Here is a 57,671-nt window from a genome sequence, read left to right as displayed (position 1 = left end):
TCAGAAAATCATTGGTGCTTTCGGTGACCGCCTCGGTGGCCGCTTTAAACTCGGCGTCGGTCATGTTCGGTTGGCTTTGGCGCATCTGCGCCATCATGGCGGGGGTCATCTGGTTGACCATGCCTGACATCATCTCGTCGAAATGAATAGCAGCGAAGTATCGCTTCACCAAAGCCACTTTTTCAGGCGATGGCGCCACCACTGTTGCCGCTTGAGCCTGACAAACAGCGGGCACGGAAGCCAGCAGAACGCTGGCCATGAATATGGTGAGTAGTTTACGCATGAGATTCCCCCTCGATGGACATACTACCTTTGGTAGCGGCATAAAACTCTGCGTGCAATAAAAAAGAGGCTCCTTTCGGAGCCTCTTTCATATAGCTTTTGATTCGAAAGCTTACGCTTCTTCCTCTTCCTTCAGCAGGTCTTCCTTGCTGATCGGCTCGTCCTTTACGGTGGCGAGCGAGAAGATCAGGTCGCAGACCTTTTCTTCGTAGATCGGTGCGCGGATCTGGGCGGCGGCGCCGGGGTTCTTGGTATAGAACTCAAACACCTGACGCTCCTGGCCCGGGTAATTGCGGGCTTCCTGCATGATCGCCTGATTGACTTCCTGGTCGGTGACCTGGACGTTCTGGCGGGTGCCGATTTCGGCGAGCACGAGACCGAGGCGCACGCGGCGTTCGGCGATCTTCATGTACTCGTCTTTCAATTCCTGTTCGGACTTGCCGGCGTCTTCCTCAGCCAGCTGGCCATTGGCCTTGTCCTGCTCGACCTGCTGCCAGATGCCGTTGAACTCGGCTTCCAGCATACGCTTCGGCAGTTCGAAGCTGTGCTTCTCATCGAGAACATCCAGCAGGGCGCGCTTCATCTTGAAACGCGTCGCCTGACCGTACTGCTGTTGCAACTGGGTTTTCAGGATGTCCTTCAGGGCTTGCAGGCTTTCGAGACCAAGGCTCTTGGCCAGTTCGTCATCGGCTTCGCCTTCCTTCGGGGCCAGGATGTCCTGAACCGTCGTCTCGAAGGTCGCGGCCTTGCCGGCCAGGTTGGCGGCGCCGTAATTTTCCGGGAAGGTGACGTTGAGCGTCTTCACTTCACCCTTCTTGGCGCCGATCAGTTGCTCTTCAAAGCCCGGAATGAACTGGCCCGAACCGATGACCAACTCGGCGCCTTCGGCCGAACCGCCTTCAAACAGTTCGTCACCCAGCTTGCCGACGAAATCGATGATCAGCTTGTCGCCGTCAGCGGCCTTGACCGACTTGCCTGTCTTGGCTTCATATTGCTTCGAGCCGGCGACAACGGTCTTCAACGCTTCGTCGATATCGGCGTCGGTCGGCTCATAAACCTGGCGAGTCAGTTCGATCGAGGCCGGTTCGACCGGCGTGAAAATCGGCATCATTTCGACGGCGATTTCATAGGCCAGGTCAGACTTGCCTTCGATGACGCCTTCGATGTCGCCGATCGGCTTCAGTTCGGGCTGGCTGGCGGGGCGGATATTGGCATCCTTCATCGCCTGCTCGGTCGTGGCGTTCAGCGTTTCCTGAATGATTTCGCCCATCAGTTCCTTGCCGTACATCTTGCGGACATGGTTTTGCGGCACCTTGCCGGGACGGAAACCCTTGATGTTCATCTTGGGGGCCATTTCGGCGATCTTGGCGTCCAGCTTTTGCGTCAGCTCGCCCTTGGCGATGGTGACTTCGAGGACGCGGCTCAGGCCTTCATTCAGTTTTTCAACGACTTGCATCGATCAGTTACCTTATGCCTGTTTGGCCCCTGACGTCGAGCCAGGCCCGCACGGGCGGTTAAAAATAGAAACAAGCGCCCCTGCGAAGGCACGGGCGCCAAAAGATGTGCCCTTATGGCATGATTGCGGGCGAGGTCAACTTTTATGTCGGGGAAATATCGGCTTGTGCGGAATTTTAATCGTTACGCGCTCATTCGTCAGATCATATACGCCTGAACGACGTTCCAGCCTGATTTTTTGCAAAAGCGGCCTTAGGTTGCCCAGTCTCAAATGGAGGTTTTCTTGCGCCTGATCCTGCCCGCTCTCGCCCTGGTCGTTTCTCTCGCCGCCTGCAAACCGGCGCCCCCGCCGCCGCGCGCCGAAGGGGTAGACCCGACCTTTGAGGGATCGGAGCTTGAGAAGCGCACCATGGCGGTGGAGGCGGCGCTGATCGCTAACAATCCCGGTTTGGCGCTGCGCAACGATGAGGAACTCACTATCTTACATCGAGATAAGCCGGTTACGACCTACAGGAATGATCCGAAAGGCTGCCAGCGCTATTTCCTCACCGGTGTCATGAAGCTGCGCGGCAGGGATGGCGATCTCTATCCGGTGGCCGGCGTTACCTGCCACTTCGCCAATTCCGAAAACACCTATCTGGTTCTGCCCAACAGCGACAAATACATCGTGCGCGAGGAAGCCTCGGCCTCGCCGGATGGCCGCGTACTGGCTTCGGGATTCGATCGCGCCGACAAGTCTCAAGGCTCACTGACCCTGGCCAACTGGCCGCATATCCGCGATGTGGTAATTTTCCCGGCGCATTGCACCAGCATGGTGTGGCAGGATGCGACCCACTTCACCGCCACCTGCTGGCACAATGAAGGGCCGAACAGTTCAAACCCCTATGACAGCTTCGCCAATTATTTCTCGGCACGAATCGAAAAGGACGCTGCCGGCAAGTGGCAGATGCAGGCGACCGGGTGGATCGACCGCGATACGCTGAAACCAAAGGCCGTCAACAAACCCCTTTATCACTTCACCGCCACACCGCCACCGGAACCGCATTTCGACAAGGACACCTAGGCCGGTAAGGTTTGCCATGCTGACAAAACCGGGCACCGGGTAGATCATCTTCAAACCAGATACGTTGCAGGCAATAAATTTCTCCAGGAGGCGCCACCATGACCATCACCATTACCGCCTTTGAGCGATCACCGGATGGCGGCAAAGGACTGGCGCGAGATACGCGCGTTCGCTGGGCGCTTGAAGAAGTGGCCCGGCCTTACGAGGTTCGGCTTGTTTCATTCCGTGCGATGAAGGAACCCGCGCATCTGGCGTTGCATCCGTTCGGCCAGATCCCAACCTATGAGGAAGGCGATCTCGTCTTGTTCGAGACAGGGGCGATCGTCCTCCATATCGCCGAGCGCCATGCGGGGCTGCTGCCGCCCGACACCGATGCGCGTGCCCGCGCGATCATGTGGATGTTCGCCGCGGTTAACACAATGGAACCGCCGATTCTTGAACTCGTAACCGTCAAAATCCTGGAAAGCGATAAGCCCTGGAGCCAGGCACGCCTGCCTCTGGTCGTGGATCGTATCCGCAACCGGCTGGGCCAGCTATCGAGTCGGCTGGGCGATGACGACTGGCTCGATGGTACATTCAGCGCGGGCGACCTGATGATGGTGTCGGTGCTGCTCCGGTTGAGACCTTCGGGTATTCTCGACGAGTTTCCGAATCTGGCCGCCTATGTCGCCCGCGGGGAAGCTCGGCCAGGCTACAAGCGGGCCTTCGATGCTCAGGCGGCGATTAACGCCTGAATTATATGGGTGCCTAAACCTTGATCGGTTCCTCGACGTCCAGTTGATTTTCCCACTTGGCGATAACCGCCGAGGCCACACTGTTGCCGAGCACATTGGTGGCCGAACGCCCCATGTCGAGTAGGTGATCGACGCCGAGCACCAGCGCGATCCATTCCGCCGGCAGGCCGAAATAGGCCAGGGTCGCCATGATGACCACCAGGGAGGCGCGCGGCACGCCGGCGATTCCCTTGGACGTGATCAACAACAGGAACAGCATCATGATGATCTGCGCCGTGGTGAACACTACGCCGTAAGCCTGGGCGATAAACAAGGTGGCGAAGGTGCAGTAAATCATCGAGCCGTCGAGATTGAACGAATAACCGAGCGGCAGGACGAATGACACGATCTTGCGCGATATCCCGACCGTCGGCAGCCCGGCCAGCAGTTTCGGATAGGCGGCTTCTGAACTGGCCGTTGAAAAGGCCAGCAGGGTCGGTTCGCGGATAACGCCCAGAACACGCGCCATGCGGCGGCCGAGGAACAGAAAACCGATCACGATCAGCAACACCCAAAGGACGCCCATCGCGCCGTAAAATCCGGCCATGAACTTGGCGTAGGTGACCAGGATCGGCAACCCCTGCTCGCTGACCGTCTTGGCCAATGCGCCGAAAATGGCGAAGGGCGCGAATTTCATGACGACTTCGGTTACCTTGAGCATGATGGCCGAGGCTTCTTCCGCCAGTTCCATGACGCGCGGCGATTTCTTTTCCAGCATCGAAATGGCCGTGCCGACAAACACCGCGAAGATAACGATTTGCAGGATTTCGTTATCGGCCATCGCCTTGATGATCGAACTGGGGATCAGGTGTTCTATGAAGGTCTCGATGGTGAAGCCTTCGGTGGATGGCACCTTGATCGCTTCGCCCGCCATATGCAAACTCATGCCGACGCCGGGTTTCAGCCATTCGACCATCAGGATGCCGATGACCAGCGAGGCGATAGACATGACCAGAAACCAGCCGAGCGCTTTCAGCCCGACGCGGCCGACCGAGGCGGCGTCTTCCATGTGGCCAATGCCAGCGATCAGGGTGAACAGCACCAGCGGCGCGATGATCATCTTGATCAGGGTAATGAAAATCTTGGTCAGAAGACCGTAGATCATGGTGGCGGTCGCCAGGGTTTCCCCTGTCAGATATTCATGGCTGGCCCAACCGGCGGCAACGCCGGCCATCATGGAGAACAGAATAAATAACGCGAATTTCGACTTCATACATGGCCCCTGGGCGGTATCAGGCGCTCACCCTAGCCGAGGAGTCACCGATGCGCCAGCCCCCACGGCCGATCCTTCAACGAGGCGGTCAATAGCCAGGCCGAGCCTGACAGGGCGCAGGCGACGCACAGCATGGTCCAGAATAATTGCGCCATATCGGCTGGCGGCGTCACGATGACCATCGGAATATGGACCAGCACAACAAACAGGCTCATCATCGCCGCCTCGCAGACCGCCGCCAGGCGCGACAGGACGCCGGAGATCAGGGCCAGGCCGGCGGCGGCGTGTCCGGCGCCGGTTATATAGGCAAGCGGCAGGTGAAACGGCAGGAAAGCCGGCACCATCTGTGCGGTGAAATCCGCATATAAAAAGTGCGACAGACCGAAGATTAGGCAGGCGATGCCGAACAGCGTGCGCGCCACCATCGAGCGGATGCGCGATATCATTCGCGGCCTGAATAACAACCCACAAGGCCAGATAAGCCAGCAACGCCAATGCGGATATGGCCGCAAACCGCCGGGGCAGCAAAAGGCCGACGCCTCCGGCCAGAAGAATGCCGCCGTTGACATACCCTAGCGCTTCCGGCAGCCACGAAGGCACCGGTTGCCATTGCAAAGCGAACTTGCCGAAAATCAGACTGAGCACGCCCAGTCCTGCAATTCCCAAACCGAAAAGTATTCGCCCGAAGTTGATGGTCCGCATTTGCCGTCCCCGTCATTAATTTGGGGAAAGTAACGGTGTTCTTTGTGTTTCTGTCAAGACTCGACGGTCATCCACATCGATCGTAAAGCTGGTGCGGATGAGAGGACTCGAACCTCCACGCCTTGCGGCGCTGGAACCTAAATCCAGTGCGTCTACCAGTTCCGCCACATCCGCATGTGCCAGTCTTAAATCTTGGGCGCCTGAGGACGCAGGCCCAAGGGGCGCTGTCTGACGCAAAGCGTGCTCTCAGTCAAGCGTGTCATGAAAATGAAGCGCAGACATGCTAATGTTGCAATGCGTCAATTTCAGCCCTCGAGCGTCCATATACTTACGGCGGAAACATCTTCTCCCATATTAAGCGGGACGGCCTGCCGAGTCGGGTAAATTTTCTCTTTATATGTGGCCAAATCACGCTAAAACGCATTTTCCTTTTGAAATCCCCGCAGTCAGACGCTAAAGGCTGCGGCAACCGCCGTTCACGCATCGTAAGCAAGTTTTACAGCCATGTGAGACCGCGCGCCGGAAATGAGCTTGCATTCTTGCGCAATGCAAACAAGTTACGGGGCTGAACGGTCTACAGTTTTATGGATAGCTCATGAAAAAGATAGAAGCCGTCATCAAACCCTTTAAGCTCGATGAAGTGAAGGAAGCCCTTCAGGAAATCGGCGTACAAGGCATGACCGTGCTGGAGGCCAAGGGATATGGCCGCCAGAAAGGCCACTCGGAACTTTACCGCGGGGCCGAATACGTTGTTGATTTTCTTCCGAAGATCAAGATCGAACTGGTCGTTGCTGATGACCTCGCGCCGGCTGCTCTGGAAGCGATCCAGACGGCGGCCCGCACGGGCAAGATTGGCGATGGCAAGATTTTTGTGAGCGATGTCCTCGATGTCGTTCGCATCCGAACCGGAGAGTCCGGGCCGCAGGCGGTCTAACCACCAACGGCGCCTCGTCTCTTCATCTTTTAAATATACCGGCCTATGGGGCGTCAAGTATGACCACAGCAGCAGACATTCTCAAGCTCATCAAGGAAAAGGACGTCAAGTATGTTGACGTGCGCTTCTCCGACGTGAAGGGCAAACTCCAACATGTGACCTTCGACATCGATCTGGTCGATGATGAGTTCCTCGACGACGGCACCATGTTCGACGGCTCGTCGATCGCCGGCTGGAAGGCTATCAATGAATCCGACATGAAGCTGCGCCCTGATCTGAACACGGCCTATATCGACCCGTTCTATCAGCAGACCACGCTGTTCATGTTCTGCGATGTCGTCAACCCCGACACCAACGAACCGTACAACCGCGACCCGCGTTCGATCGCCAAGAAGGCCCTGGCCTACACGCAATCGGCCGGCGTCGGCGATACGGTCTATTTCGGCCCCGAAGCCGAATTCTTCATGTTCGATGATGTGCGCTGGTCGATCACGCCGGACAATACCGGCTACTCCTTCGACTCCATCGAATTGTCGCAGAATTCGGCCAAGATCTACCCGGAAGGCAATATGGGCCATCGCCCTGGCCCCAAGGGCGGTTATTTCCCCGTCAACCCGATCGATTCGGCGCAGGACATCCGCGGCGAAATGCTCTCGATCATGGGCGAACTCGGTATGCAGCCTGAAAAGCACCACCACGAAGTGGCGCCGGCCCAGCACGAACTGGGTCTGAAGTTCTCGGACATGCTGACCATGGCCGACCGCACGCAGCTCTACAAGTACGTCGTGCAGAACGTCGCCCACGCCTATGGCAAGACCGTCACCTTCATGGCCAAGCCGATGTTCGGCGACAACGGTTCGGGCATGCACGTTCACCAGTCCATCTGGAAGGACGGCAAGCCGCTCTTCGCCGGCGACAAGTACGCCGGCCTGTCCGACCTGTGCCTGTGGTACATCGGCGGCATTATCAAGCACGCCAAGGCGATCAACGCTTTCGCCAACTCGACGACCAACAGCTATAAGCGCCTGGTCCCCGGTTACGAAGCCCCGGTCAAGCTGGCCTATTCGGCCCGCAACCGCTCCGCTTCGATCCGTATTCCGTGGGTGTCGTCACCGAAGGGCAAGCGCCTCGAAGCCCGTTTCCCTGACCCGATGGGCAACCCTTACCTGACCTTCACCGCCCTGCTGATGGCCGGCCTCGATGGTATCGAAAACCGCCTCGATCCGGGCGCGCCAGCCGACAAGAACCTGTATGATCTGCCGCCCCAGGAGCAAAAGAACATTCCGGAAGTCTGCGGTTCGCTCCGTGAAGCCCTGGAAAATCTCGACAAGGATCGCGCCTTCCTCAAAAAGGGCGGCGTGATGGATGACGACTTCATCGACTCCTACATCGAACTGAAGATGGAAGAAGTGATGAACCTCGAACTGCGTCCGCACCCGATCGAATTCGAGATGTATTACAAGTGCTAATCTGAATGTCCTGCCGTAAGGCATGAGGTTCTTTTAACAGGCCGCCCCGCAAAGGGCGGTCTGTTTTAGTTTGCGTCGCACAATGCTACGCCGCGGTTAATTTGTATTATTTATTATAGTTGCAATTGTTATTACTATGGTTTCAAATGATACCAATGTGAATCTCTTTGATTTTGCTTCATTTCCACGCATTACGACACATAAATGACGCAAGAAGCCCCAGGCGTCCCCTTGCCTCCCCTATAGCCTCACAAACCTCTTGCGATAGTTTCAAGTCGCGGCACTGTGAGCAGGTGCAATATTCGCTAACCAAGGGGCATACTTTGAAAACCTGGATCAAACTCTCAAGAATCATCGCCGCGGCGGCGACTCTCATGCTGGCGGCGCCTGTCGCCAGCTTCGCTCTGGCTCAGGACGCCGCTCCGGCGTCTGTTGAAGCTGTCACCTCCGATGCCGCCTCTGTTGCGGAATCAATTGCGGCGCCGGAAGCCACGCCAGAAACAGTAGCCGCTCCGGCGCCTGCCCTGCTCGCCTCGCAGAAAGAACTCGCCCTCGATAAGGCCGATACGACCTATCTTATCTTCTGTACCGCTATGGTGCTGATGATGACCTTGCCGGGCCTGGCGCTTTTCTACGGCGGCATGGTTCGCCGCAAGAACGTCATCGCCACCGTAACCCAGTCCGTCAGCGTGACGGCCGTGGTCGCGGTCCTGTGGTTTGTCGTGGGCTACAGTATGTCCTTCGGCACGGCGACCGACCTGTTCGGTTTTAGTGGCGACCTGCTCAACAAGTATTTCGGCGGCTTCGATACGGCGTTCCTGAATCATGTCACGCCAAATACGGCCTACATGGCCACGGCGTCCGTTCCGGAATACACCTGGATCTCCTACCAGATGACTTTCGCCATCATCACACCCGCCCTGATTACGGGCGCGTTTGCTGAGCGCGTCAAGTTCTCCGGCCTGATTCTGTTCATGGCCCTATGGTCGGTATTCGTCTACGCGCCGATCTGTCACATGGTCTGGGGTGGCGGTTTCCTCGGCTCCCTGGGCGTCAAGGACTTTGCCGGTGGTGCGGTCGTTCACGTCAATGCCGGTGTCGCCGGCCTGGTTGCGGCCCTCTTCCTTGGCCGCCGCAAGGGTTACGGTACGGAATCGATGCCAGCCAACAATCCGATCTTCGTCCTGATCGGCGCCTCGCTGCTGTTCGTCGGCTGGATCGGTTTCAATGCCGGTTCGGAATGGGCGGGCGATTCAGTCGCTTCGGTAGCCCTGCTCAACACCCTGCTGGCCACCTGCGCCGCCGGTTTGACCTGGAAGGTCGTTGAATGGATCTTCCGTGGCAAGCCGTCGCTGATCGGCATTCTGTCCGGCCTCGTCGCCGGCCTTGTCGCCATCACCCCGGCCTGTGGTTTCGTCACCCCGGCGAGCGCCATGATCATCGGCGCCGTCGCCGGTCCGGTCTGTTATGTTTCGGCCACCTATATGAAGAAACTGCTCGGTTACGATGACTCGCTCGACGCTTTCGGCATTCACGGCGCCGGTGGCTTCCTCGGCGCCATCCTGACCGGTTTCTTCGCCGACACCGCGATCAACTCCCTGGCTGAAGGCGCGACTGTCACCAAGCAGTTGATCGGCCTGGGCGTCACCATCGGCTGGTCGGCCATCGGCACACTCATCATCCTGATCATCTGCAAGTTCACGACGGGCCTCCGCGTGACAGCCGATCAGGAAGAAGCCGGCCTGGACGCCTCGCTTCATGACGAAGTGATGGATCACTAAGCTATCCACTTTAATCAGTTGCACAAATGAGACGGAGCGTCCCCTTTCGGGGGCGCTCCCGCTTTATATATAACGCTGATATTGTTAACCTTTTTGCCGCTTTTCAGCCGCAATCAATGTAATTATGACACAGGCATTTGTTTTATGGCCACAGCCATTGGAACCTATGTCATAAATCTGTAATCTGATTCCGCGCCGCAATATTCCACCATAACTGGCGCGGGAAACGCTTCGGATGAGGTTTGGCACACAAACAAACTCAATCTGAGGACAATAATGAAAAAAATGCTCCTGGCCGCTACGGCCATCGCCGCTGCCGTCATCGCCGGCTCGGCTTCCGCTGCCACTGATTTCGCTGGCGGCACCATCAGCTATAACGTCTCCGCCACCAGCGATTACGTTTATCGCGGCCTCAGCCAGACGGCGGGCGATCCGGCCATCCAGGGTGGCGTCGATTATTCGCACGGCCTGTTCTATGTTGGCGGCTGGGCCTCCAATGTCGATTTCGCTGATTACGAACTGGACCTCTACGCTGGCATCAAGCCGGTCTACAAGGACTTCACGTTCGACCTGGGCGCCATCTACTACGGCTACAGCGACAATTCGCTCGCTTCGACCGAAGTGAAGGCCGCCGTCAGCCACCCGATCTACAAGGGCACCATCGGCGCCGCCTATTTCTACAATGTCGATCTGGATGACACCGAGTATTATGAAATCAACGGCTCGTACCCGCTGACCAGCAAGCTCAGCGTTTCGGGCGCCGTTGGCGAACAAAAGACCGGCGGTTTCAAGTACACCACTGAGAACCTCGGCCTGACCTACGCCATCACGCCGGTCTTCTCGGTCGACGTGCGCGCTTCGGACACAAACATTCCGGAATTCGTCAAGCCGGCGGCTGCTCGCCTCGCCGTCACGCTGAAAGCCGCGTTCTAAGCAGGTAACCGAGGGCCGTGTTTTCTGACACGGCCCTCACCCTTCGCACGTGCGATAACGTTGCTCCGGTTACTATATGTTTTAATTGGCTTTTTAATTTCATAATTATGACAGACGGCTTGCCGCCAAATAAAACAAGCACGAAATCAGCCTCTTTTGCGCGATCGCAAGTAAGGGCGGCGGTGATTAAGCCATTGAAACAAACGTGGTAAATATACATCAAAGCGTTGCTAAATGACATTGGGGGACTTTGCTCGCCCCAAAAACTTGCTACATTAACCTCGGTTTTACCGTCACACTGCAAATCCTCCTGAGCCGGATGTTATTAACCGGCGCCAACCACTGAACTGGGATATGATCATGAAAAAGATTCTTGTTGCCGCTGTTGCCATCAGCGCACTTTTCGCCGGCGGGGCTGCAATGGCTCAAGATGATGCCGGTCACCTGAGCTACAACATCGCTGTCACCAGCAACTATGTCTGGCGCGGCGTCACCCAAACGGACAATAATGCGGCGCTGCAAGGCGGCATCGATTACTCCAAGGGCATGTTCTATGCCGGCGCCTGGGCGTCGAACGTTGACTTCGCTTACGGCGACGGCAATGCTGATACCGAACTTGACCTGTACATGGGCCTGACCCCTTCGGCCGGCAACTTCAACTTCGACTTCGGCGTGATCGGTTACACCTATCCGTCCTCCGGTGGCGACACGATCAGCGAGCTGAAGGCTGCTGTCAACCATCCGATGGGCAAGGGTACGATTGGCGCCGCCATGTACCTCGACACCAATGAGCTGGAAGACCCTTATTACGAAGTCAACGCTTCGTATCCGCTGAGCAACAAGTGGTCGGTTTCTGGCGCTCTGGGTAACTACGAGCTGTACGGCTACACCACCAAGAACATCGGCGTCACCTACGCCATCAACGACACGCTGGGTCTTGACCTGCGCTGGGCCGACGCGTCGAAGCAACCTTCGACCTTCGCCGCCACCATTAAGGCGTCGTTCTAAATTCTAAGCCTGACCAAGGTAAAGAAATAGCTGGCCGTGAACCTTCGGGTTCGCGGCCTTTTTTATTGTGGGTTGATTATTGCCTGTTTATGAATGAGTGCCGAATCACCCCATGTTAGTGAAATGACGACCCATATCCCGCAGTCCTCGCTTTTTGGGGATCAGCCCGAAAAGCCCTCAACCGTTTCAACGGACCCCGCCGTCGCTAAGGACGCGCCTGTCCCCAGTCCCGCCAAGCCGCATATGCCGGTTACGGTGGATGCGGGCTATGGCGCCTCAAGCATTGAGGTGCTTGAAGGCCTGGAGCCTGTTCGCAAACGCCCAGGCATGTATATCGGCGGCACCGATGAAAAAGCGCTGCACCACCTGTTCGCTGAGGTACTTGATAACGCGATGGATGAAGCCGTGGCCGGTCATGCCAAGGCGATCTGGGTGGAGCTCGACAAGGACGGCTACCTGAGCGTCCGCGACGATGGCCGGGGCATTCCGGTCGATCCGCATCCGAAATATCCCGGCAAGTCGGCACTCGAAGTCGTCATGACCATGCTGCATTCCGGCGGCAAGTTCTCCGGCAAGGCGTATGAAACTTCCGGCGGCCTGCACGGCGTCGGCATTTCGGTGGTCAACGCCCTGTCCGAAAAGCTGGAAGTGACCGTCTGGCGCGATGGCTACGAATGGCGGCAGAATTTCTCAAGAGGCCTGAAATTAACGGACGTCGAGCAGGTCGGCCCCTCCAAGAAAAAGGGCACGCTCGAACGCTTCCTGCCCGATCCTGAAATCTTCGGCGCCGACGCACGCTTCAAGCCGGCGCGACTTTACCGCATGGCCAAGGCCAAGGCCTATCTGTTCCGTGGGGTGCAGATTTTCTGGAAATGCGCACCCGAACTGATCCATGATTCGACGCCGGCCGAAGACAAGTTCTACTTCCCGAACGGCCTGGCCGACTATCTCGCTGAACGCGTCAAGGATACTGAAACCCTGGGCGATATCTTCTCCGGCCGGGTCGAGCGCCGCGATTCCAAGAATGGCGGCGAGGCCGGCGCAGTCGAGTGGGCGGTGGTCTGGTCCGGCGCCGGATTCGGCGAGCACGACGGCTTCTGCCAGAGCTATTGTAACACCATCCCGACGCCTGACGGCGGCACCCACGAAGCCGGCCTGCGCGCCGCCCTCACCCGCTCGCTCAAGAGCTATGCGGAAATGACCGGCGACAAGCGCGGCGGTCTGATCACCGCCGAAGACGTGGCGGCCTATGCGGGCATTGTCATTTCGGTGTTTATCCGCAATCCGGAATTCCAGGGTCAGACCAAGGATCGTCTGTCATCAAGCGACGCCCAGCGCCTGGTCGAAAAGGCCCTGGCCGACCCGCTCGATCACTGGCTGACCTCGGCGCCGAAACAGGCTGACCGTATTCTGCAATTCATCGTCGAACGGGCTGAGGAACGCCTGAAACGCCGAAAGGACAAGGAGGTTCAGCGCGCCTCGGCCACGCGCAAGCTCCGCCTGCCCGGCAAGTTGTCCGATTGTGCCCGCCAGGACGCCATCGGCACCGAACTGTTCATCGTCGAAGGTGATTCGGCTGGCGGCTCGGCCAAGCAGGGCCGCAACCGTAACACCCAGGCCATCCTGCCCCTGCGCGGCAAGATCCTCAACGTGGCCTCGGCCACCGGCGACAAGGCGCGGCAAAACGCCGAACTGTCCGACCTGGGTCTGGCCCTCGGCGTTCAGCCCGGCGCCAAGTTCAAGGAGAGCGACCTGCGTTATGAGCGCGTCATCATCATGACTGACGCCGATGTTGATGGCGCGCACATCGCTTCGCTGCTGATCACCTTCTTCTATCGCACCATGCCGGGCATTATACGCAACGGCAATCTGTTCCTGGCCATGCCGCCCTTGTATCGTCTCAGCCACGGCGGCAAGACCTTCTATGCGCGTGACGACGCCCACCGGGCCGAGCTGATCACCAAGGAATTCAAGGGCAAGAAGCCTGAAATCGGCCGGTTCAAGGGGCTTGGCGAAATGATGGCGTCCCAGCTAAAGGAAACGACAATGGACCCCAAGACGCGGACCCTGGCCCGCGTCACCCTGCCGCACGACGAGGAAGACGTGCAGGATCTGGTCGAAACCCTGATGGGGCGCAAGCCGGAACTGCGTTTCCGCTATATTCAGGATCATGCCGAGTTTGCGGTTGATGACCTGGACGTCTGAACAAAAAAACCTGTTAATTACTGCAAATTCTGTTATCAGACACGCGTGAGCCGGAATAACCGGTTCGCGCGTGTCTGCGTTTGAAGCCAACTCCGGTTTCGCAGGCACCGGCCGCCCATCCTTTGCGCCACGATCGGCGCGCCGCATTCCCATCCCTGTAAGATCGCTTGCCCGGATATGAGTGCATTCCATTCAAAGAGTGTCATGACGAAATTTTCCGATCTGGGCCTGAGTGAACAGGTTCTCAAAGCCGTTGCTGAAACCGGTTACGATACCCCTACCCCCATCCAGGAACAGGCTATTCCGGTCGCCTTGACCGGTCTGGACGTGCTTGGCATCGCCCAGACCGGCACCGGCAAGACCGCCGCCTTCACCCTGCCGATGATCGAGAAGCTGGCCGCCGGCCGCTCCCGTGCCCGGATGCCGCGCGCCATCGTGCTGGAACCGACCCGCGAACTGGCCGATCAGGTGGCTGAGGCTTTTGAAAAATACGCTAAGCATCACAAGCTGAACTGGGCCCTGCTCATCGGCGGTGTTTCGATGGCCGACCAGATCGCCAAGCTCGACAAGGGCGTCGATGTGCTGATCGCCACGCCGGGCCGCCTGCTCGACCTGTTCGAGCGCTCGAAGGTGATGCTCAACGGCGTGACCATGATGGTGGTCGATGAAGCCGACCGGATGCTCGACATGGGCTTCATCCCCGATATCGAGCGCATCTTCAAGCTGACCCCGCCGACGCGCCAGACCCTGTTCTTCTCGGCCACCATGCCGCCGGAAATCACCCGCCTGACCGAGGCCTTCCTGAAAAATCCGGTGCGCATCGAAGTGTCGCGTCCGGCCACGACCGCCGAGAATATCTCTCAATATGTGCTGCGTGTGCCGCATAAGGATGTCCGTGCCAAGCGGATCGCCCTGCGCGTCCTGTTAAAAACCCTGGATATCAAGAACGGTATCGTCTTCTGTAATCGCAAGACCGATGTCGATATCGTCGCCAAGTCCCTGGTCGTGCACGGGTTTAATGCGGCGCCGATCCATGGCGATCTCGATCAGTCCCTGCGCATGAAAACGCTCGACTCCTTCCGTAAGGGCGAGCTGACCCTGCTGGTGGCCTCCGATGTCGCCGCCCGCGGTCTCGATATCCCGGCCGTTGGTCATGTTTTCAATTTCGACGCCCCTATCCATGCCGACGATTATGTCCACCGTATCGGTCGCACCGGCCGCGCCGGGCGGACCGGCGAAACCTACCTGCTGCTGTCGCCGCACGATGAGAAAAACTACGATAAGGTGGTCAAACTCATCAAGAAAGAGCCGGCCAACCTCGAACTCGACGTCGATTATTCGGCGCTTAGCGACGCCCCGCGCGAATCTGGTCGGCAGCCTCGACGCGAATCGAGCAAAACCAGAGGTAGATCTGAGCGTGATCACAAGCCGCGCGAACGCTCAGCATCGCAATCCGCGCCGATTGAGCCGGTAAAGGTTGAAAAAAAGCCGGAACCCGCTGAAATAATTACATCGCCGGAACAAATGGCGGTCGCGCCGGAAAAAGCCCCGCGCCGCGGCGAACGCAAAGCAAAAAATCCTGAAAAATCAAAAAACAAGCCACAAATTGACACGCCATTTGGCGATCACATGCCGGCGTTTTTGATGCGATCGACCGATTTTAAAGATTGATTTTTGATACGATTGAATCGCCGCCGTTAACCGCCTGTCAGAGAAGTTCGTTTAAGGTCTGGGCGTCACCCGAAGAATCAGGTGGCGCGAGACCGCCAGGGAAGGCCCCTGAAAGGGGGCCAGAAGAACGAATGAATAATGACATAGAAATCAGCGTAAGAAGTCCTGCCGCCTATGCTCTAGCCGGCGAAGCCTTGCGCCTGATGCAGGATCACGGCGTCTGGCCCACCCCGCTCAACTATGAGATCTGGTTGTACGTTGCCGGTGATCCGGAATGCCCCTTGGCGCAGGAAATACAGCGACTGGTCGCCGCCGGCGAAACCATTACCGAAGATATTTCCGAAAGCCTGGCCAGCAAGTTCATCGCCCGTCTGAAGCTGAACGACGAAGTGCGCGACGCCGGTCTGAAACTGACTCGCGAACTGGCCTCCATCACCGAAGTGATCGTCGAGGCCCAGAAGGCGCAAAAGACCTACGGCGAGACCTTGGAAGGCGCCCGCAAGTCGATGAACGAAGTCGAGACCGTGGCATTCAAAGCCCTGATCGACAGTCTGACCGAAGCCACAACGACTGTTCTTGACCATCATTCTGTGCTCGAAGGCCGTCTGTCGGAATCCTCACGCGAAGTCAACCGCTTGCGCAAGCACCTCGATCAGGTGCGCATGGAGGCCATGACCGACGCCCTGACCAACCTGGCCAACCGCAAGTCCTTTGACGAAGCGCTCGATCGCCACTGCGAAGGTGACGACGTTTCCAGTCCACTGACCCTGGCCGTTATCGACATCGACCATTTCAAGCGCTTCAATGACACCTGGGGCCATCAGACAGGTGATCAGGTCCTGCGTTACGTCGCTTCGGTTCTGGCGCGTATCGGCCGTCCGCCGCGCCTGGCCGCCCGTTATGGCGGCGAAGAGTTCGGCCTGCTTTTCCCCGGCGAAACCTGCGCCACCGTGGAACGCCTGCTCAATGAAGCCCGCGCCGAAATCGCCTCGCGTGTTCTCAAACGCCGTTCAACCAATGAAGACCTCGGCACCGTCACCATATCCGCCGGTATCGCCCAGCGCGAATACGCCGAAGACTCGTTCGACCTGCTCGACCGCGCCGACAAGGCGCTTTACACCTCCAAAAACAACGGCCGCAACAAGGTGACCGTGGCGGATTCGCTCAATTCGGATTCCAACGCCGCCTGATCCTTTACCATTGACAAATTACGTTGAACGATGTTCAAATTGATTTGTCTTTTTGGGGGGGCGCCTGTCATGCGCAGTTTTTTGTTTGCCGTCGCCTATTGGTTTTTGTCAGTCTCCTACAGCCTGATGGCGCTGATCCTGACACTTTTCCCTGGCCGCAAGCCGGTGAAGTGGATCATCCAGCGCTATACGCGCCGCATGGTGCAGGCGATGCGAATCTTCGCCGGCATCAGGCTGGAAGTGCGAGGACGTGAAAATATTCCCGACCAGCCGGTGATCTTCGCCTGCAAACATCATAGCTGGGGTGATGGCTTCTGCATCTATTCGCAATTCGACGATCTCGCCTTCGTCACCGGCGACCACCTCGAAAAATTCCCATTGATGAGCGCCTTGCTCGCCAAGCTCGGCGCCATAGTCGTCAATAACTGTGGGGGAATTGAAGCACGCAAGACCCTGGCAAACCGCTCCGCCGACGCCGCCAGGGATGGTCGCAGCATCCTGATCTATCCCGAAGGCCATCTCAATGCGCCCGGCACCTATCGCCGCTATCGCTCCGGCGTCTGGCATATGATGAACAATTTCAATATGCAAGTCGTGCCGGTGGCGACCAATCTCGGCCTGTTCTGGCAGGAGACGCAGTACCGGAAAACGCCGGGGACAGCCATTCTTGAATTCCTGCCGCCAATCGCCCCCGGCCTGTCAAAGGACGAATTCCTGGCCACCTTGCGTGATCGCATCGAACAGCGCTCACAGGAACTGATCAGCGAGGCCACCGGCGAACCTTTCCAGCCCTCGGTCCTGGCATCCGGTTAAACCAATATGCGAAGCTCATGACACACCGCCATTAACTAAAAAGCAGGGTATCCCGTGGCCTAATTATGGAAACAGGGGCCAACACATATGACGGACGCATATTTCCGGCTGACAGTCGATGAAGCGCAAAAGCTGATCACATTCCGGCTCAAAGGTGCGGAAAGCAGTCAGTATTATACCGGAAAAATTATCGAGGCCTATGAAACGATTGACCGGCCTTGGTTATACCGGCGGCTGATGGATCACCGCCAGTGCGAAACGACGATCACCTTTGAGGATGTTCAGAAAATGGCGGCTCATTGGGCCGAACTGACACATGGCGAAACCCTCATCCATTACGTCGCCATACTGACGAGCGACGCCCTCACCCGCGCCAGACCGGCGACCTACAGCCACCTTTTTCCCAATCAGGAAATCCGTTCCTTTACGGAACTGCACGACGCTCTGGATTGGTTGCTGTCAACGCCACTTACTCAGGCGCAACAGGCGTAATCGTCACGCTTTCACCGCATCCACAGGCGTCCGTCTCGTTCGGATTACGAAACACGAACTTCGAGGCCAGTTTGGTCGTCTCGTAGTCGATAGTCGTTCCCACGAGATAAAGCACGGCTTTCGGCTCGATCAGGATGGTGACATCCTTGTCGGTGATAATCTCATCGATCGGCCCTATTTCTTCGGCGTAGGACAGGACGTACTCCTGACCCGCGCAGCCACCCTGCTTGACGCCGACACGCAGGCCCACATAGGGCTTGTCCGCTTTCGCCATGATGGCCTTGACCTGCGTGGCGGCAGCATCTGTCAGGCTGACCACGGCCGGGCGCGGGCGGCGAACGCGCGGTGTGATGACGGGTTGCATTTCCATGGTCAGAACATATTCAGTTGCAGCTTGGCTTCATCGCTCATTTTCGATGACTCCCAGGGCGGCTCGAACACCAGATTGACCTCGCAATCGCGGACCCCTTTGACGGTTAGGACGGCTTCCTTGACCCAGCCGGGCATTTCGCCGGCCACAGGGCAGCCCGGCGCCGTCAGGGTCATGTCTACCACCACATCGCGGTCATCGGATACATCGACGCGATAGATCAGGCCGAGTTCGTAGATATCAACAGGGATTTCCGGATCATAAACCGTTTTGAAAGCGGCAATCAGCTCGTCGGTCAGGCGCGTCAGTTCATCCTGCGCCAGGGCCGAGGGTTGATTGGCCCCCATGTCATCCAGGCTAAACAAGGACTCTTGTGATTCAGCAGCTTCGGTCATTGTGCTCTCAACTTACGCAAAGAAGGATTGGGCTTTGGCGACGGCTTCGGCCAGGATATCGATCTCGGCTTCCGTATTATATAGGGCGATGGAGGCGCGAACGGTAGAGGTCACGCCCAATCGGGTCATCAAAGGTTCGGCGCAGTGAGTGCCGGCGCGGACCGCGACGTTATACCGGTCAAGGATTTGCGCCACATCATGCGCATGGGCCTGTCCAAGCGAGAAGGTCAGGATAGAGCCCTTGCCTGGTGCTTCACCATGCACCCGCAGCGAATTAATCTGGGTCAGGGCATCATGGGCACGCTGATAAAGCGCGTGCTCGTGCGCGGTCACTTCCGCGCGATCGAATTGCGATAGCCAGTCGATGGCGGCTTTCAGGCCGATCACCTCCAGAATGGCTGGCGTGCCGGCTTCAAAGCGGTGCGGCGGCACATTCCAGGTGATCTTTTCCTTGCTGACATGGGCGATCATCTCACCGCCGCCTTGCCACGGCGGCATGGCCTCCAGCAATTCGGCCTTGCTATACAGCACACCGAGGCCGGTCGGGCCATAGAGTTTGTGCGCCGAAAAGACATAAAAATCGGCGTCGAGCGCCTTCACATCCACCGGCAGATGGACAATGCCCTGCGCGCCGTCGATCATGACCTTTGCGCCCATAGCATGAGCTTTGGCGATGATATCGGCAATCGGGTTGATGGTGCCCAGCACATTCGACATATGGGCGACGGCGACCAGTTTGACCTTCGGCGTCAACAGTCGATCGAAGGTAGCCATATCGAGCGATCCGTCATCGAGGATCGGCACATAGATCAGTTTCAGGCCCTTGCGTTCGGCCAGCATGTACCACGGCACGATATTGGCATGATGCTCCATCTCGGTCGTCAGGATCACATCGCCGGCTTGCAGGCTTTCGCCCCAGGTATTGGCGACCAGATTGATGGATTCCGTCGCCGATTTGGTGAAGATGATCTCGTCGGTCTGCGCGCCGATAAACTTCGCCACGGTATCGCGGCCGGCCTCATAGGCGTCGGTCGTTTCATTGGCGAGCGTATGCAGGCCGCGATGCACATTGGCGTAGGAATGCCGCATGGAATGGCTCATGGCGTCGATCACGGCATTCGGTTTTTGCGCCGACGCCCCGCTATCGAGATAGACCAGCGGCTTGCCATTGAACTCACGCGACAGGATCGGGAAATCGGCGCGAGCCTTTTCAACGTCAAAGGGCATGAAAAGACTCCGACGCATTTTCGAGGAAATTCAACACGGTTTCACGCAAAACCTCATCCTCGATCTGATCGGCCACCGGCAGGACGAAGGCATGTGTCAGCATGGCGCGGGCGGTCTCTTCGGGAATACCGCGGCTCTCGCAGAAGAACAGTGCCTCTTCGTCGATCGCACCGATCGTATTGCCGTGCGCGCACTGCACATCGTCGGCATAGATTTCGAGTTCCGGCTTGGCGCGGATATGCGCCCCGTCGTTCAGGATCAGGGCCTGATGGCGCATACGGGCATCGGTGCCGTCGGCGCCCTTCTCGACCAGAATACGGCCCTGGAAGACGCCCGTGGCGCTGTCCTTGACGAGTCCCTTGATCAGTTGCGCCGTCTCGCCATTGATCTGGCCGTGCGTCACCCGTGTGGTGTATTCGAAATGGCGCTTGTCCTTGAGCAGGTAAGCGCCGTTCATTTCGACGACCGCGCCATGACCGGCATGATTGACATGCGTCTCGAAGCGCTGGAATTTCGCGCCGGTCGAAAAGACATATTGCTTGAAGACGCTGGCGGGCGCGGCTTCAATCGTTGACTGGCGCACCGAAACGGCGGTTTCCGGCTCATCCAGTATTACCACCCGCGTCAGCTTCGCGCCCTCGCCCAACGTGAAGCGCAGGCGGCTATGGACGGCGTAATCGAAGGCGCCGGTATAGTCTTCAAAGACCACAAGCTCCTGACCAGCGGCCAGGCGGAGTTCTCCGTGGCCCTGATAGCCGAGATAGCCGTCCTCATCACCGAAATCATTGCCGTCGATATAGAGGCGGCCATGCGCCTTTTGCATGGCGAAATCCGCCGCCTTTTGCAGACCGTCGAAACCGGATTCATCGGCCGAAAAATAAACAAAACCGTCCGGTTCCGCTTCCAGTTCGGACAGCGTGCGGACGACCATCGCCTTCTTCGGCGCCTCGCGCAGCACACGCGACAGGTCGGAATATTTCCATTCCTCGTCACGGCGCGTCGGGTAGGACGACGGATCGAAAATGTCCAGGGCAGGCAGGGTCACGCCGCTTCCCCCAGATACTGATCGTAACCATGCGCTTCCAGTTCCAGCGCCAGTTCGGGACCGCCGGAGCGGACGATCTTGCCGGCAACCAGCACATGCACGCGGTCCGGCTTGATGTGATCAAGCAAGCGTTGATAGTGGGTGATGACCAGCATCCCGCGATCAGGGGCGCGCAGGGCGTTAACGCCATCCGAGACAACCTTCAGCGCGTCGATATCGAGGCCGGAATCGGTCTCGTCGAGGATCAGGAACTTCGGCTCCAGCAGCGCCATTTGCAGCACTTCCATGCGCTTCTTTTCGCCGCCGGAAAAACCAACATTGAGCGGGCGCTTGAGCATGTCCATGTCGATTTTCAGGGTCTTGGCGACCTCACGTACGCGCTTGAGAAATTCCGGCGCAGCCACCTCCGGTTCGCCACGCAGCTTGTGCTGGGCGTTCAAAGCCGTGCGCAGGAAGGTCAGGGCCGGCACGCCGGGGATTTCCAACGGATACTGGAAGCTGAGATAAAGCCCAGCAGCGGCGCGCTCATGCACGTCCTTGTCCAGCAGGTTTTCACCGTTGAATTCGACCGTACCGGACGTGACGTTATAGTTCGGCCGCCCAGCCAGCGCATAACCCAGCGTCGATTTGCCGGCGCCGTTCGGCCCCATGATGGCGTGAACTTCACCGGCCGGCACGTCGAGCGACAGGCCTTTCAGGATTTGCTTGGTGTCAACAGCGACGGATAAGTTTTTGATCGATAACATAATAGTCAATTCCTAACCCACCGAGCCTTCAAGGCTGATGGCTACCAGTTTTTGTGCCTCAACGGCGAATTCCATCGGCAGTTTCTGCAACACATCGCGCACGAAACCGTTGACCAGCAGAGCTACCGCCTCTTCCTGCGAAAGCCCGCGCTGCATGGCGTAGAACAATTGATCCTCGCTCAGTCGCGTCGTCGTCGCCTCGTGCTCGAACTGCGCCCTCGCCGTATCGCTCTCGATATAGGGCACGGTATGAGCGGCGCAGGTCTTGCCGATCAGCAGACTGTCGCATTGGGTAAAGTTGCGCGCGCCAGATGCCTTGGCATGAGCCGAAACCAGACCGCGATAGGTATTGGAAGACTTGCCCGCCGACACGCCCTTGGAGATGATGCGCGACTTGGTATTCTTGCCCAGGTGAATCATCTTGGTGCCGGTATCGGCCTGTTGCGCGCCGTTAGTGACGGCGATCGAGTAGAACTCACCAACGCTGTCATCGCCGCGCAGGATGCAGGATGGATATTTCCAGGTCACGGCCGAGCCGGTTTCCACCTGAGTCCACGACACTTTCGAGCGTGCCCCACGACAATCGGCGCGCTTGGTGACGAAATTATAGATGCCGCCCTTGCCTTCCGCGTCGCCCGGATACCAGTTCTGCACGGTCGAATATTTGATCTCGGCATCATCGAGCGCAATCAGTTCGACCACGGCGGCGTGAAGCTGGTTCTCATCACGTTGCGGCGCCGTGCAGCCTTCGAGATAGGAGACATGCGATCCCTTGTCGGCGATGATCAGGGTGCGCTCGAACTGGCCGGTATTTTCGGCATTGATGCGGAAATAGGTGCTGAGCTCCATCGGGCAGCGCACGCCCGGCGGCACATAGACGAACGAGCCATCCGAGAAAACAGCCGCATTCAGGGCGGCGAAATAGTTATCCGACACCGGCACGACCGTGCCGAGATATTGCCGCACCAGTTCAGGGTGTTCGCGGATCGCCTCGGAAATCGCACAGAAAATCACGCCGTGTTTTTTCAGTTCTTCCTTGAAGGTTGTGATCACGGACACGGAATCGAACACGGCATCGACCGCGTATTTCGGCGCCCCGACCACGCCGGCCAGCACTTCCTGTTCACGCAAAGGAATACCCAGTTTGGCGTAGGTTTTCAGCAGTTCCGGATCAATCTCATCGAGCGATTTCGGGCCGTCCTTCTTCTTGGGCGCGGCGTAAAAATACAGATCCTGATAATCGACCTTCTTGTAATTGACCTTGGCCCAATCGGGTTCTTCCATCGTCAGCCAGCGTTCATAGGCGGCCAGACGCAGCTCCAGCATCCACTCAGGCTCATTCTTTTTAGCCGAGATAAAGCGCACGATATCGGCGCTCAAACCCTTGGGGGCGAACTCCATTTCAATATCGGTGACGAAGCCATGCTCGTAGGTTTCGAGTTCCGCTATCGTATCGATAGTTTCCTTGACCGCGGCCATTACACCAGTTCTTTCGTGTGACGCTTCAAATACACTTCGTACCCCTTTGACCAGACGTCATAAAAACGCTGCCAGTCTTCCGCCTTCGTGGTCCAGCCGGTGGATATTCGCAAGACCTTATCCGCCAGATCCGGCCGCCCCATGTTTGTCACCACACGGCTCGATTTCACCTTGCCTGACGAGCAGGCCGATCCCGAACTGACGCAAATCCCGGCCATGTCCATATCGATCAGTTGCAGATGAGAGGCCCAATCCGGTTGCGCGATATAGAGTATGCCCGGCACGCGCCGCGCCTCATCACCTAATATGGTGACGCTCAAGGCTTTCAATGCTGTTTCGACCGAATTTTGTGCGCTGCATAAATCGTCAGATGCCTTGTGGCAAGCCTTAAGCGCCGCCGCAAAGGCCGCGATACCAGCGATATTTTCCGTGCCGGCACGCAAACCCAGTTCCTGGCCGCTGCCGGTGATCAGAGCTTTCGGCGTATGATCACGGTTATAGACAAAAGCGCCAACGCCCTGTCCGCCGCCGATCTTGTGCGCGCTCAAGGACAGCGAATCCGCCCCTAACCCCTCGAAATCGATATCGATCTTGCCAAGCGCCTGCACCGCATCGACATGCAGCCAGCCGCCCCTGGCATGAACCAGGGCCGCCGCTTTGGCGATATCGTTGATGACGCCGGTTTCATTATTGGCTAGCATGAGGCAAACAAACGGCCGGCCATCACGATCCAGCAGCGCTTCAAAAGCCACCAGATCGACCTCTCCGGACGCTTTCAGGGGAGCGATTTCAGCACCGGCGACCGCGCCAAAGATGCTGTCGTGCTCACCGGCCGACACCACCATGTAGTCATAGGCTTTCGCCTGATGCAGGGCCAACGCATTGGCTTCCGTGCCGCCGGAGACAAAGACCAGTCCGCCGATGCCGACAGCGCCAACGCCCGTCAGAATGTCATTGCGCGCCTCTTCCAACGCTAGCTTGGCTTTGCGGCCGAGACTATGCACCGATGAGGCATTACTGGCCTGTTCCGACGCGCGCAGAAAAGCCTCACACGCTTCCGGGCGAAGCGGCGAAGTCGCGGCATGATCAAGGTACAGGATATCTGCCAAGAGATCAGGCCTCCATCATCGCGGGAGAGACGGCTTCAGGCATAGCGATTTTCACCTTTTTGCGCGTGCGCTTTTTGATGACATCTTCCAGAGACACTTGGCTGAGATAATCATGAATGGCTACGCCCAGGTCTTCCCAAAGGTCATGCGTCAGACAGCGGTAACCGCCCGGCATACAACCAATTTCGCGTACGGCCTGGTCCTTGGAGAGGCGCTTGTTGGCGCCCAACTTGTTCGAGGTCATTTCGCAGCGCGTCGCCTTGATCGGCTCATCGACCGCCAGCACGATTTCCGAAACGAACAGCCGCCCGGCCTCGCGCGCCAGGGTATAGCCGCCGCCCGGCCCGCGCGCGCTTTTCACCAGGCCAGCCTTGCGCAGACGGGCGAACAATTGTTCGAGATAGGACAGCGAAATCTGCTGGCGCTCGGAAATTTCCGACAGCGAAATCGGGCGCCCGCCTTTATCACTATTCTGCGCATTCAGCGCCAGATCGGTCATGGCCATGACCGCATAACGTCCTTTGGTCGATAAGCGCATGAAGGGGTTCCGATGCGGATTTGTTTCAAAAACCTGCGCAAAGAGAAATCTTTGTGCTAATAGGCGCAATTGCTGCCTTTGGCGGTGTGAGCCTGAATGTAATAATTCCGACTAACGCAGTCAAGTATTATGCGCTGCAACATGACAATTTTATGATTTTACAAGGTGATTGAATGCCCGAAGTCATTCTGGCCGGAGCCGCCGGACGCATTGAAGCCCGCTATAGCGCCGGCAAAACGGAGAATGCGCCGATCGCGTTGATTCTGCATCCGCACCCCAAGGCGGGCGGCCACATGAACAATCCGGTCACGGTACAGCTGTTCCACCTGTTCATGACACGTGGCTTCTCGGTCCTGCGTTTCAATTTCCGCGGCGTGCAAAAGTCACAGGGCGAGTTTGATTCCGGCATCGGCGAACTGGCAGATGCCGCCACCGCGCTCGACTGGCTTCAGGCCAAGAACCCGACCGCCTCGCAATTCTGGGTCGCCGGCTATGATTTCGGCGCCTATATCGGTATGCAGTTGCTGATGCGCCGCCCCGAAACCGACGGCTTCATCTCCGTGTCGCCGCCGACCAATGCCTATGATTTCAGCTTCCTGGCCCCTTGCCCGGCCTCAGGTATGTTCCTCCACGGTGGCAACGATTCCATCGTGCCGACCGCCGAAGTCGATCGTGTCGTCGCCAAACTGCGCACGCAAAAGGGCATCATCATCGACGCCGAAGTCGTGCCGGAAGCCAACCATTTCTGGAACGACCAGTTGCCGGAAGTCGAGCGCCGCGTCGGCGCCTATATCGATAAGCGGATGGCCGATCACGGCTGATGAACAGGCACCTGTTCTTTCTGCCGGGTGTTGGCGCCGATCCTGATTTTTGGCGTCCCCTTGGCAAACAATTGCCAGCGGATTGGTGCAAGACCTATTTTGCCTGGCCCGGCCTGGGTGATCAACCCGCCGATCCGGCGATCAACAGCTATGATGACCTGATTGGATTGGTCGAGGCGCGATTGCCTGAACATCCGGTCGATGTGCTGGCGCAATCGATGGGCGGCGCGATGGCGCTCAGCCTGGCCCTGCGTCATCCGAAGCGCATCCGCAAACTGGTGCTGGCCGTAACATCCGGCGGCATGGATATGACGGCTTTCGGCGCCGAAGACTGGCGGCTCGATTATCGCCGCGAATATCCAGAAGCGGCGGAATGGACAATGGCTGAAAAGCCCGATATCTCAAACCGGATCAGTGAAATCAACCACCCGACGCTGCTGATCTGGGGCGACGCCGACCCGCTCAGCCCGGTATCGACCGGTCAATATCTGGCCGCCCGTCTGCCCAATGCCGAACTGCATATCGTTACAGACGGTCAGCATGACCTGATCCATAGCCGGGCGTCAGAACTCGCCGGCCTGATTGAACGGCATCTGGCCTAAGGACAGCGTACGCGCGCCGTTCCGTCTATTGTCAGGGTGTCGCCATTCAGCACCAGATGCAGGTCGCGGTTCCATTGCTCGCCTTCGCCTGAGAAAGCGGCCTTGACTGTCACGTCGCCCGGACCATTGACGTTGACGGCGGTGATCTGGCCGGCGCTTTCCCAGAAGGTCATTTCGCTCTGGGTGATGACCAGCTTCATATCGCTGGTCGTTTTACATGTCTCGGCGGTGGCGTCCCAATGCCCGATGAAACTGTCAGGTATAAGAATCGCTGTAGGCGCCAAGGTAGAAGCCGAGGTTTCGGTGGATGACGCCGCTTGCGAGGCATCCGGCGTGGATGTGGCCGGCGCGCAGGCGGCAAGACTAACCGCCAGAATAATCAGTCCAAACACTTTCATGATAATCTCCTAGCTGGCCAGTGATTGCGCATGTGACTTCGGATAGCTGACTACGCCGCCAGTTAATGGCATTTTGACGCCAGTGGTGCCAGGGAAGGAGATCGGCAGCCCCTTCAGCGACCGCACGGCCATGTAGGCGAATCCCTCGGCCTCCAGCGCCCCGCCACGCCAGTTCAGGTCTTCGGCCAGCAGAACCTTCACCGGGGCGAGCACGGTTGTGATCTGGCTGACCAGATGTCGGTTATGCCGCCCACCGCCCGCCAGAATGACCGTTTCCGGCGTCACGCCGGCCAGCCTGATCCCGGCCAGAAGACTTTGCAGAGTAAAGGCGCTGAGGGTGGCCAGGCCATCCTCAAAGCTCAGACCTTCGATCGCTTGCAAAGTAAAATTATAACGATCTAGCGACTTCGGCGCGGTAGCCTTGAAATAGGCGTGCGCCATATAACCGGCTACAACCTCCTCATGAACCTTGCCTGACGCGGCAATCCGGCCTTCATGGTCGAAGTCCCCTCGCCCATGCCGGCGCATCCACTGGTCCATCAGACCATTGGCCGGACCGGTGTCCATCGCCATCAACCCCTTGTCGGAAATGGCGGTGATATTGGCGACGCCGCCGAGATTGATCACCACCAGCGGCAAATCCAGCCCGGCATTCTCCACCAAGGCCTGATGATAGACCGGCATCAGCGGCGCGGCCTCGCCGCCCGCTTCGATATCGGCCTGGCGGAAATCACAGACCACCGGCACGCCGGTCAGGTCGGCAAAGGCCTGTCCGTCGAAAAGCTGGACGGTGCGGCCTTTCACGCCTTCTTTCGGGCGTTCATGCAAAACCGTCTGGCCATGAACGCCAAGCGCGTCAAAGTCCTGAAAAGTCAGGTCATTACGCGTTATAAATTCACTAGCCGATTGAAAGTGACACTCAACAATCGCCCGGCGCGCCTCATCGAAGATCGCCGGTTCCGGTTCACCTCGCGGCCAGTTCAGAGCCGCCTTGATCGTCGCCTCCAGAAGGCTCCGCGTCTGCGCCGGCATCGGCATTTCCGCCCAGGGGCCGAACGTCAGTTGCGCCGCCCCGTCGGTTTCCAGCACCGCCATATCGACGCCATCCAGCGAGGTTCCGGTCATAAAACCCAGTACTTTCATCATGGAAGCCCTCTTATGTCTTGACGTTTCGCTGCATATCAGGCCACACAGACGGCCCAACTCCTAGCCCCTATAGCTATCATGACCGAACACAGCTTCAAATCCGAATTTCTGCGCACCCTGGCCGAGCGCGGCTTTATCCACCAGAGCACCGACGCCGAAGCGCTCGACAGCCTGGCGGCGGCGGGCATGATCACCGGTTATATCGGCTTCGACGCCACGGCCTCTTCTCTCCATGCCGGTTCGCTGGTGCAGATCATGCTGCTCTATTGGCTGCAACAGACGGGGCACAAGCCGATCGTGCTCATGGGGGGCGGCACCACCAAGGTGGGCGACCCGACCTTCAAGGATGCCCAGCGCCCCCTGCTGACGGACGCACAGATCCAGTCCAATATGGACGGCATCAAGCGCGTCTTCACCAACTTCCTGAAATTTGGCGAAACTGGCAATGACGCCATCATGGTCAATAATGACGACTGGCTGTCGCAGTTCGGCTATGTCGAATTCCTGCGCACCTTCGGCACGCATTTTACCATCAACCGTATGCTGACCTTCGATTCCGTCAAGCTGCGGTTGGAACGTGAACAGCCGATGACCTTCCTCGAATTCAACTACATGCTGATGCAGGCGGTCGATTTCCGCGAACTGAACGAAAAGTACAATTGCGTCCTGCAAATGGGCGGTTCGGACCAATGGGGCAATATCATCAACGGTGTCGAGTTGACGCGTCGGATGAACACGAAAGCCGCCTTCGGCCTTACCACGCCGCTGCTGACCACGGCTTCCGGCGGCAAGATGGGCAAAACGGTCGGCGGCGCCATCTGGCTCAATGCCGACATGCTCAGCGCCTATGATTACTGGCAATACTGGCGCAATACCGAAGACGCCGATGTCGGCCGTTTCCTGCGCCTGTTCACCACCCTGCCGATGTCGGAAATTGCCCGTCTCGAAAAGCTCGAAGGCGCCGAGATCAACGAAGCCAAGAAGATTCTCGCCGACGAAGCCACCCAGATGGTGCATGGCATTGATGCCGCCGCCACGGCGCGCGACACGGCTCAGAAAGCTTTCGAGCAGGGCGTGCTGTCGGCCGATCTGCCGACCGTCGAGATTGAGACGGCCACACTGGAAGAGGGCATCATGCTGGCGGCGCTCGCCACCCGTATCGGTCTGACCGCATCCAACGGCGAGGCGCGTCGTCTGGCTCAGGGCGGTGGTCTGCGCGTCAACGATGTGGCAATTAACGATGGCAATCAACTGGTGACGAAAGCCGATCTGAATGCGGATGGCGTGATCAAGATTTCCCAGGGCAAGAAGAAGATCGTGCTGATCAAGCCGGTCTAGTTTTTCTTGAGGCTTTTATCATTGTGGTCCCGCAGGTCATCGAGCCTGTCTTCCAGGGTCGGCAGGTCCAGCGCCGGGAACGGTTCCTTGCGGCTGGAATCGAACCACACCTTCATGAAACCGGGCAAGATGACCGATAGCGGATTGACCAGCACTTCCGGGGCCTTCTGGGTGCCGTGAACATGGTACTTGATGCCGACCAGGCCCAGCCCCTTCGATCTCAGATCACCGAAGATACCATTCAGGCCATAGGCCGGGATCAGGGTGCCACTCATGGCCAGCACCTTGGAATCGAGATCGGTCGTGCCCCAGACATTGATGCCGAGCGCCTCACCCTTGGCGTAACCGTCACGGATAAAGACGACATTATCCTTGTAACGAATAGGAAAATCGAAATCAGTGAACAGGATGCCATCACCAACCAGCGTGTCGTTCAGCCCCTGGAGTGACGCCACCGTCAGCAATTGCGCCAGGATAGGTATCTGCTGCACGCGAACATCACGTCCGCGCACCGAGGCATCGATCTGTCCGCCGGCATAGACGCCATCGATCACCGCCACCCCGCCCTTGACATTGTGGTTGCCGGTTGCGGTCTCGATGACATTGCCGAGATTACCGGTTTTTGCCGTGAAAAGGCTGTAGTCGCCTTCGGGGGTCATCGCCACCGTGAAGGGGCTGCCGTCCATGCTTTCGCCCTGTCCGGAACCGCTCAGGCCATTATGACCATCCCAGGTCAGGTCGAGGTTCAGGTCGTTAAAGACACCTTCCGGCGCCATGCGCAATTGCGCCAGGTCGACAACCACATGGGTCGCCGGCACTGGTGCGCCTGCGACCGTATCCACCAGTTTTACCGCCTCGGTCACCGTCTTGAGCACACGTTCGCGCTTGGCGTCCAGCCATGGGCGCAAATCTAGCTGCTGGCCGCTGATCGAGATGATATTGGTGTTCTGATCGGGCACAGCATAGTATTTGAAGGCGACATCGATGAAGTCCTTCAGATAAAGCCGGGAGAAATCGCCGAATTGCAGGTCGCCGGCCTCCGAGAAGGACGCGCGCCCGTCGATGCCGATGTGCGCGCCTTCGCCATAGATGCGTGACAGGTTAGTGCCGCCATCCGGCCCTTGCTCGTCGATGGAGACGGCGAACTGCGCCTCTTCGCCCACCGGCTTGCTCCAGTCAGTCGCCCGGACGCCGAGTTGCGCCTTGGTGGCATCAAGATTGAGCACGGCGGCCGGTTGCCCCGGCGTATCGTAAAGACTGAATATCATACCGACATTGCCGGCGATATGAACCGGTGTCTGCGAATAACCCAGTGCCGCCAAAATCGCGTCGCTGGCCGTGCCACGCACCTGGAGTTCGTAAGGCACTGATGTATTCGGCAATGTAATCGGTGGCGGGCTGCCGTGCCCACGCAAAGGCATGTCGAAATCAATCGTCTGATCCAGCATCTTCACCTGCCCGGTCAGGGTTTTATCGTCCTGCTGCCATAGGGCGGTGACGTTGACCGGCGCCGGGGGTGTGAAGAAAGCTTTCGGCAGGCCCAGCACATACCAGTCGTCCGGCATGACCTTCATATCGAGCCGCCGGCGCAATTCGTCGGTGCCCGGAATTTCGGACCAGCCGAGAACGGCGTTCATCTGGTCAAGCTTGATCAGGGCTTCACGGGATTGGCCGTCGAGCGAAATATTGACCGTCAGGTGGCGCGGCGCCTTGAACATCGGCAAGGCGCCATAGCCCATTTCGTCGGCTTCTTCGGGCGTGATGATCGATTTGTAGACCAGGCGCGACCGCGTGCCCTGAATATAGGCGACATCGCCCGACAGGCTTTCGGCGTCGAGTTCGCCGCTCCAGATATCGCCAGACCGCAACAGGGATATGCGGGTTGGAATCTCGCGTTTGAGGTGCTCGAAAAGCGGCAAACCCTGCGCTTCCATGCCTTCCGAGAGAATAGCCCCCTCGATCAGCATGTCGGTCGGCCGCTGCTCATCGCCCAGCGGATTGCCGCTCCAACTGACGTCACCACGGAAGATATCCGAACTGATCTTGCCCTGCCCCGCCCGGTTGGCCACGATGAACTGCCCGGTGATCGCCACCGGCACCTTCGGCGAGCCGCCAAACTGCGCCGCGTTGAAATGGCCGGTAAAGTCAATGGCCTGCGATTTGACGTTCATCTGCGTGCGATAGCTGATATCGCCGTAATAAGGCCCTAGCCGCGCTGGCCCGGTGATGACCAGTTTATCAGCCAGCAGGTCACCAATGATGTTGAGCTGGCCATCGGTCATATCCCAGCCGAGCGCCGCCTGCTTGAAGGCGCCGCCCTTTATCTGGCCGTTGAATTTGACGCTGAAATTATCGTTGGTGATATGGCCGAAGATCGGGAAATCAATCTCGACATGGGCCGCCGCCGCGCCGCTCAAACGCTCGCGCGTCAGGCCGCTTTGGCTCAGATGATGATCGGTGATCGGGTCGATGGCTTCGATGACACTGGGCACATCGGCGGTGCTGTCGAGCCAGATATGGGTTTTCGTTTTCCGGTCACGGAAGTCCGGCACGCTCAGGCCGCCCTTGACAAGATTGACATCAACCAGCCGACCGCCGGTGACGTCCATAGCAAAGCTGTTGCCAAGCAGGATGCCGTGGCCTTTTAGTTCTTGCGCATTTTGCAGGCGCTCTTCGAGATAAAGTTCGAGATTCTGGAAATCGAAATCGAGGCGCAGGTCTTCATTTTCGAGATGGTGGAAATCCCCCGGTTCAGCCTTGAGAACGAAATCGGCATTGGCAAAATCCCCGCCGCGAATACGCTCGATCAGATTGGCGCGCGTATTCGGCGACAGGTCTTCCGGCCAGAAGGCGAAAACCTCTTCCTTGGTGAAGCGGCCATTGATCTGCGCCGTCAGGTCGGCGCCCAGTTCGCCCTTGTTGTCGGTATAGACGATGCCTTTGCTCTGCAAAGGCGCGCCATTGATCAGGCCGGTGACGCTTTCAATCTGCAAGCGGCGTTGGCGCGGCACATAATTGCCCTTGAGGTGAGCGTTAGTCAGGGTTTGCAAGGCGAAATCGTCGGCCAAACGAGCGGTGACACGCGGGCCGGTAAAATTGAACGCCAGCGCCATATCGCGCTTGGCCTTGGGATCACCGGCGCGGATAATCACCGTGCCCTTCAGGTCGGTATCGAGCATTCGCGACCGGACCCGGAAGGTATCGAACTGCGCAGTATGCGTCGCCGAGGTGTAGTTCGCCTTTATGCGCGCTTCGTCAAACGGCTGGTGGAAATCACCGATATCGATACGTCCCCCCGCCGCACGGATATCAAAAGCCGCGCCTTCAAACCCCCTTTTCTGGCTGTAATCGACCCGCGCCAGACCATCGACCGGCGCATTGATGCCCGCCAGGGCGCGGGTGATACCGATCGACGGGAAAACCCGGCTCGGCACCAGATTATGAATATTGGCTGAGATCGTCGCCTGGGTGAGCCCCACCACACCTGAGGCTTCGGCCTTGAAGGTGGCCGGCGCACCGGCTTCGATGCCCAACCCGTCGATGGAAAGCGCCGTATGCCCCGTCAGTTTGCCGTGAAGCTTGGTAAAGTCGATGGTCGAGACGTTGGCGGTCCAGTCGAGGGGCGCGCCTTCCTGGATCAAACGTAACTGGCCGTTTTTCAGGCTGAGCTGGCGGGTGAAGCTGACCGGATCGCCCAGCTTTTCCGGCCCGGTCAGGTCATAGAAGAAACGTGCGAGGCCACTCGAACGCCCCGGTTTGCCGTGAGATTCATAACCAAGATCATAGCGCCCCTCCTTCGAGACCGAGGCGGCGACAAAGAAGTCCTCGGCGGTCAGGCGGGCGGGTGCGAAATGTGCCACGATGAGACTATCCGCCGCCAGGGCCGCTTCCAGCTTGCCGGCGCGCGCGATAATCCGGTGCTGCCGGTCGGTGATGATCAGGTCTTCAAAGCGGAAGCCGACGGCGCGGGCGTCGCCGAACCACACCAGATCAAGGTGCTTGATGCTGGCCTCGGTGCGCGGCAATTGCGCTTCGAGACGGGAAATAATGATCGACCGAATACCATCGACACGGATCGGTCCCTGGGCGAGCCGCGCCCCCAGGACAACAACCATGAACACCACCCAGCCCAACACGAAAAGGCGCAGCCGTTTGCGGATTATGTCGAAAATTCTCTTCACTTAGGCTCGACTGTTTTTACTATATTGGCGGCTAGGCATTACGGTGGTTCATGTATAGGACGGACAGTGCAAAAGAGCGTTAACGCATCCTATTCTTCTTTAGATACAGAGCGAGGCTATGTCATGGCGAAATCATTGAAAACGGAAACTTCTTTCGCGCCCTACGCGGCGTCTGACTTCACCCTGGCTTCCAGTGCCGGCGGTCACGTCTCGCTTGCTGATCTGAAAGGATCATGGGCGGTATTGTTTTTCTACCCGACCGACAATACCCCGACATGCACACAGGAGGCCTGTGCCTTTTCCGAGGCCCTGCCGGAATTCGCGAAACTGGGCGCGAAACTCTATGGTGTGTCCAAGGACAGCCTGAAGGATCACGATAAGTTTATCACCAAATACGGTCTGCGGATGCCGCTTCTGTCCGATCCTGATACGTCCACCATCGCCGCTTTCGGCTCATGGGGCGAAAAAAAGTTGTATGGCCGCATCTATATGGGAACTGATCGTTCGACCTTTATTATAGATCCGCAAGGTGTGATCAGGAAAGTCTGGCGCAAGGTCAAGGTTAAAAACCACATTGATGAGGTTTTAAGCGCCTTGAAATCTCTAAAAATCGCTTAAGTCATTTTAATGACAGTTTAGTGAAATTACCCACAACCCCGGCCCTTTTGTTTTCGGGTTTTTTCAAACCTTATCCACAACTCGCCTGGAAGGCGATTTTTTAGTAAATACCTGGCGGCACCAATCTTGAAACAGCCTGATCACAGGCATCCATATTGGGACACAGGCTATGACCACCCTGCTTAATATTCTGTTTTTATTAGGAATTACCATCCTTATCTCAGCCATGCCTCGCCCCGCGCGATATACATCTTGCGCAATTAACGCCGCAAAGGCATAGTTAACAGAAGGTTGAGGGCGCGGGTGATGACGAGTAAGACAAGCTATGGCCGCTTGGGCGGCTGGATGGAATCTATATTTCCGGAACGTCAGCTCTACATCCGTTCGGGTGCGGAAACGCGTGGCTATGTTCTAACTCCCGGCAAGCAGCTTGTCCTGATGATTTTCACCTCGGCCCTGGTCACCTGGCTGGCGATTTCGACCGGCTTCACCCTGTTTTTTGCCGCCAGCCACGGTGCCGGTTCGGAAAATCAACTCCGTATGGTCAAGGCCCAGTCGGAGCGCTGGATCGCCGACCGCCAGGCCAGGCTCGATATCGCCACCCAACAGGCCACCGCCAACAGCGGTTCGCTGGAAGATCTCGCCAAAACGGTTGAATCCCGCCACCAGGGCCTGGTGACTCTCCTCAAGGACTTCAAGGGCGTACCCGGCGCCATGGCGGCATTGGCGCCCGCCCCGATCGAAGACAGCCTGCCCCCGGTCGAACGCATCTATTCGGTGCGCGCCGAGCAGGAACGCATGGTCAGCCAGGCCGAGGTATTCGCCAAGACGCGCGCCGAAAAGCTGCGGCTCGCCTTCCGCATCGCCGGACTCAATCCCCAAGCTTTCGCCGGCGGGAAAAGCGGCAATCCGCTGACCGAAGCCAAGGACAACAAGGCCCTGGCCAGTTTCCTGGGTGTCGATGAAGATTTCGCCGAGCGCATCCGCAACGCCGCCATGGACCTGAGTGATATGCGCGGCCTGCAAAACAGCGCCCAGCGCCTTCCGTTCGACCGCCCGACCATCGGCACGCGTGAAAGCAGCGGTTTCGGCGTCCGTTTCGATCCCTTCAATCACCGGCCCCACATGCACAGTGGCCAGGATTTTGCAGGACCTTACCTGACGCCGATCTATTCGACCGCGCCCGGCGTCGTTTCCTTTGTCGGCGTCCGCACCGGCTATGGCAATGTGGTCGAGATCGATCACGGTAATGGCTTCAAGACCCGCTACGCCCACCTGGCATCCGCTAGCGTCAAACCCGGACAACGTGTCGCTGTCGATCAGCGCATCGCCTCCATGGGCAGCACAGGCCGCTCGACCGGCAACCACCTTCACTATGAAGTCTGGCAAAATGGTCGCGCTCAAAACCCCGCACGTTTCTTAAAGGCTGGAGATTATGTTCAACAAAACTAACAAACCGACCCCACCCGCCGCCAAGTCGCAACCGACGCCCATCGTCGTTCCGCCGCTGGAGACGCCCAATGTCAACCTGAACCGGGCCAAGTCTGCCGTGGGCACAGGGGCACGTCCCTTGTCCAGCTTCGGCGCAGGCCTGCTGATCGAAGGTAATATCACAGGCAATGGCGATCTGCACCTCGATGGCACCGTGCGCGGAGACGTCAAGGTCGGCCATCTGATCGTCGGTGAATCCGGCAACATTGAAGGCAAGGTCGAGGCCGAAACCATCGAAGTGCGCGGCCGCATCGTCGGTTCGATTACCGGCAAGCAGATCAAGCTGCAAGCCACCGCCTATGTCGAGGGTGACATCACCCATGACCAGTTGGCCATCGATGTCGGCGCTTTCTTCCAGGGCCGCTGCCTGCAAAGCCGCCGGGCTGAACCCATAACCGTCGCCGCCGCTGCAAGCGCGCCCGCCGTGCCGTCCGATTTTGGCGCACCGAGCCTGAACAGCTACGATCTGAATGCGCTTTCTGATCTGAAATAGGATATCGCGCGCCGAACACAGTCTTGTTAAGAGCCGGGGAAGTCATCTTCTCCGGCTTTTTTCTTTATTTCCTTTATGCTCATATTCGCGTTTTTGATTCCTTTCTCACCGGCGGCTCCTCATGACGGATACACCTCGCAAGCGCCCGCCCCTGACACTTCCGGCCTTCTGGTTCATTTTCAAGGAAACCATCCGGGAATGGAATGACGACAAGGTGCCGCGCCTCGGCGCCGCCCTGGCTTTCTACAGCATGCTGTCCATCGGGCCGCTGCTGCTGATCGTCATCGCAATGGCGGGCTTGGCGTTTGGACGTGATGCGGTCAGTGGCTATATTTTCGATGAAATCCGCGGCCTGATCGGTGACCAGGGCGCCGGCGCCATCCAGTCGATGCTGGCCAGCACCAGCAATCCGAAAGCCAGCTATATCGCCAGCCTGATCGGTATCGTCACCCTGATTATCTCGGCCACCAGCTTTTTCGCCCAGTTGCAGGATGCCCTCAACACCATCTGGAATGTTGAAGAGCGCGAGAACGGCCACTGGACCTGGTTCATCAAGAAACGTCTGCTGTCCTTCGCCATGATCGTGGGCATAGGCTTTTTGCTGTTGATCGCCCTGGTGATTTCCGCCGCGCTCTCAGCCATCAGCGCTTTTTTTGAAGGCCTGATCCCGATCACCCTGATCCTTCATATCGTCAATCTGGTGATTTCATTCAGCGTCATCACCGTCCTGTTCGCCATGATCTTCAAGGTGCTGCCCGACGTCCATATCAAGTGGCGCGATGTGTGGATCGGCGCGGCGATCACGGCTATCCTGTTTACACTCGGCAAGTTCCTGATCGGCATTTACCTTGGCCAGAGCGCCTTCAGTTCGGCCTATGGCGCGGCGGGTTCGCTGATTGTCGTGCTGATCTGGATCTATTATTCGACGCAGATTTTCTTCCTGGGCGCGGAATTTACCCAGGTCTATTCCCGCTATATGGGTGCGCAACTCATCATCAAGAAAGGCCGCCGCAAGGCCCCGGCATCAATTGTGTCCGGCAAGGACGCCATTGATGCCGACAAGGCCCAGGTGGTCAATGTCGCCAAAACGACAGACGGCGCTGAAATCGCCAAGCCGGAGCTTTAGATTTCCACGCCGTCACGCGTCACGCCGACGCGCTGCGCCAGAGAGGCCCCCATAAAGGCGTCAAGATCGCCATCGAGCACGCCCTGCGTATCCGACGTCTCGACATTGGTGCGCAGGTCCTTGACCATCTGGTAAGGCTGCAACACATAAGAGCGTATCTGGTGACCCCAGCCGATATCGGTCTTGGAATCTTCCAGCGCCTGCTGCGCGGCTTCACGTTTCTGCAATTCTTGTTCATAGAGCCGGGCGCGCAGCATCTTCCACGCCTCATCGCGGTTGGCGTGCTGCGACCGGCCGGCCTGACAGGCGACGGCGATCCCCGTCGGGATGTGCGTCAGGCGCACGGCGGAATCGGTCTTGTTGATATGCTGGCCGCCGGAACCGGAGGCGCGATAGGTGTCGGTGCGGACGTCAGCCGGATTGATATCAATAACGATGGTGTCGTCAACGACCGGATAGACCCAGACCGAAGCAAACGAGGTATGGCGCTTGGCGTTGGAGTCGAACGGTGAAATCCGCACCAGGCGGTGAACGCCGGCCTCGGTCTTCAGCCAGCCATAGGCGTTTTCGCCCGATACCTTGAGCGTGATCGACTTGATGCCGGCCTGTTCGCCCTGGGTTTCTTCCTCGACATCGATTGACATGCCGTGCGCCGTGGCCCAGCGCGTATACATGCGCAGCAGGATGCCTGCCCAGTCATTGGATTCGGTGCCGCCGGCACCGGAATTGATTTCGAGATAGGCGTCATTGCCGTCGGCTTCGCCGGAAAGCAGCGCTTCCAGTTCGGCGCGACTGGTACGCGCCTTGAGGTCTTTCAACAGACCGCGCGCCTCCTCGATCAGGCTTTCGTCGCCTTCCATATCGCCCAGTTCGGCGAATTCGATGGCGTCTTTCAGTTCCTTTTCGATGGAACGAACAGACTCGACCGAGGCGGCCAGCTTATTGCGTTCCCGCATCAGGGTCTGCGCCGCTTCCGGCTTGTCCCACAGGGTCGGGTCCTCCGACCGGGCATTCAACTCATCGAGATGTCTTAATGCGACATCCCAGTCAAAGACGCCTCCTGAGCAGTCCGATGGACTGCTCGATCTCGGAAGCGGACGCTTCGATATCCAAACGCATGGCTAATTCCCAAAAATAATGAATGGCGGGTTTACAGAGCGCCGTCCGGAATGACAAGCGTCATACCTCAATAAAGAGTCCCACCGCCGTCAGACGCTTTCTTCTTTGACGGCGGTGGCGGTTCCTCGGCCGGCACAACCGTCACCGGGCCGCTGGTATCGCCATCATCCGACCAGGCGTCAAGATAGGGTTTGGGGCCATCATCCTCGACGGGGGCCGCTGTATATTTCGGCTCCGTGCCCAGCTTGAAGGCTTCTTCGACGCCATGCACCGACATATAGACCGCATCCCTGGGCTTATTGAACTCACGGTTCGGCTTGCCGGCGTTGGCGTTCTTCATGAAGTCCATCCAGATCGGCAAAGCGGAGACGGCGCCGGTTTCATGATTGCCAAGCGTACTGTTGTCATCGAAGCCGACAAAGACGCCGACCACCAGGTCAGCCGTATAGCCGACGAACCACGCGCTGCGGTAGTCATTGGTCGTGCCGGTCTTGCCACCCATAGGGATGCCGAGCGACCGCGCCGCTGCGCCCGTACCGCGCTGGATAACGCCTTGCAGCATCGAATTGATTTCATAAGCCGTGATCGGATCGAGCACGACATCGCCCTGCGGCGACAGGCGCGGACTTTCCAGGCCATCGAAATCGGCGGTGCAGGCGGCCGGACAGTTGCGTTCATCCGCCTTGTAGACCACCTTGCCGTTACGATCCTGAACCTCATCGATCAGGTGTGGCTTCACCTTCCGGCCCCCATTCACAAAGATCGAATAGGCGTTGGTCAGGCGGTACGGATTAACTTCACCGGCGCCGAGAACCATCGACATCTCCGGGGGCATCTTGTCAAGCACACCGAAATTGACGATGCCCTGTGTCACCGGCTTGATGCCGACCTTCTGCGCCAGACGCACGGTCATCAGGTTGCGCGATAGCTCCAGGCCGCGCCGGATCGGCTGCATACCGAGATAGTCATGCTCATAATTCGATGGCGTCCACATCTTGCCATCGCCGCCCATCATGCTGATAGGGCCGTCATCAACCATTGAGGCTGGCGTGAAATCCTTTGACAGGGCCACCGCGTAGACGAAAGGCTTGATCGAAGACCCCGGCTGACGCAGGGCCTGCGTGGCGCGATTGAACTTAGATAGTGAATAGCTATAGCCGCCGACCATAGCGACGATTCGGCCCGAATAGGGATCGACGGCCACCAGCGCGCCATTGACCTTCGGCACCTGGCGCAAACGATAAACCCCGGAAGAGGCTTGCGAAACATAGACCAGATCACCGGCTTTTATCTTGCGCGTCGCCTGCGCCCAGGCGAGGTCGTCGGGACGGATCACACCCTGTCCGCCATCGATCGCCCGCACCGAACCGCTGCTTTTCTCGATCATTCCGACCTGCCAGTCCGCGCGTTCGGACGGCGCCCGGCGCGATTCCGGCAAGGTATTTTCCGCCTGCAAGGCTTCTTTTTCCCAATTGCCGGTGACGGGAATATTGCCCCACGCCCCGCGCCAGCCGTGGCGGCGGTCATAGGTTTCCAGTCCGCTCATCAGCGCTTCACGCGCCATCGTCTGAAGCTTGGGATCCAGCGTCGTCTTGACGTAATAACCCTCGGTATAGATGGCGTCGTTGAACAGCTTCTTGGCGCGCAGTTCGACTTCGCTGACGAAATAGTCGGCGTCCTGGTACTTGGCGCGGCGCGGTTTGTCCTGGATAATCAGATCGTCCTGCATGGCGGCGGCAGCTTCTTCGCGCGTCACCCAGCCGGCCTTGGCCATTTCGCCAAGCACCCAGTTGCGACGGCCGATAGCGGCGGCTTTGTGGTTCGACGGGCGGTAATTTTCCGGCCCCTTCGGCAGAGCAGCCAAAAATGCCATTTCACTTAAGGAAAGCTGATCGAGCGACTTGCCGAAATAGTTGAAGGCCGCCGCCCCCACGCCATAGGAGCGATAACCAAGATAGATATCGTTGAGGTACAGCTCAAGAATCTGTTCCTTGGGCAGCGAATTTTCCAGCCGACGTGCCAGGATGACTTCCTTGAGCTTGCGCCCGACCGTGCGCTCATTATTCAGCAGCAGATTCTTTGCCACCTGTTGGGTAATCGTCGAACCGCCCTCGAAACGTCTTCCACTCAGAAGATTGAAAACATTCTTGGCCATGGCGCGCGACACGCCGCTGACATCAACGCCGTTGTGCGTAAAGAAGTTGCGGTCTTCGGCGGCGAGGAAGGCCTGGGTCACCCGGGTCGGCATCCGGTTATAGGGCACATAGATGCGGCGTTCCTGGCCGTATTCGCCGATCAGTGTGCCGTCCCAGGCGAACACACGCGCGGAGGTAACCGGATGGAAATCAGCCAGTTCGCTACCATCGGGCATGTCATGAAACAGCCACGCGGCATAGATGGCGACCGCGAAGCCTGCTATAGCCACAGCGCTCATCACGACAACGCCTGCCATGGCGAACCAACGTTCAGATGACCTTAGCAAACAACCTCCAACACCGATACTCAGGCGGCTGCTCCGCGCCGCCAAGCCTTACAGGCTTGGCAAGGGCGAAGCCCGTCGCCGCAAGTGCGGCGAGCCTGCGCGGCCTATGAGCGCATTAATGACGATACACTTAGCAAAGACCGGCTGTCAGGCAAAGCCATTCGATGAAATTTCATCCGCGCGAGCCGCATACGCCCGAATTCGCGTGGAAGCATAAGCGCAGGCAAATGAAAAACCCTGTCGTAAACAACAGGGCTTCAAGACTTTCAATTGGTTGTTCAGCGTTTAATTAAGGCCGGCAAACGAGGCATATTGTACACTGTTCTCGAAGTATTTGTTGATGGCCTTGGCCACCTGCCCCATCATGACAGCGCGATGTCCTGGATCATTGAGCAACGCCTCATCCTGCGGATTATTGACGAAGCCCATCTCCAGCAACACGGCTGGCACGTCGGGCGCCAGCAGGACCACGAAACCGGCCTGGCGCTGGCTGGATTTCAACAATGGCGTCGAATCATCGATATTATCCATGACCAGCTGTGCGAATGTGGCGGAACGATTCTTGGTGGCGCGTTGCGTGAGGTCGATCAGGATACGGCTGACAATGGCGTCGGCCGGCGGCTCGCCCTGCGACCAGTCGCCTTTGACCAGGGCCTTTTTGGCGGCGCGTTCGGTGCCGGAATCCGACAGGGTATAGATGGAGGCGCCGCGGGTATTGCCGTCACCGCCGGAATCCGAGTGCAGCGAAATGAACAGGTCCGCATTGGCCGAACGGGCGATACGCACACGCGCGGGCAGATCAACAAAGCTGTCGGTATCGCGCGTCATGATGACCGTGTAGCGGCCTGTCTTTTCCAGCGCCGAGCGCAGTGCCTTGGCGGCAGCCAGATTGATATCTTTTTCCAGGCTCTTGCCGCCATGCGCGCCGGGGTCCTTGCCGCCGTGGCCGGCGTCGATCACGATAACCTTCTTGCGGTTTTTGGCAGGCGCCTTGGCCGGCACCTGTGCAACCGTGGCGACGACCGGGATCGACGCCAGGAGCTGACTGGCCGTATCCGCATTTTGCGGCACGATATCGATGACATAACGGTAAACGCTCACGCCATCGGCCGGCGGCAGAAGGAAGCGACGGTAAATCCTGGCGCCGGATTTGAAATTGAGCTTGAGGCGGACACTGCCAGCCAGGTTTTCCAGGCGCCAGTCGCTGACAAGTCCCTGCCCCTGCCCGGTCATGGTTTTATCAAGATCGATATCCGGCAAGGCGATAACCTGACGATCGGTTTCGGTGCCGCGCGTGACGATCTTGGCTGCGACCGACTTTTCCAGTTCGATGACGATGCGCGTCTGCGAGGCGTCACCGCCCAGGCGCACCTTAACCACGTCGCCGCTCTGCGCCAACACCGGCTGCGCAATAAAGGCGGTCGCGCACACAAGTCCTGCCAGCGTTACCGCCTTCAGGATTGTCTTCGCATTGGCAAGGACGTCAAACCGTCGAAACATTCACTACTCCACGCACCACATTATGTGTGTTTTTGGCCGGTATTCTCCGGCACTCCCATCACATTGCCACACGGATGTAGAAATACGATTAAAGGGTACGGTTTCTTTTCCTTTAACGAATAAGGTTGCCATGAGGTTAAGGAGGCCTGCCTTCGGGCAAAAATGTGTCTCGTCCGGCGCATAAAAAGAATTAGATTGACGTATCCCGCTTTTTACGAACATGTGACAAAAGGGTATCGCTCTCTATGAGTCCGGCCAAAGCGCAGACTTTTCGCCGACTGATTATGACGAACCCTTGTGATAACGGCGCCGCGCGCCTATCTCGCTTTTGTGCCTGTTTCGGCAACCATGCCGGGGGAAATGAAAGTGCTTTCGCCCGGAACCCGCATCACACCTTTATGAATTTGCGCGGCCATACAGCGCGCAGATATTGCGTTTGGAACAATACCTTAATGGGCTGCGCCTTGAGCCTCAACCGCTATACACCGAAGACAGATGCCTTAAACGTCGTCCTCGCCTGCGCGCGCCTCCTTACCCCCTATCAGCGCCACGCTTTTATCCCTGCCCGGACCAAGGCCCGGCGGTTGGATGCGTCCGAGCGCTCCGGAGATACCTTTAATGTCAAAGACAATGTTAATCGACTCGACGCACACGGAAGAGACCCGTGTCGTCGTGATGAACGGAAGCCGCGTCGAAGAGTTTGATTTCGAAAGCCATGCCAGAAAACAACTCCGTGGCAATATTTATCTTGCCAAGGTTACGCGCGTAGAACCCAGCCTCCAGGCGGCGTTCGTCGAATACGGCGGAAACCGTCATGGCTTCCTGGCGTTCAACGAAATCCATCCTGATTATTATCAGATCCCGGTCGCCGACCGCGAAAAGCTGATGGCGGAGCTTGCCGCGCAGGCTCAGGCTAACAATGGTCATGCCGACGATGAAGACGACTCCGAGGACGACGATCACCACGACGACGACCTGCCGGATGAAGAACGCCGCCTGCGTCAACACCTGATCCGCCGCTACAAGATTCAGGAAGTCATCAAGCGCCGCCAGATCCTGCTCGTTCAGGTCGTTAAGGAAGAGCGCGGCAACAAGGGCGCGGCCCTCACCACCTACATGTCGCTGGCCGGCCGCTATTGCGTGCTGATGCCCAACACAGCGCGTGGCGGCGGCATTTCGCGCAAGATCACCAATACCTCCGATCGTAAGCGCCTGAAAACGCTGGTGCAGAGCCTCGACGTGCCGCACGGCATGGGCCTGATCGTCCGCACGGCCGGTGCCAAGCGCACCAAGCTGGAGATCAAGCGCGACTACGATTACCTGCTGCGCGTCTGGGAAACCATCCGCGAAACAACGCTGAAATCCAATGCCCCGGCCCTAATTTACGAGGAAGAGGATCTGGTCAAGCGCGCCATCCGCGACCTGTTCGACAAGGATTTCGACGGTGTGCTGGTCGAAGGTGAGGATGGCTACAAGTCCGCCAAGGACTTCATGCGCATGATCATGCCGTCCCAGGCCAAGAAGATCCAGCTCTACAAGGCCAATACGCCGCTTTTCGCCCGTTATGGCGTCGAGGATCTGATCTCGAAAATCTATTCGCCGGTCGTGCCGTTGAAATCGGGCGGCTATCTGGTCATCAACCAGGCTGAAGCGCTCGTCGCCATCGACGTCAACTCCGGCAAGTCGACCAAGGAACGCAATATCGAGGCTACGGCCTTGAAGACCAATATGGAAGCGGCCGAAGAGTCCGCCCGCCAGATGCGCCTGCGTGATCTCGCCGGCCTGATTGTCATCGATTTCATCGACATGGATGAATCGAAGAATAATCGTGCTGTCGAGAAGAAGCTGAAGGACGCGCTGGCCGAGGATCGCGCCCGTATCCAGATGGGCAAGATTTCCGGTTTCGGCCTGATGGAAATCAGCCGCCAGCGACGCCGCACGGGTTTCCTCGAAGGCACGACGATCGTCTGTCCGCACTGTGAAGGCCAGGGCCGTATCCGCTCGGTCGATTCCGCCGCGCTTTCGGCCATGCGCACCATCGATATGGAAGCCATGCAAAATGGCGCCGGCGCCATCACTGTCAAGGTGCCGATGGATGTCGCGCTCTATATCCTCAACGAAAAACAGGTTCACCTGTCGAAGCTGCGCCTCGAATGGGGCTTGAAGGTCAATATCGAGATCGACACAGATCTCGGCCATACTGAAGTGCAGATCGTCCGTACGGTTCACGCCGATGAAGTCGATTTTGTCGCCCCGGTTCGCCCGGAACCCATCGCCTTCGACACCACGCCCGACGTGGTTGAGGAAGAGGATGAGGACGAAGCCATCGAAGCCGAAGACAGCGACGATGATGACGGTGAAAAGCATGCTGAACGTCCGGAACGCGCCGAGCGCCCTGAACGGGAAGACCGGGATGGTGGCCGCAATGGCAAGCGCCGTCGTCGCCGTCGTGGGGGGCGTGACCGTTTCGAAAACGAAGACCGTCCGGTTACCGAAGCCGCCGAGAGCGATGAAGGCGATGACGAGGACGTCGGTCCCGAAGGTGAAAGCGATGAGGCGCGTAAAGGCCGTCGTCGTCGCGGTCGCCGGGGTGGCCGTCGCGCTGGCTTCGACAGCCGTCCGCGTGAAACCTATAGCTGGGTCCGCGCCCGCACGCCGTCGCTGGAAGCGCCCTACGTCTGGATCGATCCATTTGAAGAACAGCAAAAGCGCTTCGAACAGCCGGCCCGCTCCGCCGATGCCTCGCGCGAGGCCCTGAAAGAAGCGGCCTCACCGCAAGTCGCTATCGCCGAGGCGGTGACTTCGGCCTTGGGTGCGGAAACGACACGGCCAACCTCGCTCGTGCCTGAAAATGCCGGCGCCCCGTCCGGCCGCAGGCCCCGCCCGCGCCGTAACCGCAAGGGCGCCACTGAATCTGTCGAAATGATCGTCGATGAAGTGGCCGCCGCGAACGATACCGCGCCCATGCCGCTGACGCGTGATGTCTATGTCGATCCGGAAGCCGCCTTCGCCGCCAGCGAACCGCCCATGATCGTTGTCGAAGACGCAAAACCAGTCCGCAAAACCCGCAGCCGCAAGAAGGCCGTGGAAGCCGAAACGGTCGAAACGACGCCCGTCGAGGCGTCGCTCGTTGAAGCCATCACCGCACCGGTAAAAGCCCCCCGGACTTCCCGCGCAAAAGCGGAAAAGAAGGTGCCGGAGCCAGTCGTGATGGAACCGGCCATTACCGAAACCGTCGCCGTTGCGCCGCCGGAACAAGAAGTCGTAGCTGACCCCAATGAGATCGTCGCGCCGCCGGAAAAACCGAAGCGCGGCTGGTGGCGCCGCTAAACGGCGAAAAAGCGTAAAAGTCTTTCAGGGCGGGCATTGATATGGATCGATGCCCGCCTTAGATTTGTCACGCTTGCCGCCTAATGAATCCGGCCAGGCGGAGATTAAACAGGGTCTTGAGAATGCAGGCTTTTCATACGCTGAGACGACAAGCGGCGCGGATCGTCATCGCGGCCTGCCTGATGACCGGTATCAGCTTTTTACCAGCCATCGCCCAGGCTCAGGCCACACAAAGCATTATCCGCGACACCGAGGTTGAAGGTTTCCTGAAAACCCAGACGCGGCCCATCCTCGAAGCCGCTGGCCTTGACGCCGACCAGGTGCATTACTTGCTGATCGCCAGCGATGACCTAAATGCCTTCGCCACACTCGGTTTACGTATCGGGATCAATACCGGCACCATCATGGAAGCCGACACGCCCAATCAGCTTTTCGGCGTCATCGCCCACGAAACCGGTCACCTGAGCGGTGGCCACATGATGCGCACCGATGAAATCGAACGCGCCGCCCGCGCCCCAATGGCCATTTCACTCGGTCTCGGCGTCATCGCCGCCCTGGCCGGCGCACCGGATGCCGGTCTCGGTATTGCCGCCAGTTCCGGCACCTTCGGTACGCTCGGCGCACTGCGCTATATCCAGACCGAAGAATCCGCCGCCGACGCCGCCGGCGTCAAGGCGCTGGAAAAAGCCGGCATGTCATCAAAAGGTCTGGTCGATTTCTTCTACAAGTTCAGGAACAGTGAAACCTTCAGCAACGCTGAACGCTACGAATTCTTCCGCACCCACCCCCTTTCCCGCGAACGCATCCAGGCCTTGCAGGGCGTCGCTCAGCGCCAGCCGCATTATGGCGTGGTCGATTCACCGGAAACCGTCGCCGAGTTCGATATCGTCAAGGCCAAGCTCGCCGGCTTCCTGGACAGCCCGCTCAAAACCTTCCAGAAATACCCCGAAAGCGACACCTCGTACCCGGCCCGCTATGCCCGCGTGATCGCCACCTACAAGATGGGCAACTGGGATCAGGCCATTGTTTTGCTTGATAAGCTGATCGAAGAACAGCCGAACAATCCCTATCTGTGGGAACTGAAGGGCCAGATCTATTTTGAGACCGGCCGCGCCGCCCTGGCCGTCCCGGCGCACCAAAAATCGGTCGACCTGATGCCGCAGGCGCCGTTATTGCAGCTTAATCTTGGCCAGACCCTCATCGCCGTCGGCGACAAGGACAGCCTCAATTCCGCCGTGACGCATCTCCAGCAATCAATCAAATACGAGGAAGACGACAGCTTTGCCTGGGAGCAGCTGGCGCAGGCTTATGACGGCCTGAATCAACCCGGTCTGGCGCGTTTGTCCACCGCCGAGGCCCAGTTTTACAACGGCGACTATATGGCGGCCCGCACCTCTGCGGTATGGTCGCAGAAATACCTCGACGCCGCCTCCCCCGAATACCGTCGCGCCCGCGACATCGTCATGACCAGTTCCTCGGAAATGGGCATTGATCCGGTCGATCGGGAAACCAGGCGTCGCCGCAAAAATTGATTATGAACAAGGCTTTTTAAGTGACTGAACCCAAGATAACGACCGAAAAATCCACCAGCTTGTTGAAAGACCTGTTTTCCCAGGCCAATATCACGACCGGCCTCGCTGTCTTCGCGGTGGTGCTGGCCGGCGCCCCTTATGTCGTGCCGCAGGTGCAAAGCTTTGTGGTCCAGAAGGGCCTGATGAGCCATCCGGCCATGTTGTATGAGGCCAGCGCCAAACTGAACTCGCAGAACGAAGCCGACAAGGCGAAGACTATGGCCACGGCGATCAAGAGCAAGCATGACTCGCTGTTCAATGATAAGGCTGACCCGATTCTCGGCAACCCGAACGCCAAAATCAAGATCGTCGAGTTCCTTGATTACAATTGCGGCTATTGCCGCGCCGCTACACCGGTCCTGAAGGATTTCCTTGCGAAGAATCCGGATGTCGCCATCGTGGTCAAGGAATATCCGGTCATCAACCAGAACTCACGCCCCCTCGCCGCCTTCGCGCTCGGCGCGGCGCAGGCCGGTAAATACGAAGCCGTGCACTACGCCCTGATGACCGAACAGGTCGGCAGCGAGGCTGAGATGACCGCGCTTCTGGGCAAGCTGGGCCTTGATCCGGCAACCGTCAAGGCCAACGCCGCCTCGGCAGAGGTCAAGGCCCATATCGATAAGGTGCTGCAACTGGGCGCCGATCTCCAAATCACCGGCACGCCGACCTTTATCATCGGCAATACCGTCATTGACGGCGCCAAGCTCGACGAGCTGGAAAAGGCGGTTGCCGCCGCCCGTTCTGGTAAATAATCAGATCAGGCCGGCGAGCGGCGAAGACGGATCGGCGTAGAGCTTGCGCGGCATCCGTCCCGCCAGGTAGGCGTCACGCCCGGCCATGACGGCATATTTCATGGCGCGTGCCATGCGGATCGGGTCTTTTGCCTCTGCGATGGCGGTGTTCATCAATACCGCGTCACAGCCCAGTTCCATCGCTTCGGCGGCTTCGGAAGCCGTGCCGACGCCGGCATCAACCAGCACTGGCACCTTGGCGTTCTCGATGATGATACGCAGGGTGACGGGGTTCTGGATACCCAGGCCAGAACCGATCGGCGCGGCCAGCGGCATGATGGCGGCCGCCCCGGCCTCTTCCAGCTTGCGGGCGTAGACCGGATCATCCGAACAATAGACCATGACGTCGAAGCCGTCCTTCACCAGCAGTTTCAGCGAGCGCAGGGTTTCTTCCATTTCGGGATAAAGCGTCTTCGGATCGGACAGGACTTCCAGCTTGACCAGGTTCCAGCCGCCGGCTTCGCGCGCCAGGCGCAGGGTCCGCACGGCGTCCTCGCCGGTGAAACAACCCGCCGTATTGGGCAGGTATGTGAATTCGTCCTGTTTGACGTAATCCATCAGCATCGGCTGGCTCGGATCGGTCAGGTTGACCCGGCGCACAGCGACCGTAACGATTTCCGCCCCCGAAGCGCGGGCCGCGGCGGCGTTCTGGGCGTAATCCTTGTACTTGCCGGTGCCGACGATCAGGCGCGACGTAAAGGTGCGGCCGGCGACCGTCCATGTTTCGGGCTTCAAAGAAAGATCATCCATTGGCTTAGCCGCCTCCTACAAAATGCACTATTTCCAGCCGGTCGCCATCATTGATCTGCGTGGCCAGATAGGTCGAACGCGGCACAATTTCGAGATTCTTTTCCACGGCCACCTTGCGGCCGTCGAGTCCGAGATCGCCGAGCAGGGCCGTCAGATTGGAGGCCGTAACCTCCCTTTCCTCGCCATTCAACAGAATTTTCACCATTTTTACGCCATTTTTTGCCGAAACTGACGCCATTCGGCGTTGTCCGGCTTGTGAGCCTATCCGCGACACGTTACAAGAGCCGCTTCGCGGTATCTGGCAGGTTGCATGTCCCAAAAGACCATATATGTCCTCAACGGTCCAAACCTCAACCTTCTTGGGATGCGTGAGCCGGAAATTTATGGCCGCGACACCCTTGCCGATATCGAATCGCGTTGCGTCGCCTTGCTTGAAGGCACAGATTTTGGTCTGGTTTTCAGGCAAAGCAATCATGAAGGTCAACTGGTCGACTGGATTCAGGAAGCCCGCACCGAAGCTGACGCCCTGATCCTCAATCCGGCCGCCTACACCCACACATCGGTCGCGCTCTATGACGCCTTGAAGGCCCTGAGCATTCCGATTATCGAATGTCACCTGTCCAATCCGCACGCCCGCGAGACCTTCCGGCATCACTCATATGTGTCGCTGGCGGCTAACGGGGTTATTGCAGGATTTGGCGCCATTGGTTATGAACTGGCCATTCGCGCCATTTTATCCCAAGTTAAATAGTAGAGTCTTTATTTTTCAAGACTTTGTACAAGGTTATCACATGACGACTCCTAAAGCTCCCGCTGCCGATCCCATCGATCCCAAGCTGATCCGCAAGCTCGCCGACATCCTGAAGGAAACCGAGCTGACCGAGATCGAGGTCGAACAAGGCGGTCTAAAGATCCGCGTGGCGCGCCAACTCACGACTGCCCCCGGTGTTTCCTACGCCCAGGCCTATGCCCCCACTCCTGTGGCTGCGCCTGCCGCCGCCCCTGCGGTCGATGCCGCGCCCGTTGCTGCTGCAACTCCTGCCATTGCCAAGGACGCGATCAAGTCGCCGATGGTCGGCACGGTTTATCTGCAGGCCCAGCCGGGCACGCCCGCCTTCATCAAGGTCGGCGACAAGGTCAAGCAGGGCCAGACCCTGCTGATCATCGAAGCCATGAAGACCATGAATCCTATCCCATCGCCGCGTGAAGGCACGGTGGCGCAAATCCTGGTCAGCGACGCCCAACCCGTCGAATTCGGCGAAGCGCTCGTCGTCTTCGAGTAAGACAATGACCAGCAAGACATTTGACAAAATTCTGATCGCCAACCGCGGCGAGATCGCCCTTCGCGTCATCCGTGCCGCCAAGGAAATGGGCATCGCCACCGTGGCCGTCCATTCCGAAGCCGATCGCACGGCCATGCACGTTCATCTGGCGGATGAGTCCGTCTGCATCGGCCCGGCATCGGCCTCCAAGTCCTATCTCAACATCCCGTCGATCATCGCCGCCGCCGAAATCACCGGCGCCCAGGCGATCCATCCGGGCTATGGCTTCCTGTCGGAAAACGCCCGTTTCGCCGAGATCGTCGGCGCGCACGGCATGACCTTTATCGGCCCCAAGCCTGAGCATATCCGCATGATGGGCGACAAGATCACCGCTAAGCAGGCTGCCAAGGATGCCGGTATCCCGGTCGTTCCCGGCTCCGACGGCGGTGTGTCCACAGTCGAGGAAGCCTTGGAAGCCGCCGAAAGCATCGGTTTCCCGTTGATTATCAAGGCGGCCGCCGGTGGCGGTGGGCGTGGGATGAAGGTGGCCAAGGACCGTGAGTCTCTGGCCGAAGCCGTGCTCTCCGCCCAGACCGAAGCCGCCGCCGCCTTTGGCGATGGTACGGTCTATATGGAACGCTACCTCCAGAAGCCGCGCCATATCGAAATTCAGGTAATCGCCGACAGCCACGGCAATGTCGTGCATCTTGGTGAACGCGACTGCTCCTTGCAGCGCCGCCACCAGAAGGTGCTCGAAGAAGCCCCGTCGCCGGCGATCGATGAGGCCGCGCGCGACAAGATCGGCATGGTCGTCGTCAACGCCATCAAGAAAATCGGTTATCTCGGCGTCGGCACGATCGAGTTCCTCTACGAAGATGGTGAGTTCTTCTTCATCGAAATGAATACCCGTTTGCAGGTCGAGCATCCGGTGACCGAATACGTCACCGATATCGATCTGGTCCGCGAACAGATCCGCATCGCCGAAGGCCTGCCGCTGTCGTTCACCCAGGACGATATCAAGCTGCGCGGCCATTCGATCGAAGTCCGCATCAATGCCGAAAATGCCCGCACCTTCGTGCCGTCGCCGGGCACAGTGACTGATTTCCATGCGCCCGGCGGCCTCGGTGTGCGGCTCGATTCGGCGATTTACAATGGCTACGCTATCCCGCCCTATTATGACTCGCTGGTCGGCAAGCTGATCGTTCATGGCCGCGACCGTCCGGAAGCCCTCGCCCGCCTCAAGCGCGCCCTGGGGGAAACGGTTGTGACCGGTATCGACACGACCATTCCGCTGTTTCTTGACCTGTTACAGGAAAAGGACATCCAGACGGGCGACTATAATATCCACTGGCTGGAAAACTGGATCAAGGCACAGGAAGCCCATGCCAACCCAGCTTAATGACCCTGAAAAGCCTTGTTCACACAAGGCTTTTTATTCATGTCAGGTTCATTTCCCGCGTAGATAATATCATTGTTCGCTAATGCGCATTTTGCGTTATGATGCGTTAAAAGGTGTGTGGAACGGCCTTGGTTTCGACCAGATTGTCACGCATCACAACGGCTTATTGCCTTCTGAACGTTGGACAAAGATGAATCTGGGTCTGGGGTTGATACCTCTTATTTTGCTGGCCAGCACGCCGGTGCAGGCGAAGGAATATGTCCTGCCGCCACGCGCCTTCGATGCCTATGTCCTCAAGGACGTGCACATCGGGCCCTACAAAAGGCCGCTGTTTGTCTTCGCCTACATCACGAACTGGCTGGTCATTCCCGTCACGAAAACTGGCTATGCGCCGGATACTGTCCACACGACCTATGTCGACAAAAATCAGATGCTGCCGAAACCTGGGCAAACCTGCGACATCGCCTATCATACCAGTTTCACGGACGGCGCCACTACCCCCTTCGGCAATGTACGCACCCCCAACAAGATCATGGACAGCTTCAATTGCAAGAGCACTTAAGCTCTTGAACCTTATTGCTTTCTGATCTCCAGATAGTATTGATGGCGTCTGACCATCGGATTCGCCTTGCCTTGACCGACTTTACCCTCGATGACCTGATCAATTGCTATCGCACCGGCACCTTCCCTATGTCCGATGCGCGCGACGATGATTATCTGTTCCTGGTCGATCCGCCGATGCGCGGTGTCCTGCCGCTTGACGATTTCCATGTGTCTTCGCGGCTGGCCCGCACAGTGCGGCAAGACGCCTACACGGTCCGTATCGATACCGCCTTCACCCAGATCATTGAACTTTGCGCCGAGGAGGCGCTTAATCGCACCTCGACCTGGATCAGCCATTCCATTCAGGCGCTGTATCAGGCGCTGTTCGCACGCGGTCTGGCGCATAGTGTCGAGGTCTGGGAAGGCGAAAACCTGCTCGGCGGACTTTACGGCGTGTCTATCGGCGGCGCGTTTTTCGGGGAGAGCATGGTGTCACGCGCCCGCGATGTGTCCAAAATCGCCTTTGTCCATCTGGTGGCCAGGCTCAGGACCGGCGGGTTCACCCTGCTCGACTGCCAGTTTCAAACGCAGCACCTGCGTCAGTTCGGCGTTATAGAAATGCCCAAGGTCGAATATTTGGAAAAACTGGCGGCAGCTATTGATCTGAAAACAGATTTCTATGACCTGCCACGTACCGCTTCCGGCCAGATGGTCATGTCCCTGCTTTAGGTCGCCGCGCCCGGCAAGGGCTGGCGGCAACTGATCACCCAGGCGTCATAGACCGGATGCTGAATCGGATTCAGGCTGGGCGTCGATGCGAATGTCCAGCCGCGGAAGACTTCCTTCGACTTTATCGCCGGCGAGGTATTGGTGGCCGCGACCGGATTGCTGCGCACCCGTACATAGGCCATGACATCGCTCATCGCTTCGTCATCGGCGGCGGTCTCGCAGGCTTTCACAGTATAGATCAAGCCTTTGTAGCGGATGGGCTTTCCGATGGGCGCCTCGAAACGCACGCTTTCCGCCGTCACCTTGTCCAGCGCTTCGATAATCGCCACGGCATAGCGCGGGCGTTTCATGGGCGCGTAACTGACAGCGCTTTCGGATGACTCCGCCATTTTTTGAGGCGCATCCGCCTGTGCTGTCTTGACCGGTGCGGACGGCACATAGGGATGCAATTCATTGAGCGGCGTATCGCCAGGCGTTACAGGCGTAGCGGCGGGATTGACGCTATCCGCCGCTGGCTTGGCCTTCTTCTTTTCGGGCACATAGGGTTTATACTGCACGCCATCGACATAGTAGGGTTGCCGATCATAATCCGCGCTGTCGACATAATGCGGCGCATCGCCTCCATCCCCCCCCCGGTCAGGTGGGGGCACCTGGGCGGACGCCGGAATGACAACGCACACCGCCACAGCCGCCAACAGAGCATAGCCGGAAACAGAAATGCGTTTCATTTAACGTCTCCTTACGGCTTCCAGGCTTCGTAGTCGCCGGTCGTTTTCGAGCGTTCGGCCTCGGCGTTCATAGAACCCGGCGGGAATTGCGCGTATGGCGTTCCGCTCATATTCGGCAGGTGCGGCTTTTCCCAGACCTTGCGGCGCAGCGGTTCTTCCGAAGGCGGCGTGTCGTAGGTATAGTGCATCCAGCCATGCCAGTCGGGCGGGATCTTCGAGGCATCGGCATAACCATTATACAGCACCCAACGGCGCTTGCGGCCTGTATCATAGCTGTTCTTCGATGTGCGGTCTTCGAAATAACGATTGCCGAACTCATCGGTGCCCACCGGGCGGCCGCGCTTACCGACCGTAAAGAGCGTGCCAAGCGTGGCGCCGTTCCACCAGGTAAAGGAGGGAGCGAGAAAATTAAGCAACCATTGCATCGTTATATCCTTGCGTGGAGCCTGTGACGGCCCCGAAACCTGCGCATATCTATAGTGAGCCGCACGGCCGAGGTAAAGCGGGTGCGGAAAATATTGTCCCGCTGCGAGATTTAATACTTCGTCAACATATTGTGGATGAATCGCCCTTTATCCACCAGATTTATTGATGCCTGCGGAAATTAACGCTACATCTGGGGATAAGGCCTCTTAAACCCAAGGATAAGGCATGTCGTACCTCTCACCTGCCCTGCGTGCGCTCGCTGCCGAGTCTGATCTGGAGCTGCGTGAGATAGAGCGCCTGAAGGGTTTGGCCGAGGTTTTGTGTCCGCGCGCCCTGACATCGGTTCAGGCCGAAGCCTGGCTCGACTGGGCCGATTCGCTGCCGCGCGACCTGCCGGCGGGCGCAACTGCCAGATCCATCAATCCGGAAGAAGACGCCTTCGATGGCGCCTTGGCCAGCTATGCCCATCGGATCGCGCAATGGGGGCTGCGACTGGGCCATTTCTCTGATGCAAAGACGGCGACAGAATTTGCCGACATGCTGGAAATGACGCTGCTGTCGGGCCTGGCTGCGCCCGCTATGGGCCTGCCGTCCGGCCACCGTGTCCATCCGACCGCCGGCGACTGGCTACCGGAAGCGCCGGAAATCGCGCCGCTTTATCTTGATGATCATGCCGGCCGCAATGCCATACATCAACTATTGATCGAAGCGCGTGCCAAATCCCTGGCGACCGCGGCGCAAACGCGGCTGGCCCAGGCGCTGGATGACATCACCAGCGCCATTGAGCGGTCCGAAGGTGAACAGCGCGCCAGCCTGAAACATAATCCGGCCCTCGCCCGCGCCGCCGCCAAGGCCAGGCGTTTCGGCGCTTCTGACGCCCTGATTGCCCGGCAAATCCAGCTCAGCCAGGGCCTTGCCCCGGTTGATTGGTCACGGGCACACGCACCGGACGCTGCGTCTCCTCGCTTGCGCGCCGTTATCGGCGAACGCGACCTCCTTAGCGCCGGCGATCCGTCGGCGGTGCTGGCGGCCGAAACGGCGTTGGAAACCGGCGCCCTCCATATCGTCTTCGCGCCGCAGGATGCCGAAGCGCTTGAAGCGCAAAATCTCGCCGCCCGCGCCGCCATCAATATTGAGCGCTTCTTCTCGGACGACGGTGTGTTTGCGGTTGAGGCCTTCGTTGATGCGGTCAGCCTGTGGACTCAGGCGCTCGATATCGAAGCCGCTATCGGCTTTTCGGCGACACTCGACGACAGCCTGCGCCGGGCCGCCACGCGTCCACTGGCTCTGACCATCTCCGGTCTCGGCGAAGCGATCATGGGCCAGGGCCTCAGCCTGAATGAAGCACCGGGCGTTGATCTCGCCATTCATATTTTCGCGCTATTTGAAGCCGCGGCCGTCCATGCTTCGGCATCCCTTGCGACGCATCTGGGCGCCTATGCCGGTTTCGCCGCCGATAAGGCCGAGCAAACCGACCGTCTGAGCCAGCGTCTCTATCGGATCACAGCCCTGAAAGGTCATGCCGACCTCAAATCGGTAGCGCTCGACCTGACTCAGACGGCGCTTAAACTGGCGAAAAAGACCGGCCTGCGCAACGCACAGGTCACGGCCCTGTTCGATGACGCCGAACTGGCGCTGCGTCTGGGTGCTTCGCTGGGCGACAAGGGCGTCGGCGACCTCATGACCGTCATGGAAACCGAGGACGGCGTTTTTGTGCCGACGATCAAGGCCTGCGTTATCAAAGGCTTGAGCGCCGCTTCTCACAATTGGGGTGATGTACGCGGCATCCTGCTCGGCAGCCGCAGCCTGATCGACGCGCCACATATCAATGTCGCCACCTTGAAATCAAAGGGCCTGAGCGAATTCGAGCTTAATCGTCTGGAAGCCGCCCTGCTCACCGCGTCCTCGCTGGCTGAGGTCTTCTCTGTCCGCCATATCGACGCGGCCTTTATCCAGGACATCTGGGGACTCAGCGAAAGTGATCTCTCCGATCCTGCCCTGAACCTGCTGGATACAATGGGCTTTTCCTCTATAGAAATTCAGGAAGCCGCCACCCATATCCTTGGCCATAAAGATGCCGAGGCGCTCAAGCTGGTATCGGATCAGGCGTACCAATTGCTCGCGCCGCTTGGCCGCAAGGCGCAAATTCATCTGCGGCAATCGATTGAAAGCCTGATCGATGCCCCGGCCACGGCACCCTTCCATCTCGCCTGGGATCAGGGCGTGCTCGACGTCATGAAGGTCTATTCACTGGTCGCCAGTTCGGGCCTGCGTGCTGTGTCAGTCGTTCGCGCCGAGGCGCCTGTCGATTTTGCCCTCGACATCCCTGACATCGAAGACGCGCCAAAGCGGTCTGCGCCAGAACCGGTTATCGAAAAGCCCGCGCCACGGATCATCGAAAAAATTGTCGAACGCGAGCGGACCCGCACCAAGCTGCCGGACCGCCGCAAGGGCTATATTCAGAAGGCCGGCGTCGGTGGGCACAAGGTCTATATCCATACCGGCGAATATGAAGACGGCTCGATCGGTGAAATCTTCATCGACATGCACAAGGAAGGCGCCGCCTTCCGCTCATTGATGAACAATTTCGCCATAGCCATTTCGATCGGCCTGCAATATGGCGTGCCGCTGGATGAGTTCGTCGACGCCTATGTCTTTACACGTTTTGAACCGGCAGGTCCGGTGACTGGCAATGATCGTGTCAAGTCTGCCACCTCGATCCTCGACTATATCTTCCGCGAACTGGCGATCTCCTACCTCGATCGCGACGATCTTTCCAATGCCGATCCGGCCGAACTGAACGCCGATGGCTTGGGGCAGGCCTATTTTCACGGCGAGAACCTGCCGGAAACAGACGATGTACCGAGCAACGCCATGCCAGCCTCGCAACTGATTTCAAAAGGATTCGCGCGCGGCACGGCAACCGATAATCTGGTGGTCGTTCCCTTCGGCAATCGCAAAAAACCGGAAGCAGTTAACCCGGCGTTTGAGAAAGATGATGTAGAAGAACGGTAACGGGGGGCTTGACTGGCCCTTCCCTTGCTGGTCTTCCGGCAATATCAGCGAAGGTGTCCTTTTATGAAACGTATTGTCCTGGCTCTGCTGGCCGCATCTTTTATCAGCGCCCCTCATGCTATGGCGCAAAGCGCTGCGCAGGTATCAAGCGCACAAAATGGCGCTAGCTGCCCGCGCTGCAATCTCTTTCAGGCCGATTTCAACAATCGCAGCCTGAAGAACAAGAATTTCGCTGGTGCGCGCCTGCGTCAATCCGATATGGGCCTGGGAATCTTTAACGGCACCAACTTCGCCGGCGCCGATCTGCGTGACATCAATGGCTCCGCCGCCCTGTTCGGCCGGGTCAATTTTGCCGGCGCCAACCTGACCAACGCCAATTTTGTCGGGGCCTATCTCGAACACGCCAATTTCAAGGGCGCGATCCTGAGCGGCGTCAATTTCTCCGGCGCGGAAATGGGTTCGGCCATTGGGCTGACACAGCGCCAGCTCGACCAGACCTGCGGTGACGAAGCGACGGAACTGCCGCACGGCCTGCGTATTCCGGTGTGCGTCGTTCACTAACCATATGGGGCGTGAGGTCCGTGCCCCCACATCATCTTCTCTCCAACAGAAAAGCCCCGCCCTAAAGGCGAGGTTTTTCTGTTGGGCGGACAGGACTTGGGGCCACAGGCCCCAAACCCCATAAGCTTAGTTGACCTTGATCGGCATCTGTGTGCGAATGTGCAGTTCTTTCAACTGCTTGTCGAGTACGTCCGAAGGCGCGCTCATCATCACATCCTGGCCCTGCTGATTCAGCGGGAAGGCGATGACTTCGCGGATGGCCTGCTGTCCGGCCAGCAGCATGACGATGCGGTCGATACCCGGCGCCAGACCACCGTGCGGGGGGGCGCCGTACTTGAAGGCGTTCAACATGCCGCCG

52 protein-coding genes and 1 tRNA gene (2 of these 53 running past the window's edge) are annotated in these 57,671 nt (G+C 58.4%); 29 read left to right on the top strand and 24 right to left on the bottom strand.

The features are described from left to right. On the bottom strand, positions 1-283 hold the 5' portion of the coding sequence (locus VL130_RS00755; RefSeq protein WP_325360061.1) for a DUF2059 domain-containing protein. It extends 242 nt beyond the left edge of the window; 283 of the gene's 525 nt are visible here — the first part of the coding sequence; it begins with the start codon at positions 281-283; its stop codon lies off the left edge, out of view. Positions 284-394: 111 nt separating this feature from the next. Then, the gene (gene tig / locus VL130_RS00750; protein ID WP_325360058.1) at positions 395-1,738 is read right to left on the bottom strand and encodes a trigger factor; all 1,344 of its coding nucleotides are present in this window, start codon (positions 1,736-1,738) and stop codon (positions 395-397) included. Positions 1,739-2,020: 282 nt separating this feature from the next. Here tig and VL130_RS00745 point away from each other — a divergent pair, with 282 nt between their 5' ends. Both VL130_RS00745 and VL130_RS00740 read left to right on the top strand, forming a co-directional pair. Then, positions 2,021-2,800 (top strand): hypothetical protein, encoded by a 780-nt coding sequence (locus VL130_RS00745; protein ID WP_325360053.1) that lies wholly within the window; start codon positions 2,021-2,023, stop codon positions 2,798-2,800. A 98-nt stretch (positions 2,801-2,898) separates the two neighbouring features. Continuing rightward, entirely contained in the window at positions 2,899-3,534 is a 636-nt protein-coding gene (locus VL130_RS00740) for a glutathione S-transferase family protein (RefSeq protein WP_325360051.1), read from the top strand. 13 nt (positions 3,535-3,547) lie between these two features. On the opposite strand, the gene VL130_RS00735 is transcribed toward VL130_RS00740, so the two are convergent. From VL130_RS00735 to VL130_RS00725, 3 genes are all read right to left on the bottom strand, one after another. Further along, positions 3,548-4,786 carry a dicarboxylate/amino acid:cation symporter gene (locus VL130_RS00735; protein ID WP_325360049.1) on the bottom strand — a complete coding sequence of 413 codons (1,239 nt, stop codon included), beginning with the start codon at positions 4,784-4,786 and terminating at the stop codon, positions 3,548-3,550. A 44-nt stretch (positions 4,787-4,830) separates the two neighbouring features. Further along, positions 4,831-5,232 (bottom strand): DoxX family membrane protein, encoded by a 402-nt coding sequence (locus VL130_RS00730; RefSeq protein WP_325360047.1) that lies wholly within the window; start codon positions 5,230-5,232, stop codon positions 4,831-4,833. Between the two features lie 345 nt (positions 5,233-5,577). Beyond that, positions 5,578-5,662 (bottom strand) — tRNA-Leu (locus VL130_RS00725). A 421-nt stretch (positions 5,663-6,083) separates the two neighbouring features. Here VL130_RS00725 and VL130_RS00720 point away from each other — a divergent pair. The 10 genes from VL130_RS00720 to VL130_RS00675 all read left to right on the top strand — a co-directional run bounded on the left by VL130_RS00720 (position 6,084) and on the right by VL130_RS00675 (position 17,984). Further along, the gene (locus VL130_RS00720; RefSeq protein WP_018080099.1) at positions 6,084-6,422 is read left to right on the top strand and encodes a P-II family nitrogen regulator; all 339 of its coding nucleotides are present in this window, start codon (positions 6,084-6,086) and stop codon (positions 6,420-6,422) included. A 59-nt stretch (positions 6,423-6,481) separates the two neighbouring features. After that, on the top strand, positions 6,482-7,891 hold the full coding sequence (gene glnA / locus VL130_RS00715; RefSeq protein ID WP_325360041.1) for a type I glutamate--ammonia ligase: 1,410 nt from the start codon (positions 6,482-6,484) through the stop codon (positions 7,889-7,891). A gap of 374 nt (positions 7,892-8,265) precedes the next feature. After that, complete coding sequence (locus VL130_RS00710) at positions 8,266-9,672, top strand: ammonium transporter (RefSeq protein ID WP_325360084.1); 1,407 nt, start codon at positions 8,266-8,268, stop codon at positions 9,670-9,672. 276 nt (positions 9,673-9,948) lie between these two features. After that, positions 9,949-10,605 carry a TorF family putative porin gene (locus VL130_RS00705; protein ID WP_325360039.1) on the top strand — a complete coding sequence of 219 codons (657 nt, stop codon included), beginning with the start codon at positions 9,949-9,951 and terminating at the stop codon, positions 10,603-10,605. A gap of 360 nt (positions 10,606-10,965) precedes the next feature. Continuing rightward, entirely contained in the window at positions 10,966-11,613 is a 648-nt protein-coding gene (locus VL130_RS00700) for a TorF family putative porin (protein ID WP_325360036.1), read from the top strand. A gap of 123 nt (positions 11,614-11,736) precedes the next feature. Further along, positions 11,737-13,818 carry a DNA topoisomerase IV subunit B gene (gene parE / locus VL130_RS00695; protein ID WP_325360033.1) on the top strand — a complete coding sequence of 694 codons (2,082 nt, stop codon included), beginning with the start codon at positions 11,737-11,739 and terminating at the stop codon, positions 13,816-13,818. Between the two features lie 204 nt (positions 13,819-14,022). Further along, complete coding sequence (locus VL130_RS00690; RefSeq protein ID WP_325360031.1) at positions 14,023-15,489, top strand: DEAD/DEAH box helicase; 1,467 nt, start codon at positions 14,023-14,025, stop codon at positions 15,487-15,489. Positions 15,490-15,620: 131 nt separating this feature from the next. Then, entirely contained in the window at positions 15,621-16,679 is a 1,059-nt protein-coding gene (locus tag VL130_RS00685) for a GGDEF domain-containing protein (protein ID WP_325360029.1), read from the top strand. Positions 16,680-16,748: 69 nt separating this feature from the next. Further along, entirely contained in the window at positions 16,749-17,492 is a 744-nt protein-coding gene (locus VL130_RS00680; RefSeq protein ID WP_325360027.1) for a lysophospholipid acyltransferase family protein, read from the top strand. A gap of 87 nt (positions 17,493-17,579) precedes the next feature. Next, positions 17,580-17,984 carry a hypothetical protein gene (locus tag VL130_RS00675; RefSeq protein WP_325360024.1) on the top strand — a complete coding sequence of 135 codons (405 nt, stop codon included), beginning with the start codon at positions 17,580-17,582 and terminating at the stop codon, positions 17,982-17,984. Here VL130_RS00675 and VL130_RS00670 read toward each other — a convergent pair. From VL130_RS00670 to VL130_RS00635, 8 genes are read right to left on the bottom strand one after another with little or no spacing between them, the layout of a single operon-like run. Then, positions 17,962-18,354: an iron-sulfur cluster assembly accessory protein gene (locus VL130_RS00670; RefSeq protein WP_325360022.1), complete on the bottom strand. Its 393-nt coding sequence runs from the start codon at positions 18,352-18,354 to the stop codon at positions 17,962-17,964. The two genes, VL130_RS00675 and VL130_RS00670, sit on opposite strands and share 23 nt — an antisense overlap. Positions 18,355-18,356: 2 nt before the next feature. Next, positions 18,357-18,749: an SUF system Fe-S cluster assembly protein gene (locus VL130_RS00665; RefSeq protein WP_325360021.1), complete on the bottom strand. Its 393-nt coding sequence runs from the start codon at positions 18,747-18,749 to the stop codon at positions 18,357-18,359. 12 nt (positions 18,750-18,761) lie between these two features. Then, positions 18,762-19,976, bottom strand: coding sequence for a cysteine desulfurase (locus tag VL130_RS00660; RefSeq protein WP_325360019.1), 1,215 nt, complete (start codon positions 19,974-19,976; stop codon positions 18,762-18,764). Next, a complete protein-coding gene (gene sufD, locus VL130_RS00655) occupies positions 19,966-21,021 on the bottom strand; it encodes a Fe-S cluster assembly protein SufD (protein WP_325360017.1) in 1,056 nt (351 codons plus the stop codon). Before sufD ends, VL130_RS00660 begins: the two co-directional genes overlap by 11 nt. Beyond that, a complete protein-coding gene (gene sufC / locus VL130_RS00650) occupies positions 21,018-21,767 on the bottom strand; it encodes a Fe-S cluster assembly ATPase SufC (RefSeq protein ID WP_325360015.1) in 750 nt (249 codons plus the stop codon). The genes sufD and sufC overlap by 4 nt, the downstream gene beginning before the upstream one ends. A 12-nt stretch (positions 21,768-21,779) precedes the next feature. Further along, positions 21,780-23,246, bottom strand: coding sequence for a Fe-S cluster assembly protein SufB (gene sufB / locus VL130_RS00645; protein WP_325360013.1), 1,467 nt, complete (start codon positions 23,244-23,246; stop codon positions 21,780-21,782). Further along, entirely contained in the window at positions 23,246-24,355 is a 1,110-nt protein-coding gene (locus tag VL130_RS00640) for a cysteine desulfurase family protein (protein ID WP_325360011.1), read from the bottom strand. The genes sufB and VL130_RS00640 overlap by 1 nt, the downstream gene beginning before the upstream one ends. A gap of 4 nt (positions 24,356-24,359) precedes the next feature. Beyond that, the gene (locus VL130_RS00635) at positions 24,360-24,893 is read right to left on the bottom strand and encodes an Rrf2 family transcriptional regulator (protein ID WP_325360010.1); all 534 of its coding nucleotides are present in this window, start codon (positions 24,891-24,893) and stop codon (positions 24,360-24,362) included. Between the two features lie 173 nt (positions 24,894-25,066). On the opposite strand from VL130_RS00635, the gene VL130_RS00630 reads away from it, so the two are divergent. Further along, positions 25,067-25,714: an alpha/beta hydrolase gene (locus VL130_RS00630; RefSeq protein WP_325360008.1), complete on the top strand. Its 648-nt coding sequence runs from the start codon at positions 25,067-25,069 to the stop codon at positions 25,712-25,714. Beyond that, positions 25,714-26,316: an alpha/beta hydrolase gene (locus VL130_RS00625; RefSeq protein ID WP_325360006.1), complete on the top strand. Its 603-nt coding sequence runs from the start codon at positions 25,714-25,716 to the stop codon at positions 26,314-26,316. Before VL130_RS00630 ends, VL130_RS00625 begins: the two co-directional genes overlap by 1 nt. Here VL130_RS00625 and VL130_RS00620 read toward each other — a convergent pair. Both VL130_RS00620 and VL130_RS00615 read right to left on the bottom strand, forming a co-directional pair. Further along, positions 26,313-26,714 carry a hypothetical protein gene (locus VL130_RS00620; protein ID WP_325360004.1) on the bottom strand — a complete coding sequence of 134 codons (402 nt, stop codon included), beginning with the start codon at positions 26,712-26,714 and terminating at the stop codon, positions 26,313-26,315. The two genes, VL130_RS00625 and VL130_RS00620, sit on opposite strands and share 4 nt — an antisense overlap. 9 nt (positions 26,715-26,723) lie before the next feature. Beyond that, on the bottom strand, positions 26,724-27,860 hold the full coding sequence (locus VL130_RS00615; protein WP_325360002.1) for an anhydro-N-acetylmuramic acid kinase: 1,137 nt from the start codon (positions 27,858-27,860) through the stop codon (positions 26,724-26,726). A 78-nt stretch (positions 27,861-27,938) separates the two neighbouring features. On the opposite strand from VL130_RS00615, the gene tyrS reads away from it, so the two are divergent. Continuing rightward, a complete protein-coding gene (gene tyrS / locus VL130_RS00610) occupies positions 27,939-29,198 on the top strand; it encodes a tyrosine--tRNA ligase (protein ID WP_325360000.1) in 1,260 nt (419 codons plus the stop codon). Here tyrS and VL130_RS00605 read toward each other — a convergent pair. Next, the gene (locus VL130_RS00605) at positions 29,195-33,313 is read right to left on the bottom strand and encodes a DUF3971 domain-containing protein (RefSeq protein WP_325359998.1); all 4,119 of its coding nucleotides are present in this window, start codon (positions 33,311-33,313) and stop codon (positions 29,195-29,197) included. The genes tyrS and VL130_RS00605 overlap by 4 nt on opposite strands. 189 nt (positions 33,314-33,502) lie before the next feature. Here VL130_RS00605 and VL130_RS00600 point away from each other — a divergent pair, with 189 nt between their 5' ends. The 4 genes from VL130_RS00600 (at position 33,503) to VL130_RS00585 (ending at position 37,107) form a co-directional block, all read left to right on the top strand. Beyond that, positions 33,503-33,997 carry a peroxiredoxin gene (locus VL130_RS00600; protein ID WP_325359996.1) on the top strand — a complete coding sequence of 165 codons (495 nt, stop codon included), beginning with the start codon at positions 33,503-33,505 and terminating at the stop codon, positions 33,995-33,997. 306 nt (positions 33,998-34,303) lie between these two features. Further along, positions 34,304-35,449 (top strand): peptidoglycan DD-metalloendopeptidase family protein, encoded by a 1,146-nt coding sequence (locus tag VL130_RS00595; protein ID WP_325359994.1) that lies wholly within the window; start codon positions 34,304-34,306, stop codon positions 35,447-35,449. After that, positions 35,433-35,981: a polymer-forming cytoskeletal protein gene (locus VL130_RS00590; RefSeq protein WP_325359992.1), complete on the top strand. Its 549-nt coding sequence runs from the start codon at positions 35,433-35,435 to the stop codon at positions 35,979-35,981. Before VL130_RS00595 ends, VL130_RS00590 begins: the two co-directional genes overlap by 17 nt. Positions 35,982-36,102: 121 nt before the next feature. Continuing rightward, positions 36,103-37,107 (top strand): YihY/virulence factor BrkB family protein, encoded by a 1,005-nt coding sequence (locus tag VL130_RS00585; protein ID WP_325359990.1) that lies wholly within the window; start codon positions 36,103-36,105, stop codon positions 37,105-37,107. Here the strand turns inward: VL130_RS00585 and prfB are convergent. The 3 genes from prfB to VL130_RS00570 form a co-directional block, all read right to left on the bottom strand. Continuing rightward, positions 37,104-38,226 (bottom strand): peptide chain release factor 2 gene (prfB, locus tag VL130_RS00580; RefSeq protein WP_325359988.1). Its coding sequence is split into 2 segments (ribosomal slippage): positions 37,104-38,156 and positions 38,158-38,226, totalling 1,122 coding nucleotides; the frame shifts between segments, so codons are not numbered across the junction. The two genes, VL130_RS00585 and prfB, sit on opposite strands and share 4 nt — an antisense overlap. Positions 38,227-38,293: 67 nt before the next feature. Further along, on the bottom strand, positions 38,294-40,660 hold the full coding sequence (locus VL130_RS00575; protein ID WP_325359986.1) for a penicillin-binding protein 1A: 2,367 nt from the start codon (positions 40,658-40,660) through the stop codon (positions 38,294-38,296). A 333-nt stretch (positions 40,661-40,993) separates the two neighbouring features. Further along, positions 40,994-42,208, bottom strand: a complete 1,215-nt coding sequence (locus tag VL130_RS00570) for an N-acetylmuramoyl-L-alanine amidase (RefSeq protein ID WP_325359984.1) — start codon at positions 42,206-42,208, stop codon at positions 40,994-40,996. 618 nt (positions 42,209-42,826) lie between these two features. Between VL130_RS00570 and VL130_RS00565 the strand changes: the two genes are divergently transcribed. From VL130_RS00565 to VL130_RS00555, 3 genes are all read left to right on the top strand, one after another. Beyond that, complete coding sequence (locus tag VL130_RS00565; RefSeq protein ID WP_325359982.1) at positions 42,827-45,538, top strand: Rne/Rng family ribonuclease; 2,712 nt, start codon at positions 42,827-42,829, stop codon at positions 45,536-45,538. Between the two features lie 122 nt (positions 45,539-45,660). Beyond that, on the top strand, positions 45,661-47,070 hold the full coding sequence (locus VL130_RS00560; RefSeq protein WP_325359980.1) for a M48 family metalloprotease: 1,410 nt from the start codon (positions 45,661-45,663) through the stop codon (positions 47,068-47,070). A gap of 20 nt (positions 47,071-47,090) precedes the next feature. Then, entirely contained in the window at positions 47,091-47,861 is a 771-nt protein-coding gene (locus VL130_RS00555; RefSeq protein ID WP_325359978.1) for a DsbA family protein, read from the top strand. Here the strand turns inward: VL130_RS00555 and VL130_RS00550 are convergent, their stop codons facing one another. Both VL130_RS00550 and thiS read right to left on the bottom strand, forming a co-directional pair. Beyond that, complete coding sequence (locus tag VL130_RS00550; protein ID WP_325359976.1) at positions 47,862-48,650, bottom strand: thiazole synthase; 789 nt, start codon at positions 48,648-48,650, stop codon at positions 47,862-47,864. Positions 48,651-48,654: 4 nt separating this feature from the next. After that, positions 48,655-48,852, bottom strand: coding sequence for a sulfur carrier protein ThiS (gene thiS, locus VL130_RS00545; protein ID WP_325360082.1), 198 nt, complete (start codon positions 48,850-48,852; stop codon positions 48,655-48,657). A gap of 108 nt (positions 48,853-48,960) precedes the next feature. Here thiS and aroQ point away from each other — a divergent pair, with 108 nt between their 5' ends. The 5 genes from aroQ (at position 48,961) to aat (ending at position 52,583) form a co-directional block, all read left to right on the top strand. Further along, positions 48,961-49,401, top strand: a complete 441-nt coding sequence (gene aroQ, locus VL130_RS00540; protein WP_325359973.1) for a type II 3-dehydroquinate dehydratase — start codon at positions 48,961-48,963, stop codon at positions 49,399-49,401. Between the two features lie 40 nt (positions 49,402-49,441). Then, the gene (accB, locus tag VL130_RS00535; RefSeq protein ID WP_325359971.1) at positions 49,442-49,933 is read left to right on the top strand and encodes an acetyl-CoA carboxylase biotin carboxyl carrier protein; all 492 of its coding nucleotides are present in this window, start codon (positions 49,442-49,444) and stop codon (positions 49,931-49,933) included. A 4-nt stretch (positions 49,934-49,937) separates the two neighbouring features. Then, complete coding sequence (gene accC, locus VL130_RS00530; RefSeq protein WP_325359969.1) at positions 49,938-51,311, top strand: acetyl-CoA carboxylase biotin carboxylase subunit; 1,374 nt, start codon at positions 49,938-49,940, stop codon at positions 51,309-51,311. An 82-nt stretch (positions 51,312-51,393) separates the two neighbouring features. Further along, entirely contained in the window at positions 51,394-51,873 is a 480-nt protein-coding gene (locus VL130_RS00525) for a hypothetical protein (protein WP_325359967.1), read from the top strand. A 41-nt stretch (positions 51,874-51,914) separates the two neighbouring features. Next, positions 51,915-52,583, top strand: coding sequence for a leucyl/phenylalanyl-tRNA--protein transferase (gene aat, locus VL130_RS00520; RefSeq protein ID WP_414636182.1), 669 nt, complete (start codon positions 51,915-51,917; stop codon positions 52,581-52,583). On the opposite strand, the gene VL130_RS00515 is transcribed toward aat, so the two are convergent. Together VL130_RS00515 and VL130_RS00510 are read right to left on the bottom strand one after the other, a co-directional pair. Next, positions 52,580-53,311, bottom strand: coding sequence for a DUF2155 domain-containing protein (locus tag VL130_RS00515; RefSeq protein ID WP_325359963.1), 732 nt, complete (start codon positions 53,309-53,311; stop codon positions 52,580-52,582). The two genes, aat and VL130_RS00515, sit on opposite strands and share 4 nt — an antisense overlap. 11 nt (positions 53,312-53,322) lie before the next feature. Then, positions 53,323-53,736 (bottom strand): NADH:ubiquinone oxidoreductase subunit NDUFA12, encoded by a 414-nt coding sequence (locus VL130_RS00510; protein WP_325359961.1) that lies wholly within the window; start codon positions 53,734-53,736, stop codon positions 53,323-53,325. 226 nt (positions 53,737-53,962) lie between these two features. Here VL130_RS00510 and VL130_RS00505 point away from each other — a divergent pair, with 226 nt between their 5' ends. Both VL130_RS00505 and VL130_RS00500 read left to right on the top strand, forming a co-directional pair. Then, positions 53,963-56,752, top strand: a complete 2,790-nt coding sequence (locus tag VL130_RS00505; protein WP_325359958.1) for a ribonucleoside-diphosphate reductase — start codon at positions 53,963-53,965, stop codon at positions 56,750-56,752. A 63-nt stretch (positions 56,753-56,815) separates the two neighbouring features. Then, positions 56,816-57,313: a pentapeptide repeat-containing protein gene (locus VL130_RS00500; protein ID WP_325359956.1), complete on the top strand. Its 498-nt coding sequence runs from the start codon at positions 56,816-56,818 to the stop codon at positions 57,311-57,313. Positions 57,314-57,439: 126 nt separating this feature from the next. Here the strand turns inward: VL130_RS00500 and aspS are convergent, their stop codons facing one another. Further along, positions 57,440-57,671: the final stretch of an aspartate--tRNA ligase gene (aspS, locus tag VL130_RS00495; RefSeq protein ID WP_325359953.1), read on the bottom strand. It continues 1,550 nt past the right edge of the window; the window shows 232 of its 1,782 coding nt (coding positions 1,551-1,782); its start codon lies beyond the right edge, outside the window; its stop codon occupies positions 57,440-57,442.

The organism is Asticcacaulis sp. (assembly GCF_035497195.1).
Lineage (GTDB): Bacteria > Pseudomonadota > Alphaproteobacteria > Caulobacterales > Caulobacteraceae > Asticcacaulis.
This window is presented reverse-complemented; position numbering and strand designations above follow the sequence as displayed.

Coding starts and splice junctions, on each gene's coding strand:
- tig (WP_325360058.1), bottom strand. CDS start 1,738: ATGCAAGTCGTTGAAAAACTGAATGAAGGCCTGAGCCGCGTCCTCGAA.
- VL130_RS00740 (WP_325360051.1), top strand. CDS start 2,899: ATGACCATCACCATTACCGCCTTTGAGCGATCACCGGATGGCGGCAAA.
- VL130_RS00735 (WP_325360049.1), bottom strand. CDS start 4,786: ATGAAGTCGAAATTCGCGTTATTTATTCTGTTCTCCATGATGGCCGGC.
- VL130_RS00730 (WP_325360047.1), bottom strand. CDS start 5,232: ATGATATCGCGCATCCGCTCGATGGTGGCGCGCACGCTGTTCGGCATC.
- VL130_RS00720 (WP_018080099.1), top strand. CDS start 6,084: ATGAAAAAGATAGAAGCCGTCATCAAACCCTTTAAGCTCGATGAAGTG.
- glnA (WP_325360041.1), top strand. CDS start 6,482: ATGACCACAGCAGCAGACATTCTCAAGCTCATCAAGGAAAAGGACGTC.
- VL130_RS00710 (WP_325360084.1), top strand. CDS start 8,266: ATGCTGGCGGCGCCTGTCGCCAGCTTCGCTCTGGCTCAGGACGCCGCT.
- VL130_RS00705 (WP_325360039.1), top strand. CDS start 9,949: ATGAAAAAAATGCTCCTGGCCGCTACGGCCATCGCCGCTGCCGTCATC.
- VL130_RS00700 (WP_325360036.1), top strand. CDS start 10,966: ATGAAAAAGATTCTTGTTGCCGCTGTTGCCATCAGCGCACTTTTCGCC.
- parE (WP_325360033.1), top strand. CDS start 11,737: ATGACGACCCATATCCCGCAGTCCTCGCTTTTTGGGGATCAGCCCGAA.
- VL130_RS00690 (WP_325360031.1), top strand. CDS start 14,023: ATGACGAAATTTTCCGATCTGGGCCTGAGTGAACAGGTTCTCAAAGCC.
- VL130_RS00685 (WP_325360029.1), top strand. CDS start 15,621: ATGAATAATGACATAGAAATCAGCGTAAGAAGTCCTGCCGCCTATGCT.
- VL130_RS00680 (WP_325360027.1), top strand. CDS start 16,749: ATGCGCAGTTTTTTGTTTGCCGTCGCCTATTGGTTTTTGTCAGTCTCC.
- VL130_RS00675 (WP_325360024.1), top strand. CDS start 17,580: ATGACGGACGCATATTTCCGGCTGACAGTCGATGAAGCGCAAAAGCTG.
- VL130_RS00670 (WP_325360022.1), bottom strand. CDS start 18,354: ATGGAAATGCAACCCGTCATCACACCGCGCGTTCGCCGCCCGCGCCCG.
- VL130_RS00665 (WP_325360021.1), bottom strand. CDS start 18,749: ATGACCGAAGCTGCTGAATCACAAGAGTCCTTGTTTAGCCTGGATGAC.
- VL130_RS00660 (WP_325360019.1), bottom strand. CDS start 19,976: ATGCCCTTTGACGTTGAAAAGGCTCGCGCCGATTTCCCGATCCTGTCG.
- sufC (WP_325360015.1), bottom strand. CDS start 21,767: ATGTTATCGATCAAAAACTTATCCGTCGCTGTTGACACCAAGCAAATC.
- sufB (WP_325360013.1), bottom strand. CDS start 23,246: ATGGCCGCGGTCAAGGAAACTATCGATACGATAGCGGAACTCGAAACC.
- VL130_RS00635 (WP_325360010.1), bottom strand. CDS start 24,893: ATGCGCTTATCGACCAAAGGACGTTATGCGGTCATGGCCATGACCGAT.
- VL130_RS00630 (WP_325360008.1), top strand. CDS start 25,067: ATGCCCGAAGTCATTCTGGCCGGAGCCGCCGGACGCATTGAAGCCCGC.
- VL130_RS00625 (WP_325360006.1), top strand. CDS start 25,714: ATGAACAGGCACCTGTTCTTTCTGCCGGGTGTTGGCGCCGATCCTGAT.
- VL130_RS00620 (WP_325360004.1), bottom strand. CDS start 26,714: ATGAAAGTGTTTGGACTGATTATTCTGGCGGTTAGTCTTGCCGCCTGC.
- VL130_RS00615 (WP_325360002.1), bottom strand. CDS start 27,860: ATGATGAAAGTACTGGGTTTTATGACCGGAACCTCGCTGGATGGCGTC.
- tyrS (WP_325360000.1), top strand. CDS start 27,939: ATGACCGAACACAGCTTCAAATCCGAATTTCTGCGCACCCTGGCCGAG.
- VL130_RS00605 (WP_325359998.1), bottom strand. CDS start 33,313: ATGGTTGTTGTCCTGGGGGCGCGGCTCGCCCAGGGACCGATCCGTGTC.
- VL130_RS00600 (WP_325359996.1), top strand. CDS start 33,503: ATGGCGAAATCATTGAAAACGGAAACTTCTTTCGCGCCCTACGCGGCG.
- VL130_RS00595 (WP_325359994.1), top strand. CDS start 34,304: ATGACGAGTAAGACAAGCTATGGCCGCTTGGGCGGCTGGATGGAATCT.
- VL130_RS00590 (WP_325359992.1), top strand. CDS start 35,433: ATGTTCAACAAAACTAACAAACCGACCCCACCCGCCGCCAAGTCGCAA.
- VL130_RS00585 (WP_325359990.1), top strand. CDS start 36,103: ATGACGGATACACCTCGCAAGCGCCCGCCCCTGACACTTCCGGCCTTC.
- VL130_RS00575 (WP_325359986.1), bottom strand. CDS start 40,660: ATGAGCGCTGTGGCTATAGCAGGCTTCGCGGTCGCCATCTATGCCGCG.
- VL130_RS00570 (WP_325359984.1), bottom strand. CDS start 42,208: ATGTTTCGACGGTTTGACGTCCTTGCCAATGCGAAGACAATCCTGAAG.
- VL130_RS00565 (WP_325359982.1), top strand. CDS start 42,827: ATGTCAAAGACAATGTTAATCGACTCGACGCACACGGAAGAGACCCGT.
- VL130_RS00560 (WP_325359980.1), top strand. CDS start 45,661: ATGCAGGCTTTTCATACGCTGAGACGACAAGCGGCGCGGATCGTCATC.
- VL130_RS00550 (WP_325359976.1), bottom strand. CDS start 48,650: ATGGATGATCTTTCTTTGAAGCCCGAAACATGGACGGTCGCCGGCCGC.
- aroQ (WP_325359973.1), top strand. CDS start 48,961: ATGTCCCAAAAGACCATATATGTCCTCAACGGTCCAAACCTCAACCTT.
- accB (WP_325359971.1), top strand. CDS start 49,442: ATGACGACTCCTAAAGCTCCCGCTGCCGATCCCATCGATCCCAAGCTG.
- accC (WP_325359969.1), top strand. CDS start 49,938: ATGACCAGCAAGACATTTGACAAAATTCTGATCGCCAACCGCGGCGAG.
- VL130_RS00525 (WP_325359967.1), top strand. CDS start 51,394: ATGCGCATTTTGCGTTATGATGCGTTAAAAGGTGTGTGGAACGGCCTT.
- aat (WP_414636182.1), top strand. CDS start 51,915: ATGGCGTCTGACCATCGGATTCGCCTTGCCTTGACCGACTTTACCCTC.
- VL130_RS00515 (WP_325359963.1), bottom strand. CDS start 53,311: ATGAAACGCATTTCTGTTTCCGGCTATGCTCTGTTGGCGGCTGTGGCG.
- VL130_RS00510 (WP_325359961.1), bottom strand. CDS start 53,736: ATGCAATGGTTGCTTAATTTTCTCGCTCCCTCCTTTACCTGGTGGAAC.
- VL130_RS00505 (WP_325359958.1), top strand. CDS start 53,963: ATGTCGTACCTCTCACCTGCCCTGCGTGCGCTCGCTGCCGAGTCTGAT.
- VL130_RS00500 (WP_325359956.1), top strand. CDS start 56,816: ATGAAACGTATTGTCCTGGCTCTGCTGGCCGCATCTTTTATCAGCGCC.